Below are 57014 nucleotides of genomic sequence, written 5' to 3' on the forward strand. Positions count from 1 at the left end.
CCCAATCCCCTGATCATTCTCGGATCGATTGGCGGCCTTGTTTTTAGTGGTGTACTCGCCTGGTATCTGACGCGCCCGATCCTGAAAATCAGTGACGGGTTCGACGAATTGTCGCGCGGCAATCTGGATTACCGTCTGGGCAAAACCATCGGCCGGCGTCGCGATGAAATTGCCGATCTGGCCCGTGATTTCGATGTCATGGCTGACCGGTTGCAACGGCTTGTCGCGGCGCGTGACCGGTTGCTTAATGACGTCTCGCACGAATTGCGCTCTCCGCTTGCCCGGATGCAGCTTGCCGTCGGGCTGGCGCGCCAGTCACCGGACAAAAGTGCCACTTCGCTTGATCGCATCGAAAAGGAAGCCGTCCGGCTTGATGAGCTGGTGGGTGAACTTCTGACCCTGTCGCGGGCCGAAAGCGGTGCGGCACGCCATCAATCATGGATCGATCTTGATCATCTGCTGGGCCGTGTGGTCAGCGATGCCCGGTTCGAAGCCGATGCCACCGGTGTGATTGTCGATGCCGATTTCGGGGCGCGACCGTCCGGTGATCACAATGTACCGGTATTGATGGGCAGTCCCGAACTGTTGCGCCGGGCTTTTGAAAATGTCGTGCGCAATGCCCTGCGCCATTCGGGCGAAGGCCAGATCGTCAAAATCACGGCCACGGATGATGTCGATCACCAGCAGTTCCGCATCGACATCAGTGACGAAGGCCCGGGCATTGATGGCGACAAACTCGATGATCTGTTTGAGCCCTTCGTGCGCGGGCAATCAAATGCCTGGGGCGGTGGGTTCGGCCTTGGCCTGTCGATTGCCCAGCGTGCCATTCGCGCCCATGGCGGGGATATCAAAATCCGCAACCGCGATCAGGGCGGGCTTCTTGTTACAATCCTTCTGCCCTATGAATTGCGTCAGGCCGAGGTCTGATCATCGCGACGGGCAAGAAAGACACCCATAAAAAAACAAACGCCCCGGCCTGTGCAAAGCCGGGGCGTTTCGGTTTTCGGACCGGGATGATTATCCCATGCGTTCGGACGCGTAGCTTCCCGGGCTTGGCGGGAAGACAATGGTACGATTGCCGTTGATAAAGGACCGGTGGTGAATGTGGGCGTGGACCGCACGTGCCAGAACCTGACTTTCAACGTCACGCCCGATCGATACATAATCGGCCGAGTTCTGGGCGTGGGTGATGCGCGCGATATCCTGTTCAATGATCGGACCTTCATCAAGATCGGCCGTCACATAATGGGCCGTCGCCCCGATCAGTTTCACACCGCGTTCATAGGCCTGCCGATACGGGTTGGCGCCCTTGAAACTTGGCAGGAATGAATGGTGGATATTGATGATCTTGCCGCTCATTTTCTTGCACAGGCTGTCAGACAGAACCTGCATGTAGCGCGCCAGTACAATGAGCTCGACCTCGCTGCTGGCAACGATATCAAGAAGCTTTTTCTCGGCTTCGGGCTTGTTGTCCTTGGTCACCGGGATGTGGTGGAACGGGATATCGTGATTGACCACGACCTTTTGATAGTCGAAATGGTTTGAAACCACACCGACGATATCAATCGGCAAGGCCCCGATTTTCCAGCGATACAAAAGATCGTTCAAACAATGGCCAAACCGCGACACCATCAGAAGAACCTTCATCTTCTCCGCGCTGTCATGGAACTGATAATTCATGCCAAATTGCGTTGCCGGACCATCAAAGCCACGCGACAGGGTTTCCTGATCGACACCTTCTTCGCTGACAAAGGCCACCCGCATAAAGAACAGGCCGGTTTCCATATCATCAAACTGGGAACTGTCGGTAATGTTGCAACCATGTTCGGCCAGATAGGCTGAAATGGCGGCAACAACCCCGCGCTGGGAGTCACAGGTGACTGTCAGAACGTAGCTTTTCATCTCGTCTGGCTTTCAAAATAACAGTGAATGAAAATGACCCGGCCCCGTCCATCGGGGAATGTTTTGGGGCCGGGCAGAAGCATCAGATATCAAGCGTGTTTTCGCGTTCCCAGCTTGAGAAATGCGAAACATATGAATTCCATTCTTTTTGCTTGAGCTTGAGGAACGCCTTGGAAAACGCCATGCCAAGTTCGGCCTGAAGCGCCTCGTTGCGGCCCAGTTCGCGTAATGCATCAAGAAGGTTCAGCGGCAGGCGCGGCGCATCCTTGACCAGATGGCCTTCTTCATACATGTCGATGTCATAATGCGGGCCGGGATCGGCGGCATTTGCCATGCCGTCAAGTCCGGCCGCAATGATCACCGCCTGAAGCAGATAGGGGTTGGTCGCCCCGTCGGGCAGGCGCAATTCAAACCGGCCCGGCCCCGGAACACGCACCATGTGGGTGCGGTTATTGCCAGTCCAGGTCACCGAATTGGGGGCCCAGGTCGCGCCCGAGGTGGTGCGCGGTGCATTGATGCGTTTATATGAATTGACCGTCGGGTTGGTGATCGCGGCCATGGCCGATGCATGGTTCATGATCCCGCCCAGGAAATGCTTGCCCTTTGATGACAGGCCAAACGGGGCCGCGTCATCGGCAAAGGCATTCTGACCGGCCTCGTTCCACACCGATACATGGCAATGGCACCCGTTGCCCGTCAGGCCGGCAAACGGTTTGGGCATGAATGTCGCGCGAAGGCCGTGTTTCTCGGCAATCGATTTGACCATGAATTTGAAAAAGGAATGCTTGTCCGCGGTTTTAAGCGCATCATCAAATTCCCAGTTCATTTCAAACTGGCCATTGGCGTCTTCATGATCGTTCTGATAGGCGCCCCAACCCAGTTCCAGCATGTAATCGCAGATTTCCGCAATCACGTCATAGCGGCGCATGACTGCTTGCTGGTCGTAACACGGCTTTTCGGCGGTATCGGCGGCATCCGAGATTGCCGTACCATCCTCGGTAATCAGGAAAAATTCCGCCTCGACCCCGGTTTTGACATTCAGGCCAAGCTTGGCAGCCTTGGCGATCTGGGCCTTAAGGACATTGCGCGGGGCCTGTTCGACCGGCTGGTCTTCCATGATGCAATCGGCCGCGACCCAGGCAACATCGGGTTTCCACGGCAACTGGATCACAGAATCCGGATCAGGAACTGCAAACATGTCCGGATGGGCGGGGCTCAGATCAAGCCAGGTCGCAAACCCGGCAAATCCCGCACCTTCTTCCTGCATGTCAGCAATCGCCTGGGTGGGAACAAGTTTGGCGCGCTGTCCGCCAAACAGGTCGGTAAAGCTGATCATGAAATACTTTATGCCGCGTTCCCGGGCAAAGGCTGATAGATCCTTGGTCATTGAAGTCCCCTGACGAATTTTATGCAGTGCCAACGGTTATCCCGGCGTGCCAAAAGGCACACCGGTTCCGGTGGTGCGTTAATGTTCTAGAATCCTCCCTGACCGGGAATCCAACTGGTCCCGGCAAGCGGTACACCGGCCATGGCCGCCGCTTCGATATTCAGTGCGCACAGATCCTCGGGTTCGAGGTTGTGCACATGATTTTTGCCGCAGGCGCGCGCAATTGTTTGCGCTTCAAGTGTCATGACCTTCAGGTAGTTGGCCAGACGCCGGCCAGCGGCAATCGGGTCAACCCGTTTCATCAGGTCGGCATCCTGGGTCGTGATGCCTGCGGGATCACGGCCTTCATGCCAATCGTCATACGCCCCGGCGGTCGTGCCAAGCGCGTTATAGTCTTCTTCCCATTTGGGATCGTTATCGCCAATCGCGACCAGGGCAGCCGTCCCGATGGAAACCGCGTCCGCGCCAAGGGCCAATGCCTTTGCCACGTCCGCGCCATTGCGAATGCCGCCAGATACGATCAATTGTACTTTGCGATGCATTCCCATGTCTTGCAACGCTTTTACCGCCGGGCGGATACAGGCAAGGGTCGGCTGACCGACATGTTCAATGAACACTTCCTGGGTTGCGGCCGTACCGCCCTGCATGCCGTCAAGCACGATGACATCGGCACCGGCCTTGACCGCAAGGGCCACGTCATAATAGGGGCGGGCACCGCCAACCTTGATAAAGATCGGCTTTTGCCAGTCGGTGATTTCGCGCAATTCCTGAATTTTGATCTCAAGATCATCCGGGCCGGTCCAGTCGGGATGACGACATGCCGAACGCTGATCGATCCCCTTGGGCAGGTTGCGCATATGGGCCACACGGTCCGAAATTTTCTGACCCAGCAACATGCCGCCGCCGCCCGGTTTCGCGCCCTGACCAATGACGATTTCAATCGCATCGGCGCGTTTCAGATCGCGCGGGTTCATGCCGTATCGTGACGGAAGATATTGATACACAAGAGTTTCGGAATGACCGCGTTCTTCCTCGGTCATGCCGCCATCGCCGGTGGTGGTCGATGTGCCCGCAAGGGTCGCCCCACGGCCAAGCGCCTCTTTGGCCGGACCGGAAAGGGACCCGAAACTCATGCCCGCGATGGTGATCGGGATTTTAAGTTCAATCGGCTTTTTGGCAAAACGGGTGCCCAGCGTGACCGCGGTTTCGCATTTCTCGCGATATCCCTCAAGCGGGTAGCGTGACATGGATGCGCCAAGGAACAGCAAATCATCAAAATGCGGGACCTTGCGTTTGGCGCCACTGCCGCGAATGTCATAGATGCCGGTGGCCGCTGCACGGCGGATTTCCGATAAGGTATAATCATCAAAGGTTGCCGATTTGCGCGGCGTGGTAACGGGATGTTTGTGGCTCATGGTCTGATCCTGTTTCTGGGCTGAAAGCATGGTTTCAGCGCTGCGCATCAATAAGCGTCGGCATTGTCGATGTTGAAATTGTAAAGCTGGCGGGCAGAGCCATATCGCGTGAATTCTTCGGGCTTCACATCCGTGATCCCCGCATCCGACAGAAGCTTGGCCAGAATTTCGATATGTTCGGGGCGCATGTCCTTTTTGATGCAATCCGCACCAAGCGATTTGACCGTGCCGCGTACGAAAAGCCGTGCCTCATAAAGCGAATCACCAAGCGCGTCCCCGGCATCGCCCAGCACAACAAGATTGCCCGATTGCGCCATAAAGGCCGACATATGGCCGATATTGCCTTTGACGACGATGTCGATGCCCTTCATCGAAATGCCGCATCGTGACGATGCATTGCCTTCGATCACCAGCAATCCGCCATGGGCGGTGGCCCCGGCATACTGGCTGGCATCGCCCTTGATCACGACCTTGCCCGACATCATGTTTTCGGCCACACCCGGACCGGCATTGCCATGCACCGTGATGTTGGCGGTCTCATTCATACCGGCACAGTAATAGCCGACACTGCCCTTGATCTGGACATCGACCGGGGCATCAATCCCGACGGCAACCGCATGGGCACCGCGCGGATTGGTGACTTCGAATTCCTCGTTCCCACCGTCTTTATCAAGTGCATGAAGCGACGCATTCAGATCGCGCAGTTCGGTGGTTGCAAGATCAAACACTGGCATATGTGTTCCTTCCTTATATGGCCGCCTGTCTGGAGCGGCCGGGGCGGGGCGCGATATCGCTGCACCCGACAGGGTTCTTGAAAATCAGTGTTCCCAGAAATAAACCGTGGCCGGTTCCGGTTCCCAAACCCGCGCATCTTCAATGCCCGGCAGGTTCACAAGCGCGCGATATTCCGACCCGAATGCGACATAGGCGTCGGTTTCGGCCATGACGGCGGGTTTACACGCAATCGGATCGCGTACCACGCCAAAGCCCGACTTGGTGCCAACGACGAATGTGAAAAACCCGTCAAGGTCATCAAGCGCGCTGGTCAATGCTTCGCCAAGGTTCTTGCCCTTGGCCATTTCCCCGGTCAGATAGGCGGCGGCGACTTCGGAATCATTTTCGGTTTCCATGCGAATGCCCTGATGGGACAGTTCACGGCGCAGATTGTTGTGATTGGAAAGTGAGCCGTTATGGACAAGGCACTGGTCCGATCCGGTCGAAAACGGATGGGCACCAAGGGTCGTGACCGCACTTTCGGTCGCCATGCGCGTATGGCCAATGCCGTGTGTGCCCGACATGTCGGTAATCTTGAACCGTTCGACCACATCCTTGGGCAGGCCGACTTCCTTATAGATTTCCATGACATTGCCGGTGCCCATCACCCGGATATTGGGGCGAAGTTCGGCAAGGGCGGTACGGGTGGCATCGATCTGATCGGCGCCAACCGTGATCACGGCATGTGTGCTTTTGGGCAGGATCGATGCATTGGCAATGCCCGCAGCACGCAATGCATCGGTCAGGCCGGCAAAATCGGTTTCCGGTTCCGGGGACTGAATGGTGAGTTTGGCCAGATTGTTCTGATCTGCGCCATAAATGGCGATCCCCGCACTATCAGGGCCGCGATCGGTCATGGTCACCAGCATTTCCGACAGCAAAGCGCCGAGCTGCGGTTCCAGACTTTTATCTTTAAGGAATAAACCAACGATGCCGCACATGGCAGGACAGTCTCCATTCTGTTGCTTGAATGGAGACTAACTGTTCGCGATTGCGGAATCAACTCATAAGAATAAAAATTTCATCAGGGTGAATTATATTCTTCACCGTGAAGAAAGTTTACGAGCGTGCCGGATAGCAGATGATCGACAGATAACGGATTGGAAATGAAAGAAGTTCTTCCGGTCCGTGCCGGGCATCGGCATCAAAAAACAGGCTGTCACCGGCCTGCATGTAATAAAGCTGATCACCGTGGCGATAGCGTACTTCACCCTCAAGCATATAGATGAATTCCATGCCTTCATGCTGGAAGGCGGGGAAACTGCTCGACTCCTCGGTCAGCGTCAGCAAATAGGGCTCGACCACCACACCGCTGGTATTGTTATCAATATGCCCAAGCAGGTTATATTCATGGCCTGCGCGCGTGCCGCGCCGTTCAATGGCAATGCCTTCGCCCGATTTGACAAACACCGCATTGCGCGGTTCTTCATAACGGCGGAAAAAGTCGGTCAATGGCACGCCAAGTGCACTTGCCAATGCCTGAAGCGATGTCAGGGACGGTGACGTCACACCGTTTTCAATCTTGGACAACATCCCCATCGAAATGCCGGTTGCCGATGCCAGATCGGCAATGGTGATGCCAAGTTTCTTGCGCAGGGCGCGGACTTCATGTCCGATCGCGATTTCCAGATTGTTTTCCTTCGGCTCGCGAAGGGCGTGCGGGTCCTGGTTCAGGGCGGCCGGTTTGTTCATGGAGTCCATGGGTATTCCTTGCTCGCTGTTGGCGTTGGTTTTGGTTGGTTTCTGCGATTTGTTATCTGCCATTGTGGCGGCTTCCTTCGCCACCGTGCCCGTAATCGGCGTGCGGTGCGTTTCCTGATCGTTTCCTGGGTCATGCGCGGACCGCTTTGCTTGGCGGCCGTCTTTTGTTTTGTGCCGGTCTGCCCGTTGATCGTTACGATACGTGGTGCAGTGCGGCCTTCTGTTTCATTTAAACTGTCAGGAAAGATTTATCAACTGAAGGGAAAATCATTTTGTGGAACAGGCGGGCGGTGGTGGCGCAATCAAATTGTTGCAATGCCGCAGAAAATAGCACTTGAGGAATAATTATTGAATTAAATGAAAAATAATTATTGCGTTCGCGAACAAGTTGCCGCCAGAATGGAGAACATAAAAAGCCAATAATTGCGCGCTGATTGCGCGACAAGGCTGCCAAATCAGGGCGACCAAATCAGGAGGCCATCACAATGACTGCAAGCTGGAGATTCTCCGCCCTTGCCGACCGTCACCGCGCGCTTGGTTCCAATCTTGAAGACTGGAGCGGGATGGGCACGGCTTGGACCTATGACAAGGATTGGGACGAAGAATATATCGCCATCCGCACCAAGGCCGGGATCATGGATGTGTCGGGCCTGAAAAAGGTCCACATCACCGGTCCCCATGCTTCGCACGTCATTGATTATGCCACCACCCGCAATGTCGAAAAAATCTATCCGGGCAAATCGGTTTATGCCTGCATGCTCAATGATCAGGGCAAATTTACCGACGATTGCGTGATCTATCGCATGGGGCCGAATTCATGGATGGTGGTTCACGGATCGGGCACCGGGCACGAAGAATTGACCCGTGCGGCCATGGGGCGCGATGTATCGGTCCGTTTTGATGACAATCTTCATGACCTGTCGCTTCAGGGGCCGTTGGCTGTCGATTATCTGGCGGAATATGTGCCCGGCATTCGCGATCTTCCCTATTTCCATCACATGCAGACCCAGTTGTTTGGCGCACCGGTGATGATTTCGCGGACCGGTTATACCGGTGAACGCGGTTACGAGATTTTCTGTCGCGGGCAGGATGCCGGGATGATCTGGGACCGGATCGTTGCCGAAGGGGCCGATATGGGCATCATTCCGACCCGCTTTACCACGCTTGATATGCTGCGGGTCGAAAGTTACCTGCTGTTTTATCCCTATGATAACTCGCAGATGTACCCGTTCGAAAACGAAGGACCGGGCGATACCCTGTGGGAGCTTGGTCTTGATTTCACGGTCAGTCCCGGCAAAACCGGCTTCCGCGGCGCCGAGGAACATTACCGTCTCAAGGGCAAGGAACGCTTCAAGATTTTCGGCATCCTGTTTGACGGCAAGGAAGTCCCCGCCGAAGGGGCGGCTGTGTTCAAGGACGGGGCAAAGGTTGGCGTTGTGACCTGCGCGATGTATAGCCCGCTCAAAGATCAGACCATGGCGATTGCCCGTCTGGCGGTTGAGTGCGCCGAGCAGGGGGTACGTCTTGAAATTGCCGGGGCAGACGGGATGCTGGGCGGTATGGCCCACACCATGCCCTTTGATGATCCGAGCAAATCCAAAAGAACCGCCAAGGGCTAGGACATATCCCCCGGGGATCGGCTGGATCGACCGGATCGGTCGGACCGGTTCCCCGGGGCTGTCATTTTATCCGTTGGTTTCTGACAGAATGGGATCCCGCGACCATGTCTGAGAGTTTGATAGAAGAAAGCATCCTTTCCCGCCCCAAATACGGGCAGTTGGCGATTGCCCCGGGGCTTGCGCATTATTTCGTTGCCGATGCATCGGGTGCGGAATGCGTCATCCGCGTGGCCCAGACCGCCCCGAAAGGCTTCATGGAAAAGGTCCATATCCTTTATGTGCCGACACCGGGTGAAAACGCCCTGATCACTGCCCTTTATGCCTTGGGGGCCAAACGGTTCGAACATGTCCCGACCATTGATGCGGCGATTGCCAAGCTGGGCGACTGGCTTTCGGAGTCCAAAATGGGAAGCCAGCTTTACCTTGCCGGGACCGAAGGCCTGATTGGCAGGGCTGTCGCCAAGGGCGAGGAATGCGGGCTCGATCACACCGCTGTTCAGTGTGAACATCGCGGCAGTCTGGCGCGTCGGGTTCAATGCGTTCACTGCAAAACCATGATCGAAAAGGTCACGACACAGCCGGTCAAATGCCCGTCCTGTGATTTGCTGCTTTTGGTGCGCGATCATTATTCCCGGCGTCTCGCCGCCTTTCAGGGGGTGTGCATCAATGCCGAAGACCCGACCGAGGAAGTCGAAATCAGGGAGGTCTTCAAATGAGCGCGTCCGATCATCTGATCCCGGTGGTGGTTTCCCGGGTTGTCGAAGTCAATTCGATCATCAAGCGGTTTGAATTCAAGCATATCCACGGCAACGAACTTCCGGCCTTTTCCGGCGGGGCGCACATCGTGGTGGAAATGCTTGATGGCCCGATCAAACGCAAGAATGCCTATTCCCTGATGAGTTCACCCTTTGATCGCGACCAATATGCCATTTCGGTGCGGCGCGATGATAACGGGCGCGGTGGATCGAAATTCATGCATGAAAAGGTCGAACCGGGCATGAGAATGAATATCTCGGCCCCGGTGAACCTGTTTGCGCTTGATCTGCGTGCCAGAAAACATCTGATGATTGCGGGCGGCATCGGCATCACACCGTTCATCGCCCAGATGACCCAGGCATCATCACTTGGCGTGCCGTTTGAACTTCATTACGCCGCGCGCAGCGCCTCGCAGGCGGCCTATATGGACAGCCTGCAAGACCGGTTTGGCGACCATGTCAGGTGCTATTGCGATGATGCGGGCGGTGGTCCTGATCTGGCGGCACTTTTATCGGATCAGCCGCTTGGCACCCATGTCTATGTCTGCGGGCCCAAGGGCATGATCGAGGCGGTCGTTCAAACCGCAACCGATCTTGGCTGGCCTGCGGCCCATATCCATTTCGAACATTTCCTGTCCCCGCCGGTGGGCAAGGCATTTTCGGTCCATCTGGCAAAGGCCGGGATTGATATCACGGTCGGGCCGGAACAAAGCCTGCTTGAAGCGATCGAAGCATCGGGAACCCCGGTCAAATGCCTGTGTCGTGGCGGGGCCTGTGGGCAATGTGAAACAAAGGTCGTCACCTGTGATGGTGACATTGCCCATAACGATCACTGGCTTGATGACGATCAGCGTGCATCGAAACAGTTCATCATGCCCTGCGTGTCGCGGTTCAGCGGCAAGCGTCTTGAACTTGATCTGTAAGCAAGGGGGATCTGCGATATGACCATTCACTTCAGAAACGAGACATTCCGCAACGATTTCACCTATGCCAACAGTCCGGGCAACATCCCGCGCTTTCCGTTCCCGTTTCCCGAAGACGTTTATATGTATTCGACCAATGTGGAACCGCATCACGCCACACGGGCCGGAAGCCCGTTTGAACATGCCTTTGATGTCGACGAACATTATGTCTCGGAAATGAAGGATCGCGCCCTTGTCCTGGCCGACGACCCCGGCCGTTGTCAGGCCCTGCCGCATATGGAAACGGCGGCCTGGGATTTTGTCGAACTGGTGATGGTTTCCAAGGCGCGCGACTATCCTGATCTGTTTGAACTGACCATTGATGGTGATCGCTGGCACTGGATCAACAAGACGCTTCAGATTGATGACACCTTTGTCTTTGGCGACAGTTCGACCCTGCCATGTCATCCGATGGAATATATCGGCCGTCAGGTACAGGGCGATCACGCGATCCTTGATCAGCGCGATGGCAATCTTTGGATGGATGCCGGGATCATTACCGCACAGGCCGACTGGTCGCTTGATTTCGACATTGGCATGAACTTCTTTGAGTGGCATGCGCCCGTGCCGCTTGCCCATGAACTCGGCGTGTTTCAGCGCGCGTTGAAATTCCTGCTGTCCCTGCCGCAAGGCCAGCCGTCCCGGCGTCTGAACTGGACGCTGACGGTTAATCCAAGGCTTGATACCAGTCCGGAAAATTATCCCAAATGGGGGCCGGACAAGCTGACGGTGAATCCCGGCAATATTGGGGAAAAGGTCCATCTTCGGGTCGAACTTCAGACCTTCTGGCGTCTGCCGCGATCCAACGCGATCCTGTTTCCGATCCGCACCTATCTGATGGCGATGAACGAAGTTGTGACCCAGCCGAAATGGGGCCGTCGCCTGCATCGGGTGATGCGCGATCTGCGCCCGGAACTGGTCGAATATAAGGGGCTGTCACGCTACCACCCGATGCTGGTGGACTGGCTTGCACAGTTTGACGACGGCGCGCCGACGTCACCGGGGATTTTTCCCGACTAACCAAAACCGGCACCAAAAAACAAGCCGGACGGAGGAAATAACCAGCCATCTATTGGGGATCTAAGGCAATGACACTTCGCGTGGCGATTATTGGCGCCGGCCCGTCGGGCATGGCGCAGATGCGTGCATTTCAGTCAGCAGCAGCCAAAGGGGCCGAAATCCCCGAAGTGGTATGTTTCGAACGTCAGGAAGACTGGGGCGGTTTGTGGAACTATACCTGGCGCACCGGACTTGATGAATATGGCGAACCGATCCACGGGTCGATGTATCGCTATCTGTGGTCAAACGGACCCAAGGAATGCCTTGAATTTGCCGATTACACGTTCGAGGAACATTTCGGCAAACCGATCGCATCCTATCCGCCGCGCGCGGTGATCTGGGACTATATCAAGGGCCGGGTCGAAAAGGCCAATGTACGCCCGTGGGTGCGGTTCAGAACCCCGGTGCGCCGGGTTGAATTTAATGATGCGTCACAGACCTTTACCGTGACCTCGCATGATCTCAAAAACGATATCATCGCATCCGAGGAATTTGATTATGTGGTGGTCGCCAATGGTCATTTCTCGACGCCGAATGTGCCGGAATTCCCGGGGTTCGAGACCTTTGGCGGACGTGTTTTGCATGCCCATGATTTCCGTGATGCGCTTGAATTCAAGGACAAGGATATCCTGATCATCGGCACATCCTATTCGGCCGAGGATATCGGATCGCAATGCTATAAATATGGCTGCAAATCCGTCACGGTTAGTCACCGCACCAATCCGATCGGCTTTGACTGGCCCGATAACTGGGCGGAAGTGCCGCTTTTGAGCCGGGTTGAGGGCAATACAGCTTATTTCAAGGACGGATCATCGCGTGATGTCGATGCGATCATTCTGTGTACCGGCTATCAGCATCACTTCCCGTTCCTGACCGATGATTTGCGTTTGAAAACCGCTAACCGATTGTGGCCATTGGGTCTTTATAACGGGGTGGTGTGGGAAGAAAACCCAAGGCTGATGTATCTGGGCATGCAGGACCAGTTCTATACCTTCAACATGTTCGATGCCCAGGCATGGTATGCCCGTGATGTCATCATGGGCCGCATTCCGTTGCCGTCAAAGGACGCGATGAAGGCCGATAGCCAGGCCTGGCGCGACCGGGAAGAAAGCCTGAAAGACGATCATGACATGATCTGGTTCCAGGGCGATTACACCGCCCATCTTATTGAAATGACAGACTATCCGATGTTTGACATCGAAGGGGTCAACAAGACCTTCGAGAAATGGGAACATGACAAGGCCCATGACATCATGGGCTATCGCAACAAATCATATCGATCGCTTATGACCGGCAATATGTCGCCTGCCCATCATACGCCGTGGCTTGATGAACTTGATGACAGTCTGGAAGCCTATTTGCAGACCGGATTAAAAAGCAACGCTGCAGAATAAGCCGCATTATTAAAAAGAAACTAATAATCGCACTGACCTTCCCTTAGCAGAGCAAACTCGCAGTCACCCCCGCGCCCGTCGCGGGGTTCTTTTTGTATGAGGATTGAATTTTGCGGCGGCCATGATGCCCGCGGCATCCCGGTGTTGACGCTATGTGGAGGCGTGAAAAGGATAGGGCGCGGTTGGCGTTGGTAGCGTGAAAAGGCCAAGGCACGATTGGCGTAGGTAGCGGGATGGAGCCAGAACGTCGGCGCTGCAGGACGGTGCTTAAGGCAACACCAGCGCAGGCCGTGGTCCTGATGGTGCAAGGGATAGCGAGGGGCAACGGGGCGCGGGGCGGGCCAGCTCAGGGCTGGGGCAGGCCGGCTCAGAGGTGGGGCAGGCTGGCTCAGGGTTGGGGCAGCCCGGCTCAGAGGTGGGGCGGGCCGGATCAGGGTTGGGGATGGTCGGTGAAAGATCTGGAAAAGCGGGGCGAGGTTGGGCGCGGGTTATGATGCCCGAGGCATCCCGACTTGGAGATTGACGGTTCGGGGGCAGGAGAAGTGAGCCGGACCGGGAATTCGGGCGTGTTTGGGGTGGGATGTGAGAATGTGAGGATTCCTCGCGTTACGATCTTGGTTTGGTTTTTTCCGGGTCGTAATGCGGGAAGGCGGTGACTTTGGCGGGCAGGCGCATCATGTGACCGTCGAGCTTGCCGATCTCGACATCGGTGCCGATATCGGCATGGGCGATGTCGATGCGGGCAAGGGCGATGTTTTTGCCCAGAATCGGGGATCGCATCGCGCTGGTGACAACACCGATCTGGGCGCGGCCGATATGGACGCAATCGCCGTGGCTGGCCGCGACATTGCCATCAATCTCGATCCCGACCAGTTTGTGGGATGGATGGTCCTTGCGCCGGATCAGGGCATCGCGGCCGATAAAGTCATCTTCCTTGGATTTTAACGGCACGGTAAAGCCGATCCCGGCTTCGAACGGGTCGGTCTGGTCGGAAAATTCGTAGTCGGCAAAAATCAGCCCGGCTTCGATGCGCACCATATCAAGGGCAGCAAGCCCCATCGGGGTCAGGCCGTGCGGTTCGCCGGCATCCCAGATTGCATCAAAAACGGTCAGCGCATCCTTGGGATGGCACCAGACTTCATAGCCGAGTTCCCCGGTATAGCCGGTGCGCGAAACGACAACCGGTGCGCCCTTGGCATCGCCGATGCGGCCAATGGTGAATTTGAACCAGCCGACTTCATCAAGCTTGGGCTGATGAGGGGGCGTCCAGATGACATCGCGCAGGATATCGCGGCTTTTGGGGCCCTGAACGGCGATATTGTGCATCTGAGCGGTCGATGAACGGATCAGAACATGCAGGCCAAGCTTGGCGGCCTGTTCGCGCAGCCAGACGCCGCTGTAATCATCACCGCAAATCCAGCGGAAATTATCCTGCCCAAGGCGCAGCAAAGTGCCGTCATCAATCATGCCGCCATGGGGATAGCACATGGCGGAATAGACGACCTGACCAATGCCGAGCTTTTTGACATTGCGGGTCAGGCAATGCTGCATCAGGGTTTCACTGTCAGGGCCGGTGATTTCGAATTTGCGCAGGGCCGAAAGGTCGATCACGACCGCCTTTTCACGGCAGGCATAATATTCTTCGATCATGCCAAAGCCGGTATATTCATGCGCCAGCCAGAAGCCCTTGTAATCGACAAAGTTGCGGGTCAGTTCGCCAAAACGCGGATGAAAGGCGGTTTGTTTGGTCATTTTCGCTTCGGCCTCTGCTGTCGGGCGCCAGGCAACGGCATGGGTGAATTTTTCGGTGCTGTCATAGGCACGGATATGAATGTCGGTGGGTTTCCAGCCATTGGCCGCCGTGGTGTCATCCGGGCAGGCCGACGAAACACAGACCAGATCGGTCATGGCGCGCAAAAGCACATAATCCCCCGGACGCGACCATGGCTGATCGGCATACATCACGCCGTGATCATCAATGCCGGTATTGAAAAAGAAATTGATCGCCATCCAGCCCGGGCGCGGATCAACCCCGTGCCCGGCAAGAGCCCCGTTGAAATTATCGGTGCAGTTCACATGCCCCGGATAACCGATATCGTCGTAATATTTGGATGCGCAAGCCATGGCAAAGGCATCATGACGCCCGCAGGTATCCTGAATAACCTCGACCAGCGGGTCCATGTCCTGATCATAGTATTTGCCATGTAATCCGGGCATGGGATAGGCGTGACCCATCAGGGTGCGCGTGGTGGTGACATCGAGCGGGTTCTGAAGACCGCGATCAAGTTTGCGGGCATCAAAGCACTGAAAATCGGTGCATTGCCGCCCGTCAACATCAAGGATCTGGATATAGTCACCGGCCCTGATTTCATAGGCGCGCGCGGTGGCCGCATGAATGCGCAGATCAAGCGTCGGATCGGCCAGCGGATCGGGCAGGGCAAAGCTGTATGTATCGTGATGATGGGCGCGGTCAATGGTCACAATCACCGGGCTTGCCGTGTTGTGGGCATCAATCTGCATGATCGGGGCCGGGGTGGCGACAATGACAAAGCCGTCAAACTGGGCGCACAGCACTACCGTATCACCGGCCGGACTGGCATTGCCAAACATCCGCAAGGCCAGGCATTCATCAAGATTGACGTCGCGCCGTTTCAGGGTGCGGGCAAAGCGCGCCAGACTGTCATCAAAGGGATGGCTTAAAAGGTCAATCAGGCCGCGCGGTTTGCCGTGCGGCAGATATTCAAAAATCGAAGGCAGCGACTTTCCCGACGGATCAAGGCCGATCAGCTCGACCGTCTGCATGCCTTCGCTGTTGGTCAGCGACAGCTGATCGCCTTCGCGCACCGCAATCAGTGCGGCACCGCGTCCGGGAACCTCGTAACGTTCAATATTGCGCGCCATTGCAGTGCGCCCGGCATTGAGAATGCGGCTGGGACGTGCGGCGCGCACGGCATGCGCAGATGACTGGGGATGTGAAAGCGCGATCATTGTGGCCTCTGCGGTGAATGATCTGTGCAGATGCAAGGCAGCGATAACATGGGTGACTTGCGCGGGACCGGATGGCAGGCACATGTGCCAGTCGGGTCGGTTGGCATTTATCGTCCGGCAGATGCCGGGGCAGCATTCAGGTCAGGTCGAGAGCAAAGGCCGGAGCAGAGCCAAGGTCGAGGCCAGAGCACAGGCCGGGTTGAGGGGCGTGACAGGAACCGGGACTAGGACCTGAACCGGGACCTGAGCCAGGGACAGAACCGGGGCCAGAACCAGAACCGAGGCTGGAGCCGGAGCTACAACCAGAACCCTTGAAAGGCCAGTTTTGAGGCTGGCCTTTCAGAGTGGTCATGATGGGATGCATCACCGGGTGCAGTTGGGTTCAGGGCAGGCTGGTGATGCACCCCGTCAATGTCAAAGATTACATGTCTTTGTAAGCTTTGTTCTCGTGGCTGGCCATCGAGGCGATGGTCCAGATGCACACGCCAATACCGACCAGCGTGAACAGAACGAGAAGGGCCGGTTTATCGGCAAAGGTGAAATAGGCCTCTGCGCCTTCCCAACTGGTAATCGGAGCTGTGTTCATTTTACAGTTTCCTTATCTGGATTGATCAGAAACGAACTTACTCGGCCGGGGTCGGCGAGGTCGGGTCGTTGGTGAATGCCGCCGGAACAGAGCTTTCCGGATAGGCGCTGACCGGAACTTCGGCCTTGTCGAGACCGGCAAGTTCAGCCTTGTCGGTAACGCGCAGCAGGCCAACCATCTTCAGAACGAAGGACAGGGCATAGCCCGGTACGAAACCAAGGATCATGAAGACAACGGCACTGGACAACTGACCAACGAACGAGATTTCCGGACCGGCAACGTTCGGGTAACCCGACGCAAAGATGCCAGCCATAACAAGACCCCAGACACCACCAAAGCCGTGAACGGCGACCGCGCCAACCGCGTCGTCGATCTTGAACTTGCCAACGAGGATGTCGTTGAGTTTCGGCATGATGCAACCGCCGCCGAAGCTGACAAGGAAAGCGAGCCCCGGATAGTAGAGATCAAGTGCCGGAGCAGACGAGATCACACCGATCAGCGCACCCGACATCATCCAGAACGGATCGCGGGTCACGAGATACGCACCGATCATGCCGCCAGCAACGCCCATCAGGGTGTTGAATGCGAATGCCGACAGGGTTGCCGGGGTGTTGTAGATGGTCATCCAAGTGTCGCCGGTATAGATGATGCAACCGCCGAGGAAGCCGAAGAAGCCCATGACGATCAGCATCAGACCGATCAGCGACATCGGCATGTTGTGGCCGTCAATATTATTGACCGAGCCATCCGCATTGAAGCGGCCGATACGCGGACCAAGATTGATCAGCACACCCAGGGTGAAGAAGCCGGCAATGGTGTGAACGGCACCCGCCGCACCAACGTCATGCAGGCCCCATTCGGTGGTCAGCCAACCGTCCGGATGCCAGCCCCAGGAAGCGCCGAAGACCCAGACAACCGCGCCCAGGAACAGGGCAAGAATGGTAAAGCCGGAAATACGGATACGTTCAATGACGGAACCCGACATGATCGAGGCGGTGGTCGCCGCGAACAGGGTGAAGGCCGCATAGAAGATGCCTGACGCGTTATCGGTCAGGTTCGGACCCATATTTGCACTCCAGGGCAGGCCGGCTTCGGAACCGTCAGCGATGCTGAAGCCTGTCGGAAATGCCAGATAGATCCACCAGCCGACATAATAGAATGCCGGAATAAGGAAAGCGAACGCGATCAGGTTTTTCATACCCGATGCCAGCGCGTTCTTTGCGCGCGATGCACCCATTTCATAGGCAAGGAAGCCTGCGTGGATGGCAAGCATCAGTGCTGTACACCACCAATAGAAAACTTCGGAATTGATGGTCGTTGCCATGCTGAGCGATGACTCAAGGCTATCGAGCCTCGCCATCAACTCCGGTACGGATTGTTCCATTTTAGTCTCTCCATCACATAATGCCCCCCGATGGACATTCCTTTTATTAAAAATCAATTCCCTATAGTGAACAAGTTCAAATGTGTTTTTTATTGTGCGTTGCAAAAAATATAATAAAAACAATTAGATAATAAAAATACGATATCCGTCACAGGATAAATGTTTAAAAAATAGTCGTTGAAAAATGATGCATATCAAATATGCAGACTCGTGGAATCGTGCCGATTCTATCGAAATCGCGTGCAGGGGAATGCACCCCTCGGTTGGATAGGGGGCCTTGCCGAACGGGGGATGGGGCGGAATGGTCAGTCGCCACGTGCCATGCTGGGCGTGACACCATAGGTTGCCTTGTAGCTGCGCGAGAAATGGCTGCTATTGGAAAAACCGGTGGCAAAGGCGATTTCGGAAATGGTCAGCGCACTTTGGGTCAGAAGCCGGTTGGCATGGTCCAGACGCACCTGGCGATAGGTTTCAAGAAACGATTTTCCAAGATGCTGATCAAACAGGCGGTCAAGCTGACGGGTCGACAGGCGGGCAAACCGCGCCATTTCTTCGCGGGATTTGGGGTCTTCGATGGTGGTTTCCATCTTTTCGAGAACCCGCAACAGTCCCGGATGATGCACGTTATAGCGTTCGGCAAGCGATGCGCGCTGTGAGCCGGTTGATGTGCCGACCTGGGTATGGAGAAACCAGTCCGACACCCGGGTGGCGAAATCCGACCCCAGATGTTGCGCGATCATGGCATGCATCATATCAAGCGGTGCGACCCCGCCGCCGCATGTGATGCGATCACCATCAATGACAAAGCGGGCGCGTTTTGGTTCCAGATCGGGAAAGGCTTCGATCAAAGCCGGGGCATGTTCCCAATGGATGGTGAATTGCCGCTGCCCCAGAAGCCCGGCGGCGGCCAGAACATAGGCCCCGCTTGAAATGCCGCCCATCCGCACCCCCCAGCGTGCGAGTTTGCGAAGACCCGGCAACATGCCCGGTGCCTGCCATTGTGACGGGTGGCCGCCGGCGCAGACAAACAGGCTGTGCAGGCTTGTCGGGGCCTGGGCCAGCGGCGTGGTCGGCACCATGGTCCCGGTCGATGACAGCACATTGCCGCCGGTCGCCGAATAATTGAGGATCTTATAGACCGGGCGCCCGGCCAGAAGATTGGCCGCACGTAGCGGTTCAATCGCCGAGGCATAGGACATCAGCGCAAAATCAGGCAGCAGGAAAAAGCCGATATGTTGCGGGGCCGGGAACGCAGTCGGACCGGCAGGGGCGTTGGGATGGGCATCAGGCCTGGATGAGGATGACTTGGCAGACTGGGCGGATCTGGTCGCCTGGGCTGTCCGGGTGAGCGGGGAGGCCGGGTTGGGATTGGCGCCGGTTTGCGTTTGCGTGTCCTCGTCCCTGTCTCTGTGCGTATCCCTGTGCGTATCCCTGAGCTTTTCCCTGTCCGTGCCTGATGTCATCACATGCCCCTGATCGCGCATTTGGCGGCATCGGATATGATGTCCCAAATATGTTATTAGATGTCCTTTTTAGACAAGCTGGAAATTGTGTCTCTGTCAAGATCGGCTGGTACCCGTTGCGGGCAACAGCGAAAGATCAAAGATGCGTTATTCAGCCCTGTCACTGCTTGGCAATACTTTTTCCAAGAACAAGAACTGGAAACCGGCCTGGCGCAATCCGGACCCGAAACCCCGTTATGATGTGATCATCATTGGCGGTGGCGGGCATGGATTGGCGACGGCCTATTACCTGTCCAAGGTGTTTGGTGTCCGCAATGTTGCGGTTCTTGAAAAGGGCTATCTGGGATCAGGGAATATCGGGCGTAACACGACGATCATCCGGTCGAATTACCTGCTGGAAGGCAATAACCCGTTCTATGAATTCTCGATGAAGCTGTGGGAAGGGTTGGAACAGGATTTCAATTTCAACGCCATGGTATCCCAGCGCGGGGTGATCAATCTGTATCATTCCGATGCCCAGCGCGATGCCTATACCCGGCGTGGCAATGCCATGCGTCTGCACGGGGTTGATGCAGACCTTCTTGATCGTGATCAGGTGCGTGAAAAGCTGCCATTTCTGGATTACGACAATGCGCGTTTCCCGATCATGGGCGGTTTGATGCAGGCGCGTGGCGGCACGGTGCGCCATGATGCGGTGGCCTGGGGATTTGCCCGCGGGGCCGATCAGAACGGTGTTGATATCATCCAGAATTGCGAAGTCACGGCGATTGACCGTGATGGGGATCAGATCACCGGTGTTCAAACCACCCGTGGGGCGATCAAGTGCGGCAAGCTTGCGATGGCGGTGGCGGGCAGTTCAAGCCATGTCGCAAGGATGGTCGATATGCATCTTCCGATTGAAAGCCACGCGCTTCAGGCGTTTGTGTCCGAGGGGTTGAAGCCGTTTATCGATACGGTCGTCACATTCGGGGCCGGGCATTTTTATGTGTCGCAATCAGACAAGGGCGGGCTTGTATTTGGCGGGGATATCGAAGGGTATAATTCCTATGCCCAGCGCGGCAACCTCGCCTGTGTCGAACATGTGGCCGAGGCCGGAATGGCGATGATCCCGGCATTGTCGCGGGTGCGTATTCTGCGCAGTTGGGGCGGGATCATGGATATGAGCATGGATGGTTCCCCGATCATGGATCGGACCCATCTTTCCAACCTCTATTTCAATGGGGGTTGGTGTTATGGCGGGTTCAAGGCGACCCCGGCATCGGGATATTGCTTTGCCCATTTGCTGGCGACCGGGACCCCGCATGAAACCGCGACCGCATTTCGCATGGACCGGTTTGCACGCGGTTATCTGCTTGATGAAAAGGGCGTTGGTGCCCAGGCCAACCTGCACTAAGCCGCAAAGGAATTTGGAAATGAGCAGTCTTGTCAAATGTCCCCATTGCGGTCTTCGCCCCCGTGAGGAATTTACCATCCGCGGCGAAGTGCCAACCCCGCGTCCAGCCGCCGGTGCCGATGAAAGCGTGTGGTTTGATCATGTCTATCTGCGCGACAACCCGCGCGGGCAGCATCGGGAATATTGGCATCATTCGGGCGGGTGCCGTCGCTGGCTGGTGCTGGATCGCAATACGGTGACCCATGAAACCGGTGATGTGGTCGATGCCAGCACCCTGAAATCGGAGGGCCGGGCATGACCAGTTTCCGGATTGATGGCGGTACGTTGATTGACCGCGATGATGTGCGTGAATTCACCTTTAACGGCGAGAGGCTTCGCGGTTTTGGCGGGGATACGGTTGCATCGGCCTTGCTTGCCAATGGCAGGCAACTGGTCGGGCGCAGTTTCAAATATCACCGCCCGCGTGGCATTCTGACCGCCGGGGCGGCAGAACCCAATGCACTTTTGACCATCGGGCGCGATGGGCGGCGTGATCCCAATACGCGGGCGACCATGGCCGAGCTGTTTGACGGGCTGGAGGCCCGATCACAGAATTGCTGGCCGAATGTGGATTTTGATATCGGGGCGATGAATGGTCTTTTGGGGCCGCTTTTGGGGGCAGGGTTCTATTACAAGACATTCATGTGGCCCGCGGCATTCTGGGAAAAGGTTTATGAACCGCTGATCCGCAAGGCCGCCGGTCTTGGCCGGGCAAGCTATGATCCCGATCCGGGGTCTTATGAAAAATGCTGGGCGCATTGTGATGTTCTGGTGATCGGGGCCGGCCCGGCCGGACTTGCCGCGGCACTGACCGCCGGACGAGCAGGGGCACGGGTGATCATTGCCGATGAGGGCGCGCAGCTTGGCGGCGGGATGCTGGCCGAAGGCGGGATGATCGGCAATAAACCCGCCGATGCGGTTCTGGCCGATATGGTGGGGGAATTGCATGCCCTGCCCAATGTCGAGGTGAAAAAACGCACCACTGTTTTCGGGGCCTATGACGATCAGGTCTTTGCCGCGGTCGAGCAGGTGCAAAAGCATCTGTCTGACGCGGCGATCAATCCCGACCGGGCGATGGAACGGCTTTGGCGGATTGTTGCCAAGCAGGTCATTCTGGCCACCGGGGCCGAGGAACGCCCGATTGTGTTTGGCGGCAATGACCGACCCGGCGTGATGACGGCGGGCGCGATGCGGACCTACCTGAATGCGTTTGGTGTCGCACCGGGCAAGCAGGTTGCGCTTTTTGCCAATAACAATCAGGCCTATCAGACCGCGATGGACCTTGAGGCAAGGGGGATCGAGGTTGCAGCGATCATTGATCCGCGCAAATGCCCCGATATCGATTATGGTGGCAAGGCGCGCCTGATTGCAGGGGCCATGGTCCGTGATACGGCGGGGCGCAAGGCGATCAAATCGATTGCCGTGCGTCATGATGATGGCCGTGATGAAATGATTGCGGTTGATGCGCTGGCGGTTTCGGGCGGTTATAGCCCGATTGTGCATCTGGCCTGTCATCGCGGGGCAAGGCCGGTCTGGTCGGATGAACATGTTGGTTTCATGCCGCCCGAAAATTGCGATGGCATGGTGCCCGCCGGGGCGGTTGCCGGAAAGGCCGGGATCGCATCGTGCTTTGTCGCCGGTGCGACGGCCGCAGTTTCGGTGTTGAATGCGCTTGGATTAAATGCCGCGCCAGCAGGTTTGCCCGATACGCAAACAGCCGATGATATCGCGCAGGGAACGGTTGCGATCTGGTCGGTGCCATCAAGCAAAGGCAAGGCATTTGTTGATTATCAGAACGATGTGACGGCGGGTGATATCAATCTTGCGATGCGCGAAGGTTATGATCACGTCGAACTTGCCAAGCGCTATACCACCAACGGCATGGCGACCGATCAGGGCAAGACATCGAATGTGAATGCGATTGGCATTCTTGCCCAAAACAAGGGGGTATCGCCCGGCGCAATCGGCACCACGACATTCCGCCCGTTCTATACGCCGGTGTCGTTTGGCGCCCTTGTTGGCGCATCAAAGGGGTTTGAATTCCAGCCGGTGCGCAAATCGCCACTGCATGGCTGGGCCGAACGCAACGGGGCGAAATTTGTTGAAACCGGGCTTTGGTACAGATCAAGCTGGTTCCCGAAAGACGGCGAGACATTCTGGCGCGACAGTGTCGATCGCGAAGTCATGAATGTGCGCGAAAATGTCGGGATTTGCGATGTTTCGACCCTTGGCAAGATCGAGATTTTTGGTGCGGATGCGGCAGAATTCCTGAACCGGGTTTATTGCAATGCCTTCCTTAAATTGCCGGTTGGCAAGGCGCGCTATGGCATCATGCTGCGCGAGGATGGCTTGGTGTATGATGACGGCACGACCAGTTGTTTGGCCGAAAATCATTACTTCATGACCACCACAACCGCCCTTGCGGCGGGGGTTTTGACCCATCTTGAATTTTGTGCGCAGGTGTTGTGGCCCGATCTTGATGTGCGGCTGGCATCGGCGACCGATCAATGGGCGCAGATGGCCATTGCCGGGCCACGGGCCCGTGATGTTTTGGCCAAGATCATTGATGACGATATTTCAAATGATGCCTTCCCGTTCCTGGCAGCGCGTGACGTTTCGATGTTTGGCGGGCGGTTGACCGGGCGGTTGTTCCGAATTTCGTTTTCGGGCGAGCTTGCCTATGAAATTGCGGTTCCGGCCGGATATGGCGAAAGCGTTGCCGATGCCATCATGGTGGCGGGCAAGGAATTTGACATTGCGCCCTATGGCACCGAGGCGCTTGGCGTCATGCGGATTGAAAAGGGCCATGTCACCCATGCCGAGATCAATGGCACGGTGACGCCGGCCGATCTTGGCATGGGGCGGATGGTATCAGCCAAGAAGGATGATTTCATCGGCCGGGTGATGAATATGCGCGAAGGGCTTGTTGACCCGATGCGCCCGGCACTTGTTGGCATCAAGCCGAAATCACTGGCGGATAAATTCGCCACCGGGTCGCATATCCTGAAAATCGGGGATGAGGTCAGCCTTGCCAATGATCAGGGCTATGTGACGTCGATGTGTTATTCGCCAAACCTTGGTCATGCGATTGGCCTGGCGCTGGTGAAAGGCGGGCCGGAACGGTATGGTGAAGAAGTCGTCATCTGGAACGGTCTGGCCGGGACCAGCATTACCGGCATCCTGTGCAATCCGGCCTTTGTCGATCCAGAGAATGAGAAGCTCCATGCGTGATTTTCCGTTAAATAACGTATCGCCCTTTGCCACCATGCCGGACGGGCAGGCGCATGGCGCCATCCATATTGCACCGGTCAGAACGGGCTTTGTCTTTCATGTTCTGGGGCAGGCGACAGGAACAATCGATCAGACCCGTCAGCAGCAGCTTCAAAAGATGATGGATGCGATTGCGCCGGATCTGGGCGGGGAGCTTCGGGTATTATCGCCCGGTCAGTGGTTCTGGGTCGGGGAAAATGATGTGTCGCAAGGCCGGTTTGGTGAAATCGCCGGGCAGCTTCCGGGTGAATTCGCCCTTTCGGATCAGACCCATGGCCGGGTGCGGTTACGCGTTACAGGGGCGCGGGTATGTGATGTTCTGGCCAAGGGGGTGATGATTGACCTTGATGAAGGTATCTTTGGTGTCGGGCAATCGGCGATGACCCAGATCGGGCATATCGGGGCGATGGTCACGCGCCTTGATCGCGACAGTTTTGAAATCACGGTCCTGCGCAGCTTTGCCGACAGCCTGTGGCACGAGCTTCATCACATGGCCGCCGAATTCAACGGGCCGCATTCCTGAAACGCGGTGGTGTATGCATCGATGAAGCCGGTTTTTTGATCCCGTGACCTTGTGATGTCACAATCAGGGCATAACTGATTGGGCACAAAGATCAAAACAAGGAGGTTGATTGCGATGACAAAGCTTGCTGTGAGCACCCCGGACGGGAATTTCGAGGCCTATGTGGCGATGCCGGCGAAACTTCCGGCACCGGTTGTTGTGGTGATCCAGGAAATTTTTGGCGTCAATGCGGTGATGCGCGGCATTGCCGACGATTATGCCAAGCAGGGCTATATCGCGGTATGTCCGGACCTGTTCTGGCGGATCGAGCCGGGGATTGATATCACCGATCAGACCGAAGAAGAATGGAAGCAGGCATTCGGCTATTATCAGGCATTTGATGTCGATAAGGGCGTTGAAGACATTGCCGCAACCATGAAGGCCGCGCGCGGGATCGAAGGGGCCAATGGCAAGGTCGGGGTTGTCGGTTTCTGCCTTGGCGGATTGCTGACTTTCCTGTCGGCCACGCGGACCGATGGCGATGCCTTTGCCGCCTATTACGGTGGCGGCATGAATAATTACATGAACGAGGCCGATAACATCAAAAAGCCGCTGATCGTGCATCTGGCGGGCAATGATGAATATATCCCGGCCGAGGCCCAGGACGTGATCAAGGAAGCACTTGGCGATCATCCGCTGACCGAGCTTCATATCTATCCGGGGCGCGATCATGCCTTTGCGCGTAAGGGCGGGGCCCATTATGACGAGGCCGATGCCAATACGGCAAATGCGCGCACGGCGGAATTCTTTGAAGCCAATCTGGTTTGATTCAGCAATAATGTGCCAAACGACAAAGGGCTGCGAAATTCGCAGCCCTTTTTGTATTTGTGCGGTGATTTGTATATTGGCGGTGACTGGGCCGGTTACTTGACCAGAACGGCCAGCAATTTATCGAGAAACACTTCGCAGCGGCCCAACTGATCAAGTTCGATGAACTCGTCCGGTTTGTGGGCCTGTTCGATATTGCCCGGACCACAAACCACGGTCGGAATATCACCCATGGCGGAAAAGACGCCGGCTTCTGTACCGAAGCTGACCTTGCCCGTCGTGTTGGCACCGGTCAGCGCCATGACCAGTTTGGTGACTTCCTCGTCATCGCCGGTGGCAAGACCGGGCATGTCGGAAATGACTTCGATCTCGACCCCGACATCGTCATAGGTTTCGCGCATTTCCGGGATCAACGTATTGTCGAGATAATCGAAAATCCTGGCCTTGAGCGCGTCGCGATCATCATTGGGCAGATTGCGGAATTCAAAATCGACAAAGCAGTTTTGCGGAATGATGTTCAGCTGGGTGCCGCCCTTGATCACGCCGGTATGGAAGGTGGTGTGATTGGGGGTGAATTCATCGTCATGCGGGCCTTCATCGCGGCATTGACGGCCCAGCTTGCGCAGGAAGACCACAAATTCCGAGGCGAACTCAACAGCGTTAACACCTTCGCCCGGAAGCGATGAATGCCCCGATCGGCCGGTGAAATGGGCACGGGCGGAATATTTGCCTTTGTGCTGGGTGATGACCTTCATCTCGGTCGGTTCACCAACGATGCACATGGCCGGTTTGTGGGGCAGGTTGTTGATCGCCTCGACCAGACTTGGCACGCCAAGGCATCCGACTTCCTCGTCATAGGTGAAGGCCAGATGGATCGGCACGCGCAGATCGGCGTTTTTGAAAGTTTCGGCCTTGGCCAGCAGACAGGCGAGGAACCCCTTCATATCGCATGATCCGCGGCCATAAAGTTTGCCGTCGCGGATATCGATGTCATAGGGATCGGATGCCCAGTTCTGGCCTTCGGTCGGGACCACGTCACTGTGACCTGACAGGATCACGCCGCCATTCACGGCCGGACCGATGGTGGCATAGAGATTGGCCTTGGTGTTGCTGTCATCGCGAACAACAAGGGTTTCATAGCCAAGCCCGTCGAGGAAGGCTTTGACTTCTTCGATCAGGGCCATGTTCGGGGTCATGCTGACCGACGGGTGGGCAATCAGTTTGCGGCACCAGTCGATGGTGTCTTGTGACGGTGCAAGTGCGGCGGTGGTCATTCGACGAATTGTTCCTTAAGGATACGCTCTTCGAGATTATGTTCGGGATCAAATAGCAATTTGATCTTCATGTTGCGATCTTCGCGGATCTTCACATGGGACACATCGCGGACCTCGGTATAGTCGGCCACGGCAGAAACCGGGCGTTTTTCCGGGTTTTCGATGGTAAAGACAACTTCGGCCCCGTGCGGCAGCAACGCACCGCGCCAGCGACGCGGGCGAAACGGGCTGATCGGTGTTAAGGCCAGCAAACCACTGCCCATCGGCAGGATCGGACCATGGGCCGACAGGTTATAGGCCGTGCTGCCCGCAGGGGTGCAGACAAGTGCGCCATCACAAACCAGTTCGGCCAGACGTTCAACCCCGTCGACCTTGATGCGCAATTTGGCGGCCTGACGGGTTTCACGCAAAAGGGAAACTTCGTTGATCGCAAGCGCGCACATGCTTTCGCCGGAAACCGTGTGGGCTTCCATCTGAAGGGGGTGAAGTTCGACGGTCTGGGCTTCGGTGATGCGGTCAATCAGATCCATCTCGCGGAATTCATTCATCAGAAAACCGACCGTGCCGCGGTTCATGCCATAGATCGGAACTTTCCGGCCCATATAGCGGTGCAGGGTTTCAAGCATGAAGCCGTCCCCGCCAAGGGCGACAATCACATCGGCCTTGTCGGGCGCAATGTGGCCATAACGATGTTTCAGCCGATACATCGCATCCTGTGCGATTTTGGTCTCGGCCGCGACAAAGGCGATGGAATCAAGCTGCATCTGCATGTCCGACGGGTAATTGGGGCGCGCCCATAAACGAGCATTTCCAACAATAGAGTATGCTTTGCATTGAATTGCAAGGGGCTGCGTCATCGATCATGTCACACAGCGCATGCAATATACAGGTAGTCAGGTTGACCAGTGCGCGAAAAGAGAGGAACCTGAAACTTATCAATAATTTCGTTTCAGCAGTCATTTTCAGATTGGCGCAATGACCAAAGAACCATTCAGCATCACAGCGGCACTTTCGCGGATCACCCGTGCGGATGATCAATATGATGACGGGACGCTTGAGGTGGATGAAGGCATGGAGGTCGATGCGCTGTCAGAAGGCGCACTTGTGCCCAAGCGGGTGCGCGATCCCGATCTGACCCGCCAGAAACTTCTTGATGCGGCCTTTGGCGAAATCCGCCGGGCTGGGTTTGGCGGAGCATCGATTGCCAATATCCTGGATGTCAGCGGCTGTACCAAAGGGGCGCTGTATCATCATTTTTCCGGCAAGGCCAAGCTGGTCAATGCGGTGATCGAGGAATGCCTGCCGGGCTATGTCGATCAGGTGTGGCTTGCCGAGCTTGAAGATGTGGATGACGTCCTGCCGGTCATGATGGGGCAGGTCGACCGGCTTGGCCGTCATGATGCGCCCGAACTGCTTGAAGGCGGCTGCCCGCTGGCACGGTTGGCATCGGGGGCAGGCGAACTTGACGAAGGATTGCGCAAACGGATTGACGGTGTTTACCGCTATTGGCGGCGTGGCCTGGCATCGCAGATCGGCAAGGCGCAATTCAACAAGACCGTGCGAACCGATATCGAACCATCGGCGGTGGCGGAATTTGTCATCGCGTCCCTGCACGGGTTTTTGACCCGCCCGCCAGCCTTGCGCACCCGGGAAACCCAGGATGCCTTTGCGCGCGAGTTTGCCCGTTATCTGAATAACCTGCGTCCGGTAGCCTAGAACAATCTGTTTGGAATATCCCGGCCCCGCACGGTTCGGTTTGGCGATGTTTTACGGCGTTCCATCGCTTGAACGGTGCCCCGCATCGCCCTTGCGCGCGGTGGTTTGCCAAACAATCCACCAAACACGACCAAAACGATCCAATCCAAATTGAAACTGTAGTGGGGAAACCTTGCACGGTTCCCGTCCATTAACCGGCCTGATAATTTTAAACAAAAAAATAGTGTATTAATTGAAATATTGACATTTTTCTGTGGGTGATTACATCTCTTTCACAGTTTCATGAATTTTTCGACATATGGAGACAGGCCCCATGCGCTCTCTCATTCTTTCTGCTGTTGCAGTGGTGGCATTTGCCTTTGCTGGAAATGCTGCCCAGGCCGAGCGCCTGACGGAAAAGCCGCTGGTTGATGCCAACTGGGTTGAAGCAAACCTCGATAATCCGTCGCTGGTGGTTGTTGATATCCGTTCGATGACCAAGGAAGGCAGCCCCTATGACGCCGGTCACATTCCGGGATCGGTTTATGCGCCTTATGGCAAGTTCGGCTGGCGTGCCAAGGTCAATGATGTTGTCGGCATGTTGCCGCCTTTGGATGTGATTTCAAAGCGCATCGGGTCGCTTGGCATCGACAATGACAAACAGGTCGTGGTTGTCCCGGCCGGTCAGAACAGCTCGGACTTCGGGGCTGCAACCCGTGTTTATTGGACCTTCAAGGTTCTGGGCCATGATGCGGTAACCATTCTTGATGGTGGCCAGCGCGCATGGCTTGCCGCAGGCAAGGCGGTTTCGACCGATGCGGTCGCACCTGATGCGGTTGCGTTCAATGTCAATTTCCGTCCGGAACTTCTTGCCACGGCAGAAGACGTTGCCAAGGCACGTGAAAACGGTGTTGCGCTGATTGATGCCCGCCCGGAATCACAGTTCAAGGGCGAAACCAAAAGCGGCGTAGTCGCACGTGCCGGTGCGGTTCCGGGTGCAAAGAACATTTCGCAGTCGGAATTCTATAGCGATCAGGAAGGTGCATTTGTTGCATCGGACGTGATTGAATCGCTGGTTTCGGATGCCGGTGTCGACAAGGATGCCAAGGAAATCACCTATTGCAATACCGGTCACTGGGCGTCGGTCGCATGGTTCGGTCTGTCCGAAGTGATGGGCAACAAGAACACCGCGATGTATGATGGTTCCATGACCGAATGGGCTGCTGATCCGAACCGTGAAATGGTTGTTTCGGAATAATTCCGGAATTCATATCAGCCCTGAAGGCACAGACATTTTGGACGGAATCGGGTTTGCCCCGGTTCCGTTCGTGTTCGTGGGCTTTGACCCGACAGATTTCCTTTAACGTTACTGAGCGTCACCATGTCAGAAACGACACTTAAGGCCCGCCCGGACGTCCCGGGCTTTGACTTTGACAAGGGACCGGCGGCGATTACCGCGGTTCTGTTTGTTGTGGTCGGCATTGCCATTGCCCAGGCGGTGGATCTGCATCAGGCCGTGCTTTACGGTCTTGGCGGATTGCTGGGCATTTCACTTTATCATGCATCATTCGGTTTTACCGGCGGCTGGCGGCGTTTTTCGGTCGAGAAACGCGGACGGGCGATGCGCGCCCAGCTTTTGATGATCGGGGTTGCGGCCGCGGCCTTTATTCCGATGCTGGCGCTGGGAAGCCCGCTTGGCAATCCGATTGTCGGGGCGGTGGCACCGGTGGGCACATCGGTGCTGGTCGGGGCCTTCATGTTTGGTCTTGGCATGCAGCTTGGCGGTGGATGCGGTTCGGGCACCCTGTTTACGGTTGGCGGTGGCAGTGCGCGTATGTTGCTGACGCTGGCCTTCTTTATTATCGGGGCGGTGATCGGAACGGCGCATTTGCCGATGTGGCTTGAACTGCCATCCTTGCCGCCGATGAGTGTCGGTCGTGAATTCGGTGTTGCGGGCGGCCTTGCCGTGACCTTTGGTGGTCTGGCGCTTGTCGCGCTGATGACGGTGATTGTTGAAAAGCGTGCCCATGGTTCGCTTGAAGCAACGCCCAAGGCGCCGCGTGCCGGTCTGGCGCGCCTGTTCCATGGTCCCTGGCCGCTGGTCTGGACCGGGTTGCTGTTGGCGGGGCTTAATATCGCGACCCTTCTGATTGCCGGTCATCCGTGGTCGATTACGTTCGGCTTTGGTCTTTGGGGGGCAAAGATCGCCCAGGGCATCGGTATTCCGGTTGAAACCTGGGAATTCTGGAACTGGGCGGGGCCTGCCAAGGCGCTTGGCAATTCGGTTCTCGAAGATAATACCTCGGTGATGAATTTCGGCATCGTGATCGGTGCGGCCTTTGCCGCGGCCCTTGCCGGAAAATTCGCGCCGAAGGTATCGGTGCCGATGGCGTCGCTTCTGGCGGCGGCAATTGGCGGACTTTTGATGGGCTATGGCGCGCGTCTGGCATTTGGTTGCAATATCGGTGCGTTCTTTAGCGGGATCGCATCGGGCAGCGTGCATGGATGGCTGTGGTTTGTTCTGGCCTTTGCGGGCAGTTGGGTCGGCATTGCGCTGCGTCCGGCATTTGGATTGGATGGATTCCGGAAATGAGCGAGAAAAACACACTTCTTTTCGGTGCGGTCTTTTTAGCCGCGACCGGTGCGGTTGCCCTTGATCATTACACCCATACGGCCAATGTCCCGGCAATCGCCAATCCGGCCCCGGCCAAGCGCCCGGCCGCCGGGGCAAACCCGTGCGCGGGAAATCCGTGTGCCGCCAATCCGTGTGGCGCGAATCCCTGTGGTGCCAATCCTTGTGGTGCGAACCCGTGCGGGGCAGGGTACAATCCGTGTGCGGCTAATCCATGTGCCGCAAGCCCGTGTGGTGCCAATCCCTGTGGGGCGGGCTATAACCCGTGCGCAGCGGCACCCTGTTCGGCAAACCCCTGTGCGGCAAGCCCGTGCAGCCCATGTGCCGCCAATCCGTGTGCTGCCTATAACCCATGTGCAGCCGTGCCGTGTGCGCCGGCCAGCAATCCCTGTGCTGCGGCCAATCCTTGTGCCGCATACAATCCGTGCGGTGCCGCGAACCCGTGTTCGGCCTATTGATATTTTCTGTTTTCTAACCCTCTGGGAAGATCTATCGTTTCCAGAGGGTTAGGAGAAATACTGTTGGCGAATAAAAAGTGGACCGATGAAGAGCGATACGCTGCTTTAAAGCTGTATTTTGAGCTCGACTTTGGTCAATTCCACGCGCGAAACAAGAATGTGATTGAGTTGGCGCAGGTTTTAGACCGCACGCCAGGTTCAATCGCCATGAAGCTTGGCAATTTTGCAAGCTTGGACCCGACACTTGATCGTGGTGGGTTAAAGAATGTGAGCGCTGCTGACAGAGCGTTGATGGCGCGCTTTCACAATCAGCCTGCGCGAGTCATTGATGATATTGAACGGGCGGTCGATAGAATTGAATATCGGTCTCTTTCCCTGCCTTCTGCAAATCCTGAAGATAATGTTCAAGACGGGATGCAAGATCAGCAAATCGGATTCGACATATCGGGGCGTCCTACAAGCGTTATGCGGGTTCGGGAAGAGCGGCTCAATCAAGGATTCTTTAGGCGAGCGGTTTTATCGGGCTACCATTTTCAATGCTGTGTGTGCGGCTTGAAGTTCGTGCGGTTGTTAGAGGCAGCGCATATTAAGCCGCATCACCAAGACGAAACTTTCAGACTAAGGCCCGACAACGGACTGTCTTTGTGCCGCAATCATCATAAGGCGTTTGATGAAGGTTATTGGACGCTTGGCGGTGACTTCGAGATCGAGCTTGATCCACGATTGCGCAAATTGGCCCGGCATGATGAAGCGATCAGTGATTTATTGATTGCGCATGAGGGCAAACAGATTCGCCAACCATTTCGCTATCTCCCTTTGAAGGAAGCAATTGATTGGCATAGAGAAAATACGTTTGCAAAGAATGAGCCGGTGTTGGGGAAGGGTTAATCAAAAAGAGTGGCAAGTTTGTCCCTACGTCACGGGGGAGTTTCGAAGGTCTGGCGCGCAATTCTGCCGGGCCTGTTTGCGTAAAACGCGGGGCTGTCACAAATATGGCGTTTGACAAGCCGGGCAAACTCTGCGCATGGTGTCGCAGAAATTTGATCGCTCCAGAAGCGTAGAGGGGACTGAAATCCCCCACTGTTGAGTGGTTGACCTAAGAACGCATTGAAGTGTCCAGCTACGCGGGTACTTCCTGAACTGCAAGGCGCAGACCTGATTACTACATTTCACCGGGCGTTGTCCCAGCTGTCTGCAGCCTCTAATTTACGAGTTACCCTTATTTGACCCAGTTTTCCGAACTCGGCCTGGCCGAGCCGGTCCTTCGCGCATTGGCGCAAGAAGGCTATGACGCGCCGACACCCATTCAGGCGCAGTCCATCCCGTCCCTGCTTGAAGGTAAGGACCTGCTTGGTATCGCCCAGACCGGTACCGGCAAGACGGCAGCATTCGCGTTGCCGATTCTTGATCGACTTTCCAAAACCGAAGGCCGTACACCCAAAGGTGCCTGCCGTGTGCTGGTGCTTGCGCCGACGCGCGAGCTTGCCGCACAGATCGGTGACAGTTTCCGTGCCTATGGCCGTTTCCTGAATGTCCGTGTGGCTGTGGTTGTGGGCGGTGTTGCCCATGGTCCGCAGATCAAGGCAATTACGCCGGGCGTCGAAGTTCTGGTGGCGACACCGGGCCGTCTTCTTGACCATGTTGATAGTGGCAAGCTGACGCTTAAACATGTTGATGTGGTTGTGCTGGATGAAGCCGACCATATGCTTGATCTTGGCTTCTTGCCGCCGATCAAGCGCATCATCAAGATGTTGCCGCGTGACCGTCAGAACCTGTTCTTCTCGGCGACCATGCCGACCCAGATCGGTCAGCTGGCTGGTGATATGCTGTCCGACCCGGTCAAGGTTTCCGTGACCCCGGTTGCAACCACCCAGGAACGTGTTGATCAGTCGGTTTACCTGATCGAGCGCACCCGCAAGCGTCAGCTTCTGGCAGAGCTTCTTGATAATCCGGTCTTCAAGCGGACCCTGGTCTTTACGCGCACCAAGCGCGGTGCAGACCGTGTGGCCCGTCATCTTGAAGCCAATAAAATCAGTGCAGCCGCCATTCATGGCAATAAAAGCCAGAACCAGCGCGAGCGCGCCCTGAACGCATTCAAGGATGGTCAGATCGGTGTGCTTGTCGCAACCGATATCGCCGCACGCGGTATTGACGTTGATGGCGTGACCCATGTCGTGAATTTCGAGCTTCCCAATGTGCCGGAAAGCTATGTGCACCGTATTGGCCGTACGGCCCGTGGCGGTGCCAGCGGTACGGCGATTGCGTTCTGTGATGAAGAAGAACGCGGTCTTTTGCGCGATATCGAAAAAACCACCCGCCAGTCGATCCCGGTGATTGATCGCCGCGATGCCGAAGCTGCTGCCGAACAGGAAGCGCAATCGGCAGAAGCGCGTGAAGCCAACCGTGGCCGCCGTGCAAATGGTGGTGGTCAGGGGCGTTCTCAGGGCCGGGGACAGGGGCGCGGACCGAATGGTCAGGCCCGTGGCAATGGTCGTGGCAACGGCAACGGTAATGCCGGTCGTGGTCAGGGTGGCAATGGCCGCCGTGATGGCGACGCAAACCGTGCAGCCGCCGGCAACCGTCCGGAGCGTTCCAATGATCGCCCGGTACGCCAGTCGTCGCAGCGTCGTGACGGGGAAGGCAATGCCAGCGCCGCACAGGCAGAGGTGAGCCCGGCACTCGAAAAATCCAGAAGCCGTTACAAGGGCGGGATCAAATCCGGCCCGACCAACGGTCGCGGGAGCGGCCCGGCAGGCAATGCCGGTTCGTCCGATGGGCGCAAGCGCCCGGTCAAGCGTGTTGATTCCGATGGAAACCGCCGCGACCGTGCACAGGGCGACAATTCAATTTCTTCCGGTCTTTCCTTTATGGGCAGTACCGAGGAACGCCGCGCGAAAGGCAACGGGGGCAATGGTGCCCGCAATGCCAAACCGCAAGGCAAGCGCGGCGGTGCGAACCGCAATCGCAATCCACGTGGCCCACAATCTGGCGGGCAGCCAGGGGGTGGTGGCCGCAACACATCTTCGAACAATCAGAGAAGACGCGACCGCGCCTGATCTGATTGTCGATCCAAAATAGGCGCGCCCAGTCGGGGCGTGTCGTAACGCCACTCAATACTCGATAGGAGATCTAAAGATGGCAACTGGTACCGTTAAATGGTTCAACGCAACTAAAGGTTTTGGTTTCATTCAGCCGGACGAAGGCGGAAATGACGTATTCCTGCACATCAGCGCTGTTGAGCGCGCTGGCATGGGTCACCCGCAGGAAGGCGACAAAATCAACTACGAACTGCGCACCGATTCCCGTTCGGGTCGCGTTTCGGCTGACGACCTGTCGGCTGCCTAATTCGGTTTGTCCTTCCTTGTGAAGGGCACCGCGTTAATGAAACCCCCATCTGCGCAAGCGGGTGGGGGTTTTGTTTTGCCCGGAATTCGGATCAGGGGCGCAAAAAGGCGATCTTGGCCCGGGTCGCGGCACTGAGAACATGGAAATGCATGGCGTCGCGGGCGCCAGACGGGTTGTGTTCGCGGACATAGCGCAAAACCTGTTCATGTTCGGCCAGCGGGGCGGCAATCGCCTTGGCATTGGCAAAGGGCAGCATCTGGTTTTCATGGATGGTTTGGGCCGCAGGGTGCATGGCCTTGGCAAACATCGGGTTGCCCGATGCCAGCAGCAATATCTCATGAAAGTCTGTATCAGCCATGGCCGCGGCAATCAGGTCGTCCTGTTCAAGGGCGGTGCGCATGTCGGTGATGCTGGTTTCAAGGGCGTCAAGATGATCCTTGCTGCGCATTTGTGCGGCCAGACCCGCCACATAAGGTTCGATTGCCAGTCGGAACTGATAGACCTGACCGGCCTGGCGGTTGCGGTCCTGATCAAGGGGTGTCTGATGGTGACGATCGGCAATGTATACACCCTTGCCAGCATGAATATGGACCATCCCCAAAGCTTCGAGGGTGGCCAGGGCTTCGCGCAGGCTGGTGCGGCTGATGCCCAGTTCGGTTGCCAGAACACGTTGGGCCGGTAACGAGTCACCTGCTTTCAGATCATTGTTTTTAATCAGGTTTCGTATGTCCCGCGCGGCGCGTTCCGGGGCGGTTTCGCTGCGTGCCATCTGTTGTTCCTGTTGCTGGTCAGACCAGTTTAATAGTTTTTGATATTCGAAAGTGGCCGGTTTTTCGGGGTTTAGGATTGATCTGATATTGAATTTACGCTGAAGAAAAAATTATTCATAGACAAAAGATCAAAAAATGTGCAGCGTCAGTATCAGGTTAAAAATAGTGCATAACAAATCCAGAAAATCACAGACAGACGGGTAGAGGCTTATGAAACAGTTTTTCAAAACCGCGATTGCAGCCGTTGCGATCCTGACCGCGCCGCTTGGTGCGGCGTCGGCAGGCGCGCTTGACAGCATTGCCGAGGCCGGGGTTCTCAAGGTTGCAGTCCCACAGGATTTCCCGCCATTCGGATCGGTTGGTACTGACATGCAGCCCAAGGGCTATGACATTGATATGGCGGCCCTGATCGCCGAAGATCTTGGTGTGAAGCTTGAACTGGTGCCGGTGACGTCGGCCAACCGCATTCCGTATCTGACCACCGGCAAGGTCGATCTGGTGATTTCCAGCCTTGGCAAAAACCCGGACCGCGAAAAGGTGATCGATTTCAGCGCACCTTATGCCCCGTTCTATAACGGCGTTTTCGGGCCTGCTGATTTCTCGGTCGAGAAGGCCGATGATCTTTCGGGCATGTCGGTCGGTGTGACCCGCGGGGCGATCGAGGATCTTGAACTGACCAAGATTGCGCCGGCTGATGTTGATATCAAACGCTATGAAGACAATAACGGCACGATTTCGGCATTCCTTTCGGGTCAGGTTGATCTGATTGCAACCGGCAACGTTACCGCCGCTGCGATCATTGAACGCAACCCGCCGCGCAAGCCGGAACCGAAATTCCTGATCAAAAACTCGCCCTGCTATGTCGGTCTGAACAAGGACGAGCCGGAATTCATGGCCAAGGTCAACGAGATCATTGCCGCATCGATGGCCGATGGCCGTTTGAATGCGATTGCCGAAAAGTGGCTTGGCATTCCGCTTCCGGAAAAGCTCTGAGCAATTTCAAGCCACACCTGACGGGATCGTTGCAGATCAATGGCATATAAATTCGACTTTGGCGCGATCGTGCCGCATTGGGAACTTCTGGTCGACGGGATGATCCTGACGACAGAATTGACAGTGATCGGTGCTGTTGTCGGCGTCGGATTGGGGATCATGGGGGCGTGGGCGCGGGCGTCGCGCGCCCCGGTGATCAGCCAGATTGTCGGTGTCTATGTCGAACTGATCCGCAATACCCCGTTTCTGGTGCAGCTGTTTTTCATCTTTTTCGGGCTTCCGGCCCTTGGCGTGAAGCTTTCCGAATTTCAGGCCGCCGTATTGGCGATGATCGTCAATCTTGGGGCCTATTCCACCGAAATCATCCGGGCGGGTATCCTTGCCATTCCGCAAGGTCAGATCGAGGCGGCCCAAAGCCTTGCCATGAACCGCGTGCAGATTTTCCGTTATGTGGTTTTGCTTCCGGCACTCAAGAAAATCTGGCCCGCTCTTTCAAGTCAGATCGTGATTGTGATGCTGGGATCGTCGGTCTGTTCGCAGATTGCAGCCGAGGAGCTGACATTCGGGGCGAACTATATTCAGGCAATCAATTTCCGGGCCTTTGAAGTCTATTTCGTGGTGACGGGGCTTTATCTTGCGATGTCGATCCTGCTTCGGATGGGGTTGAAAGTTTTGGGCAATTTCCTGTTTGAACGGCGGCGTCATGTCTGAATTTTCCCTGTGGGACATTGTTTATAACCTGCTGCTTGCGGCGCGCTGGACGGTGTTGCTATCCCTGACCGCGTTCGTTCTTGGCGGGATTGTCGGGCTGTTGCTTTTGATGGTGCGCACGGCGGGCAATCCGTGGGTCGTGCGGTTTGTACGCGGCTATGTCGAACTGTTTCAGGGCACCCCGCTTTTGATGCAGCTTTTCATCGTGTTCTTTGGCTTGCCGCTGATCGGGCTTGATGTATCGCCCTGGGTGGCCGCGACATTCGGGTTAACACTGTTTACCAGTGCGTTCCTGACCGAGATCTGGCGCGGATGCGTTGAATCGGTTGGCCGGGGCCAGTGGGAAGCATCGGCCAGCCTTGGCATGAATTTCACCCAGCAGATGCGCTATATCGTCTTGCCGCAGGCGCTTCGCATTGCCATTCCGCCGACGGTCGGTTTTTCGGTCCAGGTCGTCAAGGGAACGGCCGTGGCATCGATTATAGGTTTTGTCGAACTGACCAAGGCCGGGACCATGATCACCAATGCGACCTATGCGCCATTTACGGTCTATGGCTGTGTCGCGGTGATGTATTTCCTGATTTGTTATCCGCTGTCGCTGTTTGCCCGTCATCTGGAAGGAAAGTTCCGCAATGTCGCTCGTTGAATTGCATGCCATTCACAAAAGCTTTGGCGCGCTGGAAGTCCTTAAGGGCATTGATCTTTCCATTGACGAGGGGCAGGTGATTGCCCTGATCGGCAAAAGCGGGTCGGGCAAAAGCACGCTTTTGCGCACGATCAACGGGCTTGAGGCGATTGATGACGGTGTCATCATGGTGGGGGGCAAGAAAATCAGCGAACGCGATACGGATTTGCTGGCCCTTCGGCTTCAGGTCGGCATGGTGTTTCAGCAGTTCAATCTGTTTCCCCATTACACCGCGCTTGAAAATGTGATGCTGTCCCCGCAGGTCGTCAAAAAGCAATCCAAGCCAGAAGCCCGCGAGATTGCCGAGGAAATGCTGACCAAGGTCGGGCTTGCCGACAAGATGATGCATTACCCCGATCAGCTTTCAGGCGGGCAGCAACAGCGCGTGGCGATTGCGCGCGCCCTTGCCATGAAGCCCAAGGTGCTTTTGTGTGACGAGGTGACATCAGCACTTGATCCGGAACTGGTCAACGAGGTGCTGGCGGTTGTCCGCCAACTGGCCGAAGAAGGCATGACCCTTGTCATGGTGACCCATGAAATGCGGTTTGCCCGCGAGGTTTGTGACAAACTTGTTTTCATGCATCAGGGCCGCATTCACGAAACCGGCGACCCGGAAGAGGTTTTCGCCAACCCGAAAACGCCGGAGCTTTCAAGTTTTGTCGGGGGGCTGGCATAGGGATTTGGCAGACCGTCCTGTGATGGTTTTATGACATCTTGCTGCCAAGTCCCGGAAGTCCTTCGCGATTTTTGTTCCGGCGCGCTAGAACGAAACCCGATGCCATGGGCGAACAGGGGTGTTTTATGCGCGAGGACGGGCATACCGAGAACGGAGTGACAAATACAGCAGCCCGAACAGGGGCGGTGATCGGGGTTCTGGATCGTTTCCCGGTGCTGGTGTTGGGATTGCTTCTGGTCGGGGCGTTTTGCGCGTCCAGTGCCGCACCGCTTGCCGGGCTTTATGTTGTTGAGGGGCTTGGTCAGCCGCCCTGGAAAATCAGCATGGTGGCGGTTGTTCAGGTCTGTGTGACACTTTTGGTCAATCGCGGGTTCGGGCGGGCCATTGATCGCGGATTTCCGGTCAAAATCCTTTTGATCACCAGCATCCTTTGTTTTGCGCTTGGCATGTTCATTCTGGGCGCGATCCGCAATTACTGGGTTTATCTGTGTCTGGTGTCGATCCTGCTTGGGATCGGGGCCGGGGCGCTTTCGGTGATGTATTCATTTGGCCGTCTGTTTGCCGAGCAGACCGGGCGCGATGTTGTCAAATTCAACGGATTTTTGCGCATTCAGACATCGCTTGGCTGGATGGTCGGGCCAGCAGCATCGCTGTCGCTTTACGGGGCGTTCGGGTTTGCAGCGACCTATTTCACGATTTCGGGGCTGGCGGCGGTCTGGTTTGTGGTTTGTTTGCTGATTGTGCCATCAGCGTTCAAAACCCATCACCCGAACAGCCTGAAATCCGGTGCGAAAGTCCCGTTCAATTTCGGCCTTTTGCAGGCCTGTGTGCCGGTGTTTTTCATTGCGGCGGCCAATGTGGTGTTTGTATCGGCGATGCCGCTTTATTTTTCGGCCGAGCTTGGGCTGGTGGCGTCATCGGCGGGGTTTGCGCTAAGTGTGAAATGCCTTGTCGAAGTGGTGGTGATTTATTTCTGTGCCAAGCTGATCCGAAAGGTTGGCGAGCGTAAGGGAATGCTGATCTCTGCCGTGCTGGGCGCGATATTCTTTGGCCTGATCCATGAAGCCGGAACGCTGGTTGACGTGCTGGTGCTGGCGGTGCTTGACGGGGCCTATTACGGGATATTTGCCGGGATCAGCATGACATTCGTGCAAAACTTCGCCAAGGACCAGCCCGGTATCGCCACCGGATATTATGTCAGCACGCTTTTTGTTGGCGGCTTGTTGGGGAATCTTTTGACCGGTGTTGTCGCCAGTGCATATGATTTTCGAACCACGGTTCTGATGGCATGCCTGTTTGCCGTGATCGGGGCGGTCATTTTGCTGATCAGCCGCGATGTTAACCCGGATGCCAAAACAGCGGCGTCATCAAGATGACTTGACTTTGTCGGGCGTGCGGCGATGATCGCACCATGTCTGAACAAACCCAAAATACACGCCCGCGTTTGTTTGTGGATGCCGATGCCTGTCCGGTAAAGGCGGAATGTGAACGTGTGGCTGAACGCCACCGGATCGAGATGATCCTGGTGTCCAATGGCGGTATTCGTCCGTCGCGCAATCCGTTGATCAAAATTGTGATCGTGCCGCCCGAACCCGATGCCGCCGATGACTGGATCGCCGAGAATGCCCGGGCGCGCGATGTGATTGTCACCAATGACATTCCGTTGGCGTCACGCGGGCTTGAGATCGGAGCACGGGTGCTTAAAGCCAATGGCCAAGAATTTACGGAAGCCAATATCGGCAATGCATTGGCCGGGCGCGAGATCGCGGCCCATATGCGCGAAGTCACGGGCGAGCAGGGGCGCAATGCGGCCTTCACCCAGAAGGACCGGTCGAAATTTTCAAGCGCACTTGAGGTGCTGGTGCAGGCGGTTCTGCGCGGCTGATCAGACTGAGAGACAAAGACAAATGCAAAAGAGGCCGTCCTGTTTAAGGACGGCCTCTTTTTTTCAGGTCAGGATGCTGATGGTGATTTTGGCATTGCCTTAAAGGCTGGGTTCCTGACGTTCAGGCTGCGGGTTTGATGCGGTGGTGATGGCCGGGGTGCTGCCGGGCGTGAATGTTTCGCCACGGCCAAGGGCGTTCATCCCCTTGATGACGCGGATCAGGGTCCAGACGAACCAGTAAATGCCCAGCGCCAGCGGCACGATATACAGAATTGCACCGATGCCAAGCGTCATGAAACTCAATGCGCCAATCAGCATGTAAAGCACGATATTGATGACCATGATGATCACGCCGCGCCAGAAAATGGCAATCTGGTGTTCGAAATGATTGGCGGCAACCGCGTCGCTTGTCGTGCGGTTCATATAGGCCATGACGACCCCGGCCAGCGCCGTCAGACCGGTCACAAAGCCGACCAGATAAAGAATGTAAACAATGTTCGCCAGATTGCGGCCTTCGCCGCTTGGCGCTTGCGGGGTGGAATTGGTGGTTGCTTCCATTATGTCCTCAAAATCTAATATGAAGAGAAAATAAACAAGTCGATACCACCTTAAAGAGAACTTCAGGTGAAGGCGAGGAAATAGTGATTGAAATCAATCGGCTGTAAAACAAAACAGGCCGCCGGACATAAAGTCCGACGGCCTGCACACAGGTCCTGACTTGCAAGGGAACTCAGTGCAAGTCAGGCTTCCCCCCTGCGTTAGCTGATTGAACGGGAGAGCCGGACAGAAGTTCCATCCGGTTCCAGTTCCACTGGCCTTAGAACGGGTAGTGGCGTTTGCCGCTTTGGATGGTGATCCAGCGCATTTCGGTGAATTCGTCGATCGATGCCTGGGAGCCAAACCGGCCATAACCGGACGATTTCACACCGCCAAACGGCATCTGTGCTTCGTCCTGAACGGTCGGGCTATTGATGTGGCAGATGCCGCTTTCGATGCGTTTGGCAACGTCCATGGCACGCGGAATATTGGTCGAGAAGACCGCAGAAGACAGGCCATATTCGCTGTCATTGGCGATGCGAACGGCTTCGTCTTCGTTGCCGGCACGGATGACGACACAGATCGGACCAAAGCTTTCCTCGGAATAGATTTTCATTGCCGGGGTGACATGATCCAGAAGGGTCGCGTCCATCAGAACGCCATCCTTGGCCTTGCCCGAACCGGCAACCAGTTTGGCACCCTTGGAAACCGCGTCTTCGACCAGTTCTTCGATGCGATTGACAGCTTCGACATTGACCACACCGCCAAGGATGTGTTCGGCCTTGGCCGGGTCGCCAGCGGTAAGGGTTTTTGCCTTGGCAGCCAGTTTGGCAACGAATTCGTCGGCAACCGCATTGTCAACGATCAGGCGTTCGGTCGACATGCAAATCTGGCCCTGGTTCATATAGGCGCCGAATGCCGCACCATTGACGGCTTCGTCAAGGTCGGCATCGTCCAGAACAAGGAACGGTGCCTTGCCGCCCAGTTCAAGCAGAACCGGTTTGAGATGTTCGGCACCCAGCTTGGCGATGATGCGGCCAACACGGGTCGAGCCGGTAAAATTGATGCGACGTACCGCCGGATGGGCAATCAGGGTTTCGACGATTTCCGGGGCATCTTCCGGAGCGTTGGTGACAACGTTGACCACCCCTTCGGGGGCACCGGCTTCGACCAGGCATTCACCGATCAGGCGATGCAGGGCCGGGCAAAGCTCGGACGCCTTGAGCACCACGGTATTGCCACAGGCAAGCGGCATGGCAATGGCGCGCGTGCCCAGAATGACCGGTGCGTTCCAAGGTGCAATGCCCAGAACAACACCGACCGGCTGACGTACACCCATGGCCATCAGGCCCGGATGATCGGACGGAATGATATCGCCGGTGATCTGGGTGGTCATGGCACCGGCTTCGCGGAGCATGTTGGCCGCAAGATGGGCGTTAAAGCCGCCCCACATGCGGGTACTTCCGGTTTCATCAAGGACAAGCTGGCCGAACTGGTCGCCCTTGGATTCCATGATGTCGGCTGCCTTGAGCAGGATCTTGCGACGGGCACCCGGGCCCATTTTTGACCATTCCGGGAAGGCCGCGGCAGCGGCATCGGCGGCCTTGCGGGCATCGGCGGCATTGGCCGCCGCCGCAACCGTTGCGGTTTCGCCGGTGACCGGGTTTTTGCGTTCAAACGTGCGGTTGTTTGACGCGTTCACATCCTGGTTGCCGATCAACAATTTTACATCATTCATGACGTTTCTCCTGACTTTATCAATTACTGCTGCGAGGTGGCGAAAAGCGGCATCATGCCGCCCCAAGGCCAAGGAAGGCCTTTTGCACAGCAGGGTCGGATTGCAGGGCCCGGGCGCTGTCTTGTCCGGTGATGGCCCCGTTTTCAATCAGATATCCCCGATCTGATATGGCAAGGGACTGGTGCGCGTTCTGTTCGACCAGAAGAACACCAACCCCGGTTGTACGAATGGCGGCAAGCGCCTTGAACAGATCCCCGGTCATGATGGGTGACAGACCAAGGGAGGGTTCATCAAGCAGCAAGATATCGGGATTTGACATCAGCGCACGGCCAATGGCGACCATTTGCTGTTCGCCGCCGCTCATGGTGCGGGCGGCCTGGTTCAAACGTTCGGCCAGTTTGGGGAACAGACCGATCACCCGATCAAGGTTTTGTTTTTCCGATGCGCGTGCCCGTTTGGCAAAGGCCCCGAGTTCAAGATTTTCACGCACTGTCAGTTCGCCGAAAATGCCGCGGCCTTCGGGGACAAGCGCCAGACCGGCTTCGACGATTTTGTGGGCGGAAAGATCGGTAAGCTCCGCCCCGGAAAGATTGATGCGCGTCCCATCCTGTGCGGTGACAAGGCCGGCACAGGCTTTGAGCAGGCTGCTTTTGCCCGCACCATTGGCGCCAAGCATCACAACGATTTCACCGCGATCAACGGTCAAGGATACATCGCGCAGGGCTGCGTGTTTACCATAGGATACAGACAGGTTTTTGATATCAAGCATGGCTGTCTCCCAGATAGGCGCGGACAACTTCGGGATCGGAAAGGACTTCGTCAGGCGTGCCATCGGCGATCTTGGCCCCGGCATTCATGACAACGCAACGATCGCACAGGCTTCTGATCGCATCCATCACATGTTCAACCATGATGATGGTCAGGCCTTCTTCTTTGAGCTGCCGCACCAGGGCAATACCGTCCTGAAGTTCGGACGGGTTCAGACCGGCCAGCCATTCATCAAGCAAAAGAAGCCTGGGCTGAAGGGCAAGGGCGCGGCCCAGTTCAAGGCGTTTCTGATCGATATAGGTCAGATCACCGGCAGGCGTGTGGGCCTGTTTGGCAAGACCGATGCGGTCCAGCAGTTCAAGGGCAGCCGAATGGGCGGCATCCCCCCATAGCGGATTGGTGCGATAGGCAAGACCGGCTTCAATATTTTCCACGCAATCAAGATCAGGCAGAACGCGGACAAGCTGGAACGTGCGCGCAATGCCGGAATGGCTGATCTTGTGGGCGGGCAGGTTTGTGATGTCCTTGCCGCTGATGACGACCTTTCCTTCGTTGGCCTGAAGGGCACCGGAAATCAGGTTCATCACCGTGGTTTTGCCCGACCCGTTCGGACCCAGAAGGCCGACAATTTCACCGGCATGGACATCAAATTGCATCTGATTGACCGCAATCAGACCGCCAAATGCCTTATGCAGGCCCGAGATCGAGAGAAGAATTTCGGTATTCATGCTGTTTTCTCCCCTGATTTGCGGGTGGTTTCGGTGTCGGTTGAAAGCGTGCGTTTTTTCGGTGCACGGTATTTTTCATACAAACCAACCACACCACCGGGCAGAAGATAGACAATCACCATGAACACACAGCCAAGCAGAATGCTGAAATGGTTCGGGAAGCTTGCGGTCAGAACTTCAAACAGAAGGGTCAGCGGAATGACCCCCAGAAGCGGACCCAGCAAACGGCGCGGTCCCCCCAGAAGTGCCATGATGACAACCTGGAATGACAGCATCGGGTTAAAGGCAATCACCGGATCGATATAGGTCCAGCGTGGTGCGATGATGGCGCCGGTCAGTGTCATGAATAGGGCAGACAGAACAAACAGCGCGACTTTGACGCGGGTAACATCAATACCGCAATGTTTGGCGACGGTTTCGTCTTCGCCAATGATGCGAAGCGCAAAGCCAAGGCGCGAACGCCCAAGGACAAACCCGGTCAGAAGCAATACGGCAAACAGGGCCAGCAACTGCCAGTAAATGTCATTCTGGGTGATATCAAGGAAGACATAGCGGCCCATTTCACGGGTGACATTGACTTCGTACCAACTGACAACCTGACGGACCAGTTCGGTCAGGCCAAAGGTAAAGATCACGAAATAGACGCCCGCCAGTCGCAAGGTCGAAAAGCCGACCAGAAGGGCAACAACCGTTCCGGCAAGGCCCGCACACAGAAGAACAAGCGGGAAGGCCATGACTTCACCGAGGACTGCGACCGTATAGGCGCCAATGCCAAAGAACACGACAGTCGCAAGCGAGATATAGCGCGTCGGGCCGGAAAACATCGACCAGGCCGTGGCAAGCACGGCGAAGCTGACGACACTGATGGCAAGCGACATATAGTAGCTGTCAACAAGCGACGGCAGGAAGGCAAGGGCGGCAAAGATTGCGGCACCGATGGCCACCGGCCGGATGAAATCGGGTTTCAGAAAGGGAGTCATTATGCGGTCCTCCCGAACAGGCCGGATGGTTTGATCAGCAAGACCAGAAGGAAGATCACATAGGTGACAGCAATGGTCAGGCCCGGATCGATATAGGTTGCCACCAGACTTTCGGCGATGCCAAGGATCAGACCGGCAATCAGCGCGCCCAGAAGGTTACCCACCCCGCCCATGATCACAACGATCAGGGCCTTCATGGTAAAGACAACACCCATCGAGGTCGAAAAGGTCAGGAACATGCTGACCAGAACGCCGCCGACAGCTGCGACCGCACCGCCAAGCGCAAAGGCAAAGCAGGCTGCGAAATTGACATCAATGGCGACAAGGCGGGCCGAGGTCGGATCAACCGCAACCGCACGAAGGGCGGTGCCAATACGGGTACGCGTCAGGATCAGATAGAAACCAAGACCAATGACAACGGCAAAGCCAAGGGCAACCAGACGGTTGGCCGCGATGGCCGCGCCAAACACGTCAACCGCGTCATTAAGGAAATCATAGCTGTAATAATTGCCGCCAAACCAGACCAGCAGCACACCCTGAACGATGAACAGCAGGCCGAAGGTGGCCAGAATGCTGTCAACTTCAAGCATGCCACGGTTTTTGGCGCGCGCGACCAACGGGGTCAGCAAAAAGCGATAAATGCCCCAGTTCAGCGCGAAGCTGAGCGGAATGATGATCAAAAGACCAAGGATCGGGTTGATCCCGAGTGCGGTCATGAAAACAAAGGCAATAAAGGACGCGACGATCATCAGTTCGCCATAGGCGAGATTCATGATGCGCGAAACACCGTATTGCAGGGTCAGACCCATGGCGACAAGGGCATACATGCCGCCAAGCGTAATCCCCGATAATAATGCGTAGCTTAACATTCACTTCTTCCCAAAGGGGGTATCGGGTCCCGGACGGGGAGGTGTCGGGGTTCCCGTGCGGTTGTGCACACACGGAAACCCCGACAATCCTTTAAGGCTGCGATCAGTTCGCGCCTTTCCAGGCCGGTTTCGGGAAGACAAGTTCATGGGCGCCTTCCATGCTGGTCGGGGCAACGCCGACAAATTTGCCGTCCTGCCACTGACCGACCTGCCAGAAGGTCTGGTCGCCCGGCTTGTAGGTGCCAAGGATGGTATCAAAGCCGCCTTTGGCCAGTTCGGCATTCACAGCTTCGCGGTCGGTGGAACCGGCACGCTCGATTGCCTGTTGCAGGGACTGAAGCGATGCCCAGTTGACGATCGATGCCCAGCGATCCGGTTCGCGACCGGCAAAGGCAATGTGACGTTTGATATAGTCGGCGATCTTCGGATCGTTTTCGCTGGCACCGCCAAGGCTTACGACGCCTTCGGCATCCGCGCCAAAGCGGTCCTTATACAGCGGGAAGGCCGTGCCGACACCGGCATAGAAAACTTTGGGGTTGAAGCCCAGAACGCGGGACTGCTCGGTCAGGCCAAGGGTGCCCGGCGGATAGGAGAAGGCAACAAAGGTGTCTGCACCAAGCGATTTGATGTCATTGACGATGGTTGCAAGATCCTGGGACCCCAGCGGATAGGTTTTGTCATAGACCAGATCAAAGTCGCGATCTTCAAGGGCGGCACGACCGGCCTTGGACAGTTCGATGCCAAAGCCGTCGGCAACGGCGATCATGGCGACCTTGTCATTGATTTTGCCGGCGTCTTTCAGACCTTTGAGGAATTCGGCCATTTCGACGGCATATTGTTCACCGGTACCCAGCAGCCAATAGGAGTTTTTCCAGCGCTGAGCCAGTTGCGGTGCCTTGTCGGTCACAGCCGTACCGGCCAGATGGGCATAGCCCGCGCGATCAAGGATCGGCGCAACGGCAAGGTTCATGCCCGTGCCCCAGGGCGACAGGATGAAATCGACCTTGTCCTGGTTGATCAGGCGTTCAACCGCACGTACGGCTTCTTCGGAACTGGATCGGTCATCATATTCGACGACTTCGATCGGGATCTGTTTGTCGCCGACTTTAAGGCCGCCGGCATCGTTGATTTCCTTGACCCACATTTCATAGTTGGGCGTGGTGCTGGTCGCAGCCCCCGGCGCGCCCGGCCCGGTTTTCGAAATGGCATAACCAATGCGATAGGTTTCCTGGGCATTGGCACCAAACAGCGTCGCGGTGCTCATCAATGCGGTGGTCGCCGCAGCAATGGTCGCGATGCGCAGTTTTGCTGAAATTTGCATGCTTTTCCTCCTGATCTCTTTGCAGAGACGGTTTTCCCGTTTGCGCGTTATTTCAGGAGTTTAGGCAAAGAGATTCTGTTATTTACTTTGGGATTCAAAGTAAATCTCCGGCGTATCCTCCCGCCCATTAGTTCGCAGATGCAAAATAATGGGAACGCATTTTTAATATGTATTGTTGTTTTTGCGGTTCCTTTGACCGTCACTCTAGTAAGCGATGGAACCGTTCCAATGTAAAGATAGCGAAATTGACATTTTAAGACGAAAAATTGTACTTTTATACGTATAACCATTTGGAATGGATGGGCGATAAAAAGGCATGTGTGCGCAGTCATCCCGCGATATCCCGGTATCCAGTCCGGCACGTCTGGCGGAAAATCCGTTTGAAGATCTGTTGCCGGTCACAGCACAGGCGATGATGGACCGGTTTGATCATCCGTTATCCCCGCAAAGCTGGGTGATGAATGATCCGGGGCGGCGCGACCGGTGTTATGCAGTGCTGTTATTGTCCGGGCGGGCGCAGATCGCCCTGCGCCAGGGGGTGATTGATTGCAGGGCCCCGGCACTTGTGTGGTTGCCGCTTGGCGAAACGCAACGGTTTACGGTAACGGCGGGCAGCGAGGGTTATTTGCTGTCGGTGGCCGATGATCTTGTCGCACGTCATTGCGGGGATGGGGCGGGTGTTGCCGGGGGTAGTATGGCCGGCGGGGGGCTTCCGCTTCGGCTTGCGGCCGATACGGTGCATAATGTGACCCCGTCGGAAAACGGCGAAAACATTGCACATTTGCGCCGCAGTTTCGAGGCAATCCGGGCCGAGCTGATGCAAAATGCGCTGGGGGCCAGTCTTGTGGTCGGGGCGCATTTGCAGATCATTCTGACCATGGTGTTGCGTCTGGCCGAAAATGTGATGGAACAGCGCGACAAGCATCGACCGGGCTCGATTACCTTTCAGCGGTTCTTGCAGGTGCTTGAGCTTCATTTTCGCGAACACTGGAATGTGGCCGATTATGCCACCGCCCTTGGCGTCAGTGAAAGGCGGTTGGGATCGGCTGTTTTGCGCGCAACCGGCAAGCCGCCGCTTACGGTTATTCATGACCGCGTGTTGCGCGAAGCCTGCATGCGGCTGGAACAAAGTCCGCTGGGTGTGGCACAGATTGCCTATGGGCTTGGTTTTCGCGACCCGGCCTATTTCAGCCGGTTTTTCAAACGCTATATGGGCGAGGCGCCCGGGGCATACCGGCGACTGCGCCGCGCGGCAGAACGGGTGCGCGATGATACCTTTGCCGCCTGGCCATAAAGGTATCTAGACTGTTGCGGATGCTTTTTAGGGGAGTAGACAATGGGAACACCGGAAAAATTTACAGAGGCAATGTTCGCCAACTACCGGGCGGCAAAAGCCGAGCTTGGCTACAATGCAACTTACTTTCTCAAAATGCTCAATGATAGGAAGGGCGTTGGTACTGCACGCGCGCTACTAGCTTCACCTCGGCATCATGATGGTTATACAGAGCTATACAAGCTTCAGAGACTTGACCTGAGCGTTGAGGCATTGGTGCTAAACGAAGAGTGGAGAGACTTGTTTTTGCCTGAAGAATTAGACATCGCCCGAAATAGGTTGCGCGAAGCTGGATGTGACGAAACTGGCAGGAGCTTGAAGTCAAAACCGTAAGGGTATGACATGGCGAATGTCGCGAAAATGTATCAACGGCTCACGGCTTGTTGAATGCCGATCAAAGTTGCGTTGCCTTTTTTTGATCTTACTTCTTCGCTTTGATCGTAATGTTATTGCAACGCGAAATCAGATTGGATGAAAAACCTTGGGTAAAGGCAAAACACTTCTTCTTGGGCTTGTCGCGGTTCTGGTCCTGCCATTCGGGATCAGTCTTGCCGAAGATCCGCCCGGTCAGGACAAGAAAGAAAGCTATACCTGGCGCAATGCGCCGCGCTATTCATCGGGGGTTGCGCCAAGTGCGCAGGATCATGCCAATCAGGCCATTGTCATGGTGATGGCAGCCGATACATTTGGCTGGCGCGGATATTTTGCGGTTCATCCATGGATCATTTTCAAGCGTGCCGGTGAAACCAGCTATACCCGTTATGACGTAGTTGGCTGGGGTGGCGGCAATGTGGTCCGCAAGAATTACGCGATCCCCGATGGCCTGTGGTTCGGGGCCAAGCCGAAAGTTCTGGCCGATCATCGCGGCGAGGCGGCAGAAGCCCTGATTGACGAGATCGAGGCCGCGGTGGCGAGCTATCCGTTCCCCAATGAATATCGCAGCTATCCGGGGCCGAACAGCAACACCTTCATCGCCCATATCGGACGCGAGGTCCCCGACCTTGATCTTGATATGCCGGCCAATGCGATTGGCAAGGATTACCGCCCGATCACCAATCCGGTGGGCATGTCATCAAGCGGGCAGGGTGTTCAGGCCAATCTGCTTGGCGTTCTTGGATTGTCGGTCGGGCTTGAAGAAGGCATCGAGTTCAATGTGCTGGGCCTGAATTTCGGGATCGATTTCAATCGCCCGGCCTTGCGGTTGCCGTCGGTTGGACGGCTTGGCATGGATAATGTCGCATCCGAGGATAATGACGACGATGTTGCGACAAGCGAAGAAGCGCAGCATCGCAACGAACAGGCAGAAGTTCTTGCCGGACCAAGCAGCTAGTCCCTGATCCCGATAGCCGATCCCGTCGGGCGGCGTTTGGTTTAAATGCTTGCCATTTCGATGAAATGCGGCGAAATCTTGGGTTCATAAGAACCATTCGCAAGGCTTGGCCGTGTTTTCCCAAATCAGTCTGCTGGCCCGTCCGGGCCAAATCCCCGCGACCGTCTGGATCCTTGGGTTTGTCAGTCTTCTTATGGATGTGTCCTCGGAGATGGTGCAAACCCTGTTGCCGCTTTATATGGTTTCAGGGCTCGGATTGTCGGCGGTGACCATCGGACTGATCGAGGCCATCGCCATCGCAACCGCAACCGCGACCAAATTATGCGCCGGTGTGTTTTCCGATCTGATCGGATCGCGCAAATGGCTTGTTGTGGTCGGGTACGGGTTTGGCGCGCTGGCCAAGCCGTTCTTTCCCCTTGCCGAAGGCTTGGGCGCGATTGTTGCCGGACGGTTTGTTGACCGGGTTGGCAAGGGCATTCGCAGTGCGCCGCGTGATGCGCTGATTGCCGACGCCGCCCCGGCCGATAAACGCGGTGCCTGTTTCGGGTTACGCAAATCCCTTGATACGGTCGGCGGCTTTGTCGGGCCATTGATTGCCGTTCTGGTCATGATGGCTTCGGGCGGGGATTTCAGGCTGGTATTCTGGCTTGCGGTTATACCGGCTGTGCTGGCGGTGGCGATGCTGGTGGCAGGTATCCGCGAACCGGAAACCGCACAGGGCCGCGACGGGCGTCAGACCATAATCGATCTTTTGAAACGTTCCGGTGATCTGGGGCGCGGTTTCTGGCTTGTCATGGCGGCAGCGGCAATTTTGATGCTGGCCCGGTTTAGCGAGGCATTTTTACTGCTGCAAGCAGGCACGGTCGGGATTGCGGCAAGTTATGTGCCGCTGGTTCTGGTGTTGATGCATCTGGTTTACGGCCTGTGTGCCTATCCGGTCGGGGTGATGTCGGACCGGATCGGGCGGCGCGGGCTTCTGGTGGGCAGCATTGCGGTGCTGGCGCTGGCCGATCTGGTCATTGCCTTTGCGCCGGGGATTGCCGGCTATGTGATTGGCATCGGGCTTTGGGGGCTGCATATGGGCATGTCACAGGGGCTGATTGCGACGCTGGTTGCCGATCACAGTCAGGAACGTCTGCGCGGCACGGCCTTCGGGGTGTTTAACCTGGTCTGCGGCGTTGCGCTGATGCTGGGCAATGTGATGGCCGGGCTGATCTGGGAACAGTTTGGCACCTATATGACCTTTGTTGCCGGCGCCGTGGCCTGTGTGATGGCCCTGATCCTGTTCGGGGTGGTGGTTATGCGGGGACAGACGCCGGGCGCGAGATAGGCGAGAGCGCAAAACAGGCCGTGAAATTGGCCCTGATCCTAGCCGTTAAGATGCCAGATCGCCCCGTTCAGAAGGGTAGCAAACCCGACCCAAAGCACATAGGGGATCAGAAGGATGCCCGCCAGCCGGTCAATTTTGAGAAACATCGCGCAATTGACGATGATCAGGGCAAGCAGGATCACAATATCGACCAGCCCCCAAAAAGGTGACTGGGCGCCAAAGAACAAAAATGACCATGCGAGATTAAGCGTCAGCTGGAGCCCGTAAACAATAAACAGGCCCTTGGCATTGGCGATGCCGGCTTTGAGCCAGACCCGCCAGCCGCTAAAGGCGATCAGGAAATAAATGATGGTCCACATCGGACCAAACAGCCAGTTTGGCGGATTGAAGGCCGGTTTCTGCAAGCCTGCGTACCAGTCATTGACACTGGTTGCGGTTACGGCACCACCTGCGGCCGATATGATCAGGCACAATACCATAAAGGCAATCAGCGCAAAGACCCGGGTGCGGTGATTGGGGGTACGGTGATTGGGGGTGCGGGTTTCGGCATGTGGATCACGCATTTCCATTCCGATCATTTGGGGCAGCCATGTGGTGATAGTCGCATGTTTCGGACATCATAACCACATGGCATGCGTTTCGAAATCGGCTTGGCTGGTACCCGGTTTATGCAGCCCTTTTGCCCCATCGCGGAAACGGATCAGGCAGATTGGCATAACGCGCCGGATCAAAGGATGAGGCCAGAATATCGTCAGCCTCATCGACAAGGCAGTCCGAAAGACGTTGGCGCAAGGCGGCTTCGTTCATGTTCTGACCGATAAAGACGATTTCCTGACGGCGATCGGCAAAGACCGGATCCCATTTTGAAAATACCATATCGCGCCATGCCGGATTGTCAGGCCATTGATCACGCGGAACCGCGCACCACCATGTGCCAAGGGCCTCTGTCTTGACAGCAGCCCCGGCCTGACTGATTTCACCGACCCAGTCCGGGCGGGTCGCCAGCCAGAAATGCCCCTTTGCACGCAGGACGCCTGGCCATTCGCTATTGATGAAGGCGTGAAACCGTTGCGGGTGAAAGGGCAGGGATGTGCGGAAGGTAAAGCTTTTGATCCCGTATTCTTCGGTCTCGGGCACGTGATCGGCAAAGCCATAGAGTTCCTTGGCCCACAGCGGATGATTTTGCGCCCGTTCAAAATCAAACCGTCCGGTATTGAGGATGCGTTGTGGGTCTACGATGCTGTTGGTGGTTTCGATGATTTCGGCATCGGCATTCAGGGCCCTTAGAATGGCCAGTACCGATTGGCGTTGTTCGGTATCGACAAGATCAAGCTTGTTAACAACGATCACATCGGCGAATTCGATCTGATCAACCAGAAGATCAACAATCGATCTGTCATCCCCGTCGCCCAGGCTTTCGCCGCGGTCGGACAGAAAGTCGGTGGAACTGTAATCGGCAATCATGCGCGCGGCATCGACAACCGTCACCATGGTATCAAGACGGGCAATATCACCAAGCGACTGGCCGTTTTCATCGCGAAAATCAAAGGTAGCCGCGACTGGCAACGGTTCGGAAATACCGGTTGATTCAATCAGCAGATAGTCAAAGCGTCCCTGTTCGGCGAGGCGGCGGACCTCGGCCAGAAGATCATCGCGCAAGGTGCAGCAAATGCAGCCATTGGTCATTTCGACCAGCTTTTCATCGGTCAGGGAAAGCTCCGACCCGCCATTGCGCACAAGGTCGGCATCAATATTGACCTCGGACATGTCATTGACAATGACCGCAACTCGCAAGCCACGGCGGTTGTTGAGAACATGATTGAGAAGAGTGGTTTTGCCTGCACCAAGAAAGCCGGACAGAACAGTAACGGGAAGGCGTTTCATCAGATCGACCATAAATGTTATGTTATAACGTAACATTTATGAGGAAGGGAGCCGTAATGCAATCAAAAAAGTAAGACGTCCCGAAAGGCTTGCCAGAAAGGCCTGGCAAAAGGCCTGGAAAAATGGGCGGGTAAAGGGGGAAGGTAATAGGTGGGGGCACAAGCTGCCGGTACAGACGATCCGGTCAAAAAAAAAGACCCGGCAGGGACCGCCGGGTCTGTTTCGGTATCAGGCCGGTTTGGATGTCTGTCCAAACAGGATTTTCTTGCCTTCTTCCGTCACAGCAGGCTGTGCGGTGAATGGTTCGGCGGCCTTGTAGGCGGCAATGGTGGCCGGGCGCGCCTTGATGGTTTCAAACCAGCGTTTCAGGTTCGGGAAGTCATTGAGATCCTGTTGCTGTTTTTCATGGCTGACGATCCACGGATAGGATGCCATGTCAGCAATGGTATATGCATCACCGGCAATGAAGTCGCGGCCTTCGAGACGCTTGTTCAGCACACCGTAAAGACGGTTGGTCTCGTTGACGTAACGCGTGATGGCATAGGGGATTTTTTCAGGGGCATAGGTGCCGAAATGATGGTTCTGCCCGGCCATCGGACCGAGTCCGCCCATCTGCCAGAACAGCCATTCCATTACCGTTTTGCGGCCGCGTATATCAGTCGGCAGGAACTTGCCGGTCTTTTCGGCGAGATATTGCAAGATCGCCCCGGATTCAAACACCGTTATGGCATCGCCGCCATCTGCCGGATCATGGTCGATGATGGCCGGCATGCGATTGTTTGGCGAAAAGGCCAGGAATTCCGGCTTGAACTGGTCACCGGCACTGATATTGACCGGGAAAATCTTGTAATCCAGCCCGGCTTCTTCAAGGAACAGCGTGATCTTGTGGCCGTTCGGGGTGGGCCAGTAATAAAGGTCAATCATGGGCTTGGGGCTCCTGTGATGATTTTTGAGTGGCAGGGTCAATAAAGGAACCTTGCCAACTGAGACATTATCGGTCAATTTAAAACGAACGTTCCAAAATGCAATACCGGGTCACAGCTTTGTGTTATCAGGCGGGCCCGCAAGGAGACCATTGATGATCCGCTTCTATTTTCATCCGACCCCGAACCCGCAGAAAATCTCGATGATGCTTGAGGCATCCGGGCTTGAATATGAAGTTCTGCCGGTCGACACCCGCAAGGGTCAGCAACATGACCCGGCCTTTCGCGCGGTCAATCCCAATGGCAAGGTGCCAGCCATTGTCGATACCGACGGGGCCGGCGGCACGGAAGTCCGGGTGTTTGATTCCAATGCCATCCTGATGTATCTGGCCGAAAAGTCCGGCAAGTTTCTGGGCAAGCCGGAAGATCGTGGCGAGCTTCTTTCATGGTTGATGTTCATTGCCACCGGTCTTGGTCCGTTTTCCGGTCAGGCGGTGCATTTCCAGTATGTCGCCCCGGAAGGCAGCGATTATGGTGTGAACCGTTACCGCAATGAAATCGCCCGGCATTATCAGGTTCTTGAAGATCATATGAAGGGCCGTGAATTTATTGTCGGCGATGAAATGACCATCGTTGATATTTCGGCCTGGGGCTGGATCGACAAGGCGCCCTATGTGCACAAGAACCCGGATGTGATGGATAACTATCCCAACCTGAAACGCTGGTTCGCGGCGATGAACAGTCACCCGGCGGCAATTGCCGCACGCGATGTCGGCAAAGGTCACAGCTTCAAGACCGAAATGGACGAAGACGCCAAACGCGCAATGTTCCCGTCAAACTACGTTTGATTGGGCATTCCTTTGTGAGAGCGATCACGCCGGGAAGTTTGGTCTTGCAATGAATGCATCTTTAAAGTGCAATAGTTGTTATATTTTGCAATCAAAAGGCCATGCCCAAACTTTTCGAAAGAGGTTGCTTGCATGCAGGAACTCGAACTTACAGACGGGCGAATTGTGCGCGTATGGTGGCTGTTGACTTGGCGATCGTTTGCGGGGGCGTTTGTCGGCGGCTTTGTGATCAGTTTCGTTATCCATTTTGGTATCGGCTTCTTTAACAAGGTATCTGGCGCAACGCTTGACGGCGGATTTATCGTTTGGCTTTTCAATGCTCTATGGATGTTTTTCTGGCAGTTCATCGTTGTACGGATGATGCTCCGAAAACATTATAAAGGTTTTCGTCTGGCGATTGTCGCCGATGACGTGCCTGAAGCGGCAGAAGCCAGTCACACCGTGACCTCCGCATGAAAATCGCGCTGTCGGCTCGCGCGCTTCAGGTCGCCAGATGTAAAAACACCCCGGTTTTGGACGGGGTGTTTTTCGTTATCCGATCAAACAGGATCATGGTTGGTGATCAGGACTGCGCCGCCTTGCGATCGGCGACCATTCTGATGGTCAGGCTGATGATGCCAGCCAGGATACCGACCGCCATCACCGACAGATAACCGCCGCCGGCAAACAGCTGGGTGCCAAGAACCGAACCGGATGCCATGCCGACAAACATCACGGTAAAGAAGACCGAGTTCAGTCTGCTGCGGGCTTCGGGGGCGATTTGATAGACAATGGTCTGGTGCGAAACCAGAGACGCCTGAACCCCCAGGTCAAAGCCGATGGTGCCAATGGCAAGGATGGCAAGCTGTGCACTGACCGATGACAGTGCGGGCACCATGCACATGATGGCAAAGGACAGGATCAGGATGACGGAGCCCAGTTTGGTAACCCGTGCCGGGCCATGGCGATCGGCAAGGCTTCCGGCATAGCGTGCCATCAGGGCCCCGACAGCACCAAGCAAGCCAAAGGCACCGGCAACGTCACTGCCAAGCCCATAGCGTTGATGGAGGATCAGCGAAAGCGACGACCAGAACGCGCTGAAGGCAACCGCAAGGAATGCCTGTGCAATGGCCGCATGGCGCAGCGATGGATGTTCAGCCCAAAGATGAGCAAGGGATTGCAGGAGTTTGGGATAGCTCATCGTTGCGTGGGTTTGGAACGGTGGCAGGATTTTCCAAAGCGCAAAGCCGATGATCAGGATTTGAACCGCAGCGAGTTGCAGCACAATCCGCCATCCGAAATATTCGGCGATCACGCCACTGACCGTGCGTGACAGCAGGATCCCGATCAAAAGACCGGTCATGACGGTACCAATGGTTTTGCCATGCAGATGTTTGGGCGACAGGATGGCGGCGGCCGGGACAATGTCCTGGGCCATGGTTGCGGTGATGCCGATCAGAAGACTTGTAAACAGGATGGTGTTCAGGCCCGGTGAAATGCTGCCGGTCAGAAGCATGGCGGCAAGCAGGACACTTTTAAGAACGATCAGGGTCCTTCGATCATAACGGTCGCCAAGCGGCAACAGGAACAGAATGCCCAAAGCATATCCGACCTGGGTCACGGTCGGGATCAGTCCGGTTGTCCCGACACCAAGCCCAAGTTCGGTCCCGATCATGTTGAGAACCGGCTGGGTATAATAGATCGAGGCCACGGCCGATCCCGCACCAAGGGCAAGCGCAAAGATGATGTTGCGCGACGGGGCCGCCGTGATCTGCTGCGGATCAGCAGTTGTTTGCGCGGTGGTCATTGAAAGCTCCGTAAAGCGGAATTGATTTTGGCCCAGAATATGGATGACGCGCTGGTTTGGTAGAGGGTTGTGCGGTAAGATGGTTATACGTAAA

At 56.1% G+C, this 57014-nt stretch carries 55 protein-coding genes (1 of these 55 only partly in view); 31 read left to right on the plus strand and 24 right to left on the minus strand.

All coding sequences use genetic code 11. The annotated features are described in order from the left end of the window. Positions 1-927: the 3' portion of a HAMP domain-containing sensor histidine kinase gene (locus tag CU041_RS17085; RefSeq protein ID WP_101247831.1), read on the plus strand. Its footprint begins 474 nt before the window's first position; the window shows 927 of its 1401 coding nt (coding positions 475-1401); the start codon falls outside the window, past its left edge; its stop codon occupies positions 925-927. Positions 928-1017: 90 nt separating this feature from the next. On the opposite strand, the gene purU is transcribed toward CU041_RS17085, so the two are convergent. The 6 genes from purU to CU041_RS17115 form a co-directional block, all read right to left on the minus strand. Continuing rightward, positions 1018-1902, minus strand: a complete 885-nt coding sequence (gene purU / locus CU041_RS17090; protein ID WP_101247832.1) for a formyltetrahydrofolate deformylase — start codon at positions 1900-1902, stop codon at positions 1018-1020. 82 nt (positions 1903-1984) lie between these two features. Next, complete coding sequence (gene glnT, locus CU041_RS17095) at positions 1985-3289, minus strand: type III glutamate--ammonia ligase (protein ID WP_101247833.1); 1305 nt, start codon at positions 3287-3289, stop codon at positions 1985-1987. A gap of 86 nt (positions 3290-3375) precedes the next feature. Beyond that, positions 3376-4752, minus strand: a complete 1377-nt coding sequence (locus CU041_RS17100) for an FMN-binding glutamate synthase family protein (RefSeq protein WP_456154838.1) — start codon at positions 4750-4752, stop codon at positions 3376-3378. Then, entirely contained in the window at positions 4752-5438 is a 687-nt protein-coding gene (locus CU041_RS17105) for a GltB/FmdC/FwdC-like GXGXG domain-containing protein (protein WP_101247834.1), read from the minus strand. Before CU041_RS17105 ends, CU041_RS17100 begins: the two co-directional genes overlap by 1 nt. 84 nt (positions 5439-5522) lie before the next feature. Then, positions 5523-6419: a class II glutamine amidotransferase gene (locus CU041_RS17110; RefSeq protein ID WP_101247835.1), complete on the minus strand. Its 897-nt coding sequence runs from the start codon at positions 6417-6419 to the stop codon at positions 5523-5525. 118 nt (positions 6420-6537) lie between these two features. Continuing rightward, on the minus strand, positions 6538-7179 hold the full coding sequence (locus CU041_RS17115) for a helix-turn-helix domain-containing protein (RefSeq protein ID WP_068517160.1): 642 nt from the start codon (positions 7177-7179) through the stop codon (positions 6538-6540). Positions 7180-7188: 9 nt separating this feature from the next. On the opposite strand from CU041_RS17115, the gene CU041_RS20715 reads away from it, so the two are divergent. The 6 genes from CU041_RS20715 (at position 7189) to CU041_RS17140 (ending at position 12968) form a co-directional block, all read left to right on the plus strand. Continuing rightward, a complete protein-coding gene (locus CU041_RS20715) occupies positions 7189-7524 on the plus strand; it encodes a hypothetical protein (RefSeq protein WP_170310291.1) in 336 nt (111 codons plus the stop codon). Positions 7525-7664: 140 nt separating this feature from the next. Then, the gene (locus CU041_RS17120) at positions 7665-8798 is read left to right on the plus strand and encodes an aminomethyltransferase family protein (protein ID WP_101247836.1); all 1134 of its coding nucleotides are present in this window, start codon (positions 7665-7667) and stop codon (positions 8796-8798) included. A 104-nt stretch (positions 8799-8902) separates the two neighbouring features. Next, positions 8903-9514: a dimethylamine monooxygenase subunit DmmA family protein gene (locus tag CU041_RS17125; RefSeq protein ID WP_068517039.1), complete on the plus strand. Its 612-nt coding sequence runs from the start codon at positions 8903-8905 to the stop codon at positions 9512-9514. Next, positions 9511-10476 carry a PDR/VanB family oxidoreductase gene (locus CU041_RS17130; RefSeq protein WP_101247837.1) on the plus strand — a complete coding sequence of 322 codons (966 nt, stop codon included), beginning with the start codon at positions 9511-9513 and terminating at the stop codon, positions 10474-10476. The genes CU041_RS17125 and CU041_RS17130 overlap by 4 nt, the downstream gene beginning before the upstream one ends. A gap of 18 nt (positions 10477-10494) precedes the next feature. Beyond that, positions 10495-11535: a heme-dependent oxidative N-demethylase family protein gene (locus CU041_RS17135; RefSeq protein ID WP_101247838.1), complete on the plus strand. Its 1041-nt coding sequence runs from the start codon at positions 10495-10497 to the stop codon at positions 11533-11535. A gap of 68 nt (positions 11536-11603) precedes the next feature. Further along, positions 11604-12968: an NAD(P)-binding domain-containing protein gene (locus tag CU041_RS17140; protein WP_101247839.1), complete on the plus strand. Its 1365-nt coding sequence runs from the start codon at positions 11604-11606 to the stop codon at positions 12966-12968. 606 nt (positions 12969-13574) lie between these two features. On the opposite strand, the gene CU041_RS17150 is transcribed toward CU041_RS17140, so the two are convergent. The 4 genes from CU041_RS17150 to CU041_RS17160 all read right to left on the minus strand — a co-directional run bounded on the left by CU041_RS17150 (position 13575) and on the right by CU041_RS17160 (position 19389). Then, positions 13575-15956 (minus strand): DUF1989 domain-containing protein, encoded by a 2382-nt coding sequence (locus CU041_RS17150; protein WP_101247841.1) that lies wholly within the window; start codon positions 15954-15956, stop codon positions 13575-13577. Between the two features lie 421 nt (positions 15957-16377). After that, complete coding sequence (locus CU041_RS20720) at positions 16378-16542, minus strand: hypothetical protein (protein WP_170310292.1); 165 nt, start codon at positions 16540-16542, stop codon at positions 16378-16380. Positions 16543-16579: 37 nt separating this feature from the next. Next, a complete protein-coding gene (locus CU041_RS17155) occupies positions 16580-17926 on the minus strand; it encodes an ammonium transporter (RefSeq protein ID WP_068517045.1) in 1347 nt (448 codons plus the stop codon). Between the two features lie 305 nt (positions 17927-18231). Beyond that, entirely contained in the window at positions 18232-19389 is a 1158-nt protein-coding gene (locus tag CU041_RS17160) for a GlxA family transcriptional regulator (RefSeq protein WP_233433156.1), read from the minus strand. A gap of 142 nt (positions 19390-19531) precedes the next feature. On the opposite strand from CU041_RS17160, the gene CU041_RS17165 reads away from it, so the two are divergent. The 5 genes from CU041_RS17165 to CU041_RS17185 all read left to right on the plus strand — a co-directional run bounded on the left by CU041_RS17165 (position 19532) and on the right by CU041_RS17185 (position 25421). Then, positions 19532-20782: a sarcosine oxidase subunit beta family protein gene (locus CU041_RS17165; RefSeq protein ID WP_101247842.1), complete on the plus strand. Its 1251-nt coding sequence runs from the start codon at positions 19532-19534 to the stop codon at positions 20780-20782. A gap of 19 nt (positions 20783-20801) precedes the next feature. Continuing rightward, on the plus strand, positions 20802-21080 hold the full coding sequence (locus CU041_RS17170) for a sarcosine oxidase subunit delta (protein WP_068517047.1): 279 nt from the start codon (positions 20802-20804) through the stop codon (positions 21078-21080). Next, the gene (locus CU041_RS17175; RefSeq protein ID WP_101247843.1) at positions 21077-24052 is read left to right on the plus strand and encodes a sarcosine oxidase subunit alpha family protein; all 2976 of its coding nucleotides are present in this window, start codon (positions 21077-21079) and stop codon (positions 24050-24052) included. Before CU041_RS17170 ends, CU041_RS17175 begins: the two co-directional genes overlap by 4 nt. After that, entirely contained in the window at positions 24045-24614 is a 570-nt protein-coding gene (locus CU041_RS17180) for a sarcosine oxidase subunit gamma (protein ID WP_170310293.1), read from the plus strand. The genes CU041_RS17175 and CU041_RS17180 overlap by 8 nt, the downstream gene beginning before the upstream one ends. A gap of 114 nt (positions 24615-24728) precedes the next feature. Next, a complete protein-coding gene (locus CU041_RS17185; protein WP_101247845.1) occupies positions 24729-25421 on the plus strand; it encodes a dienelactone hydrolase family protein in 693 nt (230 codons plus the stop codon). Between the two features lie 95 nt (positions 25422-25516). Here the strand turns inward: CU041_RS17185 and argE are convergent, their stop codons facing one another. Then, positions 25517-26695: an acetylornithine deacetylase gene (argE, locus tag CU041_RS17190; protein ID WP_068517050.1), complete on the minus strand. Its 1179-nt coding sequence runs from the start codon at positions 26693-26695 to the stop codon at positions 25517-25519. Then, entirely contained in the window at positions 26692-27459 is a 768-nt protein-coding gene (locus CU041_RS17195) for an NAD kinase (RefSeq protein WP_068517051.1), read from the minus strand. The genes argE and CU041_RS17195 overlap by 4 nt, the downstream gene beginning before the upstream one ends. 211 nt (positions 27460-27670) lie before the next feature. On the opposite strand from CU041_RS17195, the gene CU041_RS17200 reads away from it, so the two are divergent. The 7 genes from CU041_RS17200 to CU041_RS17230 all read left to right on the plus strand — a co-directional run bounded on the left by CU041_RS17200 (position 27671) and on the right by CU041_RS17230 (position 34825). Further along, positions 27671-28411, plus strand: a complete 741-nt coding sequence (locus CU041_RS17200; protein WP_101247846.1) for a TetR/AcrR family transcriptional regulator — start codon at positions 27671-27673, stop codon at positions 28409-28411. A gap of 313 nt (positions 28412-28724) precedes the next feature. After that, positions 28725-29648: a sulfurtransferase gene (locus CU041_RS17205; protein WP_101247847.1), complete on the plus strand. Its 924-nt coding sequence runs from the start codon at positions 28725-28727 to the stop codon at positions 29646-29648. A 123-nt stretch (positions 29649-29771) separates the two neighbouring features. Beyond that, positions 29772-30983, plus strand: coding sequence for a YeeE/YedE family protein (locus CU041_RS17210; protein ID WP_101247848.1), 1212 nt, complete (start codon positions 29772-29774; stop codon positions 30981-30983). Further along, positions 30980-31480 (plus strand): hypothetical protein, encoded by a 501-nt coding sequence (locus CU041_RS20835; protein ID WP_212733819.1) that lies wholly within the window; start codon positions 30980-30982, stop codon positions 31478-31480. The genes CU041_RS17210 and CU041_RS20835 overlap by 4 nt, the downstream gene beginning before the upstream one ends. Positions 31481-31543: 63 nt before the next feature. Next, positions 31544-32368: an HNH endonuclease gene (locus CU041_RS17220; protein ID WP_068517055.1), complete on the plus strand. Its 825-nt coding sequence runs from the start codon at positions 31544-31546 to the stop codon at positions 32366-32368. Between the two features lie 335 nt (positions 32369-32703). Then, entirely contained in the window at positions 32704-34536 is a 1833-nt protein-coding gene (locus CU041_RS17225; protein ID WP_101247849.1) for a DEAD/DEAH box helicase, read from the plus strand. A 79-nt stretch (positions 34537-34615) separates the two neighbouring features. After that, positions 34616-34825, plus strand: coding sequence for a cold-shock protein (locus tag CU041_RS17230; RefSeq protein ID WP_068517057.1), 210 nt, complete (start codon positions 34616-34618; stop codon positions 34823-34825). Between the two features lie 91 nt (positions 34826-34916). Here the strand turns inward: CU041_RS17230 and CU041_RS17235 are convergent, their stop codons facing one another. After that, positions 34917-35594 (minus strand): FadR/GntR family transcriptional regulator, encoded by a 678-nt coding sequence (locus tag CU041_RS17235; protein ID WP_068517058.1) that lies wholly within the window; start codon positions 35592-35594, stop codon positions 34917-34919. Positions 35595-35805: 211 nt separating this feature from the next. On the opposite strand from CU041_RS17235, the gene CU041_RS17240 reads away from it, so the two are divergent. The 6 genes from CU041_RS17240 (at position 35806) to CU041_RS17265 (ending at position 40545) form a co-directional block, all read left to right on the plus strand. Next, positions 35806-36588: a transporter substrate-binding domain-containing protein gene (locus CU041_RS17240; RefSeq protein WP_068517059.1), complete on the plus strand. Its 783-nt coding sequence runs from the start codon at positions 35806-35808 to the stop codon at positions 36586-36588. Between the two features lie 39 nt (positions 36589-36627). Continuing rightward, entirely contained in the window at positions 36628-37299 is a 672-nt protein-coding gene (locus CU041_RS17245; protein ID WP_068517060.1) for an amino acid ABC transporter permease, read from the plus strand. Further along, positions 37292-37945, plus strand: coding sequence for an amino acid ABC transporter permease (locus CU041_RS17250; protein ID WP_068517061.1), 654 nt, complete (start codon positions 37292-37294; stop codon positions 37943-37945). Before CU041_RS17245 ends, CU041_RS17250 begins: the two co-directional genes overlap by 8 nt. Then, positions 37932-38660, plus strand: a complete 729-nt coding sequence (locus CU041_RS17255) for an amino acid ABC transporter ATP-binding protein (protein ID WP_101247850.1) — start codon at positions 37932-37934, stop codon at positions 38658-38660. Before CU041_RS17250 ends, CU041_RS17255 begins: the two co-directional genes overlap by 14 nt. Positions 38661-38815: 155 nt before the next feature. Continuing rightward, positions 38816-40036 carry an MFS transporter gene (locus tag CU041_RS17260; protein ID WP_233433157.1) on the plus strand — a complete coding sequence of 407 codons (1221 nt, stop codon included), beginning with the start codon at positions 38816-38818 and terminating at the stop codon, positions 40034-40036. Positions 40037-40071: 35 nt separating this feature from the next. Beyond that, entirely contained in the window at positions 40072-40545 is a 474-nt protein-coding gene (locus CU041_RS17265) for a YaiI/YqxD family protein (RefSeq protein ID WP_101247851.1), read from the plus strand. Between the two features lie 99 nt (positions 40546-40644). On the opposite strand, the gene CU041_RS17270 is transcribed toward CU041_RS17265, so the two are convergent. From CU041_RS17270 to CU041_RS17300, 7 genes are all read right to left on the minus strand, one after another. After that, complete coding sequence (locus CU041_RS17270) at positions 40645-41103, minus strand: DUF4870 family protein (RefSeq protein WP_212733820.1); 459 nt, start codon at positions 41101-41103, stop codon at positions 40645-40647. Positions 41104-41362: 259 nt separating this feature from the next. Then, entirely contained in the window at positions 41363-42820 is a 1458-nt protein-coding gene (locus CU041_RS17275; RefSeq protein WP_068517066.1) for an aldehyde dehydrogenase, read from the minus strand. A gap of 52 nt (positions 42821-42872) precedes the next feature. Beyond that, a complete protein-coding gene (locus CU041_RS17280) occupies positions 42873-43589 on the minus strand; it encodes an ABC transporter ATP-binding protein (protein ID WP_068517067.1) in 717 nt (238 codons plus the stop codon). Next, positions 43582-44316 carry an ABC transporter ATP-binding protein gene (locus CU041_RS17285; protein WP_101247852.1) on the minus strand — a complete coding sequence of 245 codons (735 nt, stop codon included), beginning with the start codon at positions 44314-44316 and terminating at the stop codon, positions 43582-43584. Before CU041_RS17285 ends, CU041_RS17280 begins: the two co-directional genes overlap by 8 nt. After that, on the minus strand, positions 44313-45296 hold the full coding sequence (locus CU041_RS17290; RefSeq protein ID WP_082817651.1) for a branched-chain amino acid ABC transporter permease: 984 nt from the start codon (positions 45294-45296) through the stop codon (positions 44313-44315). Before CU041_RS17290 ends, CU041_RS17285 begins: the two co-directional genes overlap by 4 nt. Next, on the minus strand, positions 45296-46165 hold the full coding sequence (locus tag CU041_RS17295) for a branched-chain amino acid ABC transporter permease (RefSeq protein WP_101247853.1): 870 nt from the start codon (positions 46163-46165) through the stop codon (positions 45296-45298). Before CU041_RS17295 ends, CU041_RS17290 begins: the two co-directional genes overlap by 1 nt. A 103-nt stretch (positions 46166-46268) precedes the next feature. Next, a complete protein-coding gene (locus CU041_RS17300; RefSeq protein ID WP_082817652.1) occupies positions 46269-47486 on the minus strand; it encodes an amino acid ABC transporter substrate-binding protein in 1218 nt (405 codons plus the stop codon). 316 nt (positions 47487-47802) lie between these two features. Between CU041_RS17300 and CU041_RS17305 the strand changes: the two genes are divergently transcribed. From CU041_RS17305 to CU041_RS17320, 4 genes are all read left to right on the plus strand, one after another. Beyond that, positions 47803-48780 (plus strand): helix-turn-helix domain-containing protein, encoded by a 978-nt coding sequence (locus CU041_RS17305; protein ID WP_101247854.1) that lies wholly within the window; start codon positions 47803-47805, stop codon positions 48778-48780. Between the two features lie 42 nt (positions 48781-48822). Continuing rightward, positions 48823-49152: a hypothetical protein gene (locus tag CU041_RS17310; protein ID WP_101247855.1), complete on the plus strand. Its 330-nt coding sequence runs from the start codon at positions 48823-48825 to the stop codon at positions 49150-49152. 148 nt (positions 49153-49300) lie between these two features. Further along, complete coding sequence (locus CU041_RS17315; protein ID WP_101247856.1) at positions 49301-50149, plus strand: DUF3750 domain-containing protein; 849 nt, start codon at positions 49301-49303, stop codon at positions 50147-50149. Between the two features lie 112 nt (positions 50150-50261). Continuing rightward, positions 50262-51479 (plus strand): MFS transporter, encoded by a 1218-nt coding sequence (locus CU041_RS17320; protein WP_233433158.1) that lies wholly within the window; start codon positions 50262-50264, stop codon positions 51477-51479. A 38-nt stretch (positions 51480-51517) separates the two neighbouring features. Here the strand turns inward: CU041_RS17320 and CU041_RS17325 are convergent, their stop codons facing one another. The 3 genes from CU041_RS17325 to CU041_RS17335 form a co-directional block, all read right to left on the minus strand. Then, positions 51518-52042 (minus strand): TspO/MBR family protein, encoded by a 525-nt coding sequence (locus CU041_RS17325; protein ID WP_101247932.1) that lies wholly within the window; start codon positions 52040-52042, stop codon positions 51518-51520. A gap of 103 nt (positions 52043-52145) precedes the next feature. Beyond that, a complete protein-coding gene (gene zigA, locus CU041_RS17330; protein ID WP_101247933.1) occupies positions 52146-53363 on the minus strand; it encodes a zinc metallochaperone GTPase ZigA in 1218 nt (405 codons plus the stop codon). A gap of 228 nt (positions 53364-53591) precedes the next feature. Further along, a complete protein-coding gene (locus CU041_RS17335; RefSeq protein ID WP_101247857.1) occupies positions 53592-54287 on the minus strand; it encodes a glutathione binding-like protein in 696 nt (231 codons plus the stop codon). Between the two features lie 154 nt (positions 54288-54441). Between CU041_RS17335 and CU041_RS17340 the strand changes: the two genes are divergently transcribed. Both CU041_RS17340 and CU041_RS17345 read left to right on the plus strand, forming a co-directional pair. After that, on the plus strand, positions 54442-55134 hold the full coding sequence (locus tag CU041_RS17340; RefSeq protein ID WP_068517074.1) for a glutathione S-transferase family protein: 693 nt from the start codon (positions 54442-54444) through the stop codon (positions 55132-55134). Between the two features lie 132 nt (positions 55135-55266). Continuing rightward, positions 55267-55590, plus strand: a complete 324-nt coding sequence (locus tag CU041_RS17345) for a hypothetical protein (protein ID WP_101247858.1) — start codon at positions 55267-55269, stop codon at positions 55588-55590. Between the two features lie 106 nt (positions 55591-55696). Here the strand turns inward: CU041_RS17345 and CU041_RS17350 are convergent, their stop codons facing one another. Continuing rightward, the gene (locus CU041_RS17350; RefSeq protein WP_101247859.1) at positions 55697-56920 is read right to left on the minus strand and encodes an MFS transporter; all 1224 of its coding nucleotides are present in this window, start codon (positions 56918-56920) and stop codon (positions 55697-55699) included. Positions 56921-57014: the final 94 nt, after the last annotated feature.

Source organism: Thalassospira povalilytica, assembly GCF_002844235.1.
GTDB lineage: Bacteria > Pseudomonadota > Alphaproteobacteria > Rhodospirillales > Thalassospiraceae > Thalassospira > Thalassospira povalilytica.

Excerpts from the sequence above, each read along its gene's own strand:
- purU (WP_101247832.1), bottom strand. The coding sequence starts at position 1,902 with ATGAAAAGCTACGTTCTGACAGTCACCTGTGACTCCCAGCGCGGGGTT.
- glnT (WP_101247833.1), bottom strand. The coding sequence starts at position 3,289 with ATGACCAAGGATCTATCAGCCTTTGCCCGGGAACGCGGCATAAAGTAT.
- CU041_RS17100 (WP_456154838.1), bottom strand. The coding sequence starts at position 4,752 with ATGCGCAGCGCTGAAACCATGCTTTCAGCCCAGAAACAGGATCAGACC.
- CU041_RS17105 (WP_101247834.1), bottom strand. The coding sequence starts at position 5,438 with ATGCCAGTGTTTGATCTTGCAACCACCGAACTGCGCGATCTGAATGCG.
- CU041_RS17110 (WP_101247835.1), bottom strand. The coding sequence starts at position 6,419 with ATGTGCGGCATCGTTGGTTTATTCCTTAAAGATAAAAGTCTGGAACCG.
- CU041_RS17115 (WP_068517160.1), bottom strand. The coding sequence starts at position 7,179 with ATGGACTCCATGAACAAACCGGCCGCCCTGAACCAGGACCCGCACGCC.
- CU041_RS17120 (WP_101247836.1), top strand. The coding sequence starts at position 7,665 with ATGACTGCAAGCTGGAGATTCTCCGCCCTTGCCGACCGTCACCGCGCG.
- CU041_RS17125 (WP_068517039.1), top strand. The coding sequence starts at position 8,903 with ATGTCTGAGAGTTTGATAGAAGAAAGCATCCTTTCCCGCCCCAAATAC.
- CU041_RS17130 (WP_101247837.1), top strand. The coding sequence starts at position 9,511 with ATGAGCGCGTCCGATCATCTGATCCCGGTGGTGGTTTCCCGGGTTGTC.
- CU041_RS17135 (WP_101247838.1), top strand. The coding sequence starts at position 10,495 with ATGACCATTCACTTCAGAAACGAGACATTCCGCAACGATTTCACCTAT.
- CU041_RS17140 (WP_101247839.1), top strand. The coding sequence starts at position 11,604 with ATGACACTTCGCGTGGCGATTATTGGCGCCGGCCCGTCGGGCATGGCG.
- CU041_RS17150 (WP_101247841.1), bottom strand. The coding sequence starts at position 15,956 with ATGATCGCGCTTTCACATCCCCAGTCATCTGCGCATGCCGTGCGCGCC.
- CU041_RS20720 (WP_170310292.1), bottom strand. The coding sequence starts at position 16,542 with ATGAACACAGCTCCGATTACCAGTTGGGAAGGCGCAGAGGCCTATTTC.
- CU041_RS17155 (WP_068517045.1), bottom strand. The coding sequence starts at position 17,926 with ATGGAACAATCCGTACCGGAGTTGATGGCGAGGCTCGATAGCCTTGAG.
- CU041_RS17160 (WP_233433156.1), bottom strand. The coding sequence starts at position 19,389 with ATGACATCAGGCACGGACAGGGAAAAGCTCAGGGATACGCACAGGGAT.
- CU041_RS17165 (WP_101247842.1), top strand. The coding sequence starts at position 19,532 with ATGCGTTATTCAGCCCTGTCACTGCTTGGCAATACTTTTTCCAAGAAC.
- CU041_RS17170 (WP_068517047.1), top strand. The coding sequence starts at position 20,802 with ATGAGCAGTCTTGTCAAATGTCCCCATTGCGGTCTTCGCCCCCGTGAG.
- CU041_RS17175 (WP_101247843.1), top strand. The coding sequence starts at position 21,077 with ATGACCAGTTTCCGGATTGATGGCGGTACGTTGATTGACCGCGATGAT.
- CU041_RS17180 (WP_170310293.1), top strand. The coding sequence starts at position 24,045 with ATGCGTGATTTTCCGTTAAATAACGTATCGCCCTTTGCCACCATGCCG.
- CU041_RS17185 (WP_101247845.1), top strand. The coding sequence starts at position 24,729 with ATGACAAAGCTTGCTGTGAGCACCCCGGACGGGAATTTCGAGGCCTAT.
- argE (WP_068517050.1), bottom strand. The coding sequence starts at position 26,695 with ATGACCACCGCCGCACTTGCACCGTCACAAGACACCATCGACTGGTGC.
- CU041_RS17195 (WP_068517051.1), bottom strand. The coding sequence starts at position 27,459 with ATGCAGCTTGATTCCATCGCCTTTGTCGCGGCCGAGACCAAAATCGCA.
- CU041_RS17200 (WP_101247846.1), top strand. The coding sequence starts at position 27,671 with ATGACCAAAGAACCATTCAGCATCACAGCGGCACTTTCGCGGATCACC.
- CU041_RS17205 (WP_101247847.1), top strand. The coding sequence starts at position 28,725 with ATGCGCTCTCTCATTCTTTCTGCTGTTGCAGTGGTGGCATTTGCCTTT.
- CU041_RS17210 (WP_101247848.1), top strand. The coding sequence starts at position 29,772 with ATGTCAGAAACGACACTTAAGGCCCGCCCGGACGTCCCGGGCTTTGAC.
- CU041_RS20835 (WP_212733819.1), top strand. The coding sequence starts at position 30,980 with ATGAGCGAGAAAAACACACTTCTTTTCGGTGCGGTCTTTTTAGCCGCG.
- CU041_RS17230 (WP_068517057.1), top strand. The coding sequence starts at position 34,616 with ATGGCAACTGGTACCGTTAAATGGTTCAACGCAACTAAAGGTTTTGGT.
- CU041_RS17235 (WP_068517058.1), bottom strand. The coding sequence starts at position 35,594 with ATGGCACGCAGCGAAACCGCCCCGGAACGCGCCGCGCGGGACATACGA.
- CU041_RS17240 (WP_068517059.1), top strand. The coding sequence starts at position 35,806 with ATGAAACAGTTTTTCAAAACCGCGATTGCAGCCGTTGCGATCCTGACC.
- CU041_RS17245 (WP_068517060.1), top strand. The coding sequence starts at position 36,628 with ATGGCATATAAATTCGACTTTGGCGCGATCGTGCCGCATTGGGAACTT.
- CU041_RS17250 (WP_068517061.1), top strand. The coding sequence starts at position 37,292 with ATGTCTGAATTTTCCCTGTGGGACATTGTTTATAACCTGCTGCTTGCG.
- CU041_RS17255 (WP_101247850.1), top strand. The coding sequence starts at position 37,932 with ATGTCGCTCGTTGAATTGCATGCCATTCACAAAAGCTTTGGCGCGCTG.
- CU041_RS17265 (WP_101247851.1), top strand. The coding sequence starts at position 40,072 with ATGTCTGAACAAACCCAAAATACACGCCCGCGTTTGTTTGTGGATGCC.
- CU041_RS17270 (WP_212733820.1), bottom strand. The coding sequence starts at position 41,103 with ATGGAAGCAACCACCAATTCCACCCCGCAAGCGCCAAGCGGCGAAGGC.
- CU041_RS17275 (WP_068517066.1), bottom strand. The coding sequence starts at position 42,820 with ATGAATGATGTAAAATTGTTGATCGGCAACCAGGATGTGAACGCGTCA.
- CU041_RS17280 (WP_068517067.1), bottom strand. The coding sequence starts at position 43,589 with ATGCTTGATATCAAAAACCTGTCTGTATCCTATGGTAAACACGCAGCC.
- CU041_RS17285 (WP_101247852.1), bottom strand. The coding sequence starts at position 44,316 with ATGAATACCGAAATTCTTCTCTCGATCTCGGGCCTGCATAAGGCATTT.
- CU041_RS17290 (WP_082817651.1), bottom strand. The coding sequence starts at position 45,296 with ATGACTCCCTTTCTGAAACCCGATTTCATCCGGCCGGTGGCCATCGGT.
- CU041_RS17295 (WP_101247853.1), bottom strand. The coding sequence starts at position 46,165 with ATGTTAAGCTACGCATTATTATCGGGGATTACGCTTGGCGGCATGTAT.
- CU041_RS17300 (WP_082817652.1), bottom strand. The coding sequence starts at position 47,486 with ATGCAAATTTCAGCAAAACTGCGCATCGCGACCATTGCTGCGGCGACC.
- CU041_RS17305 (WP_101247854.1), top strand. The coding sequence starts at position 47,803 with ATGTGTGCGCAGTCATCCCGCGATATCCCGGTATCCAGTCCGGCACGT.
- CU041_RS17310 (WP_101247855.1), top strand. The coding sequence starts at position 48,823 with ATGGGAACACCGGAAAAATTTACAGAGGCAATGTTCGCCAACTACCGG.
- CU041_RS17325 (WP_101247932.1), bottom strand. The coding sequence starts at position 52,042 with ATGCGTGATCCACATGCCGAAACCCGCACCCCCAATCACCGTACCCCC.
- zigA (WP_101247933.1), bottom strand. The coding sequence starts at position 53,363 with ATGAAACGCCTTCCCGTTACTGTTCTGTCCGGCTTTCTTGGTGCAGGC.
- CU041_RS17335 (WP_101247857.1), bottom strand. The coding sequence starts at position 54,287 with ATGATTGACCTTTATTACTGGCCCACCCCGAACGGCCACAAGATCACG.
- CU041_RS17340 (WP_068517074.1), top strand. The coding sequence starts at position 54,442 with ATGATCCGCTTCTATTTTCATCCGACCCCGAACCCGCAGAAAATCTCG.
- CU041_RS17345 (WP_101247858.1), top strand. The coding sequence starts at position 55,267 with ATGCAGGAACTCGAACTTACAGACGGGCGAATTGTGCGCGTATGGTGG.
- CU041_RS17350 (WP_101247859.1), bottom strand. The coding sequence starts at position 56,920 with ATGACCACCGCGCAAACAACTGCTGATCCGCAGCAGATCACGGCGGCC.